Genomic DNA, 56,704 nt, shown 5'->3' on the forward strand with positions numbered 1-56,704 from the left:
CGGCACCGCCACGCCCTGCGGCAGCGGCAGGGCCAGGGTCGCGCGCAGGTACTGCCCGGCCTTGAAGCGGCGGCCGCTGTTGTCCAGCACCGCCCGCGCCTGCACCACCCGGGTCTCGCGGTCCACGTAGTCGGCCACATGCTGCAGCGGCACCTGCCGCGGCTGGCCGCCGGCGTCCTCGATGCGCACCTCCTGGCCGGCGCGCACCTGTCCGGCCAGGTGCTCGGGCACGTCCAGCAGCAGCCACAAGTGGTCCGGGTCGCTGACCACCGCCAGCGGCTGTTCGCTCTCCGCCGACACGCTCATGCCGGGGCTGATGTTGCGCTCCACCAGGATCCCGTCCAGCGGCGTGCGCAGCGGCAGGCGCTGGTCGACGCGGCCGCCGTTGCCCAACGCCTGCGCCAGCGAGTGCGTACGCGCCTGTTCGGCGCGGCTGGCGGCGAAGCCGGCCTCGGCCTCGTCCAGCTCGCGCCCGGAGGCGATGCCGGCCTCGTGCAGCTCACGGACCCGCGCCAGCTCCTGCCGCGCCTGGCGCAGCTCGGCCTCGCCGCGCGCACCCTCGGCCTGCAGCTGGCCGAACTCCGGCGAACTGATCCAGGCCAGGGTCTGCCCGGCGCGTACCGGCTGCCCGGGGGCGGCCACCAGCTGCGCCACCTGCCCGGCCAGCGGCGCACGCAGGTAGGCGGTGCGGGTGTCGTCCCACGTCAGCCGTGCCGGCAGCGGCACCTGGCGGGTGCCGGCGGCCTCGGCGGCGACGCTGCGCAGCACCTGCAGCTGCGGGCTGTCGGGGGCGAAACGGATGCTGTCCCGGTCCACCTGCGGCGCGTCCACCGGCGCGTCGGACGGGCCGTGGCCGCAGGCCGCGAGCAGCGCGGCCAGCAACAGCGGGGAAAGCCGGACGCCACGCGCCGGGCCAGTCAGAACCATGCGACTCATCGGCATCAGGATCCTTGCAGGGAGGGAAGCGTGAGCAGCGCCTGCCAGCGCGCCCGTGCCACGGCGTGCTCCAGCTGCGCCTGCACGCGTTCGTGCTCGGCCTCGCGCCAGGTGCGGCGCGCATCGAGCAGGTCGGTGAGGCTGGCGGCGCCGCGCCGATAGGCCAGCTCCATGCCGTCCAGGGCCTGGCGCGCGGCCGGCGCGATCCGTTGTTCGTAGTGCTGGACCTGGAGCCCGGCCGCCTCCAGCTGGCCACCGGCCTGGCGCACCTGCGCGCGCACCTGGCGGTCGGCCTCGCGCTGCGCCAGCACGGCCGCGTCGTAGTCGGCCTCGGCCCGCTGGACCTGGCCACGGTAGTGGCGGGCGCCGACCAGCGGCACGCTGACCGAGAACCCGAGGGTGACACCGCCGATATCGTCCGGCTCGCGCTCCAGCTCCAGCCCGAGCTGGACGTCGCGGCGGCCCTGGCTGCGCACCAGGCGGCGCTCGGCATCGGCCGCCCGCACCCGCGCGGCCACCGCCTGCAGGTCGGCGCGCAGCGCCGGATCGAAACCGTCCGGCAGCGGTGCCGGCGTGCCGGCCGCCGGCCAGGGATCCTCGGCCTGCAAGCGCTCCGGCGCGTCCACGTGCCCGATCAGCAGCGCCAGCCCGATCTGCGCGTCCTGCCATTCCAACCGCTGCCCGCGCGCCTCGGCCTCGGCCTTCATCGCCTCCACCGCCAGGCGGTTGCGTTCGATCGGCGCGATCGCACCGGTGGCCAGCGCGCGCTCGGCGGCGGCCAGCGCCCGCGCCGCTTCGTCGCGGTTGTCCTCGGCCATCTGCAGCGCCTGCTGCGCGGCCTTCAGGCCGAAGTAGGCCTCGTGCAGCGCCAGCACCTGCGCGCTGCGCTGGTCCAGCAGGTCCAGCCGCGCCGCATCGCCGCGGGCCCGGGCGCCTTCCACCCGCAGCCGGCGCTTGCCGCCACGCTCCCAGGTCCACTCCACGCCCAGCGTGCTGTCCACCCGCTTGTCCTTCCAGCGGCCACCGCCCACGCCCTCCTGGCGGCTGATCTTGCTGCTGCCCACGCTCAGTTCCGCGGCCGGACGCCGCGCGGCGTCGAACAGGTCGCCCTCGGCGCCGCGCAGTTCGATCCGCGCGGCGAGGATGTCGGCATTGTTCCCGTGCAGCGCGGCCTCGGCCTCGGCCAGGGTCATCGCCGGGGCCCTGCCCGGCAGCCAGGGCAGCGCCAGCAGCAGCGCCAGGCAGGCGCTGCGCCGTGGCAGGCGGACAGCGGTGGCACGCGCCGGCAACGCCCCGGCGCGGCCGGCGGAACGCGCCGGACAGCGGGACGACACCACGGCGCCGTGCATCGATACGGACGGCTTGGCATTCATTGCCGCCACGGTAAGGTGGGGCACTTTCGGGAAACTTGCCCGACCCTTGCACGAAGCTTGCAATGCGCATCCTGCTGATCGAAGACGACCGCAAACTCGCCGAGGGCCTGCTCGGCGCGCTGGCCCAGGGCGGCCACGCCTGCGACCACCTGGACCGCGGCCAGCTGGTGCCGGCGGCGCTGGACGCCGTGGACTACGACCTGCTGATCCTCGACCTGGGGCTGCCCGACGGCGACGGCCTGGACCTGCTGGCGCAGCTGCGCCGCAGCGGCATGGACCGGCCGGTGCTGATCCTCACCGCGCGCGACGGCGTGGAAGACCGCATCCGCGGCCTGGATTCGGGCGCCGACGACTACCTGCCCAAACCCTTCGCGCTGGGCGAGCTGGAGGCGCGGGTGCGGGCCCTGGCGCGTCGCCGCGGCCCCGCGGCCCAGCTGCAGAGCATCGGCCGTCTGGTGTTCGACGCCGGCATCCGCGAACTGCGGCGCGACGACGGCACCCCGCTGGAACTGACCGCCCGCGAGCTGGCGCTGATCGAGATCCTGATGCAACAGCCCGGCCGCGTGGTGTCCAAGCAGCGCCTGTTCGATGCCGTCTACAACTGGGACGCCGACGCCAGCCTGTCGGTGATCGAGGTCCACCTGAGCCGCCTGCGGCGCAAGCTCGGCGACGCCGGCGCCGGTGTCGGCATCCGCATGCTGCGCGGCCTGGGCTACCGGATCGAGGCCACCGCGTGAGTCCCGCACCGTGGCGCCGTCGCGGCGGGCACGCAGGCGACGGCAGCCACAGCCTGCGCTCGCTGCTGCTGCGCCGGCTGTGGCTGCCGCTGCTGCTGCTGCTGCTGGCCAGCGCGGTCGCCTCCTATGCCCTGGCGCGGCATTACGCCGGGCAGGTCTACGACCGCTGGCTGTGGGATTCGGCGATGTCGCTGGCGCAGCTGCTGTACGTGCACGAGGGCGAGACCGCCATCGCCATGACCGACGCCACCGCGCGGATGTTCCGCTGGGATACCGTGGACCAGGTCCAGGGCCAGGTGGTGGACGGCGCCCGCACCCTGTTCGGCGACCACCCCATTCCGGCTCCGGCGCAGGCCGGCGGCGACGGCCCGGTGTACTACGACACCGACGTGGACGGCCAGCCGGTGCGGGCGGTGCAGGTCGCGGTGCCGGTCCCCGGCGCCGCGCAGCCGGTGCGGGTGCGGGTGTCGGAGACCCGGATCAAGCGCCATCGGCTGGAACAGCGGCTGCTGCTCTCCAGCCTGCCGCTGCAGGCGCTGGTGCTGCTGCTGGCGGCGGTCGCGCTGCGCTGGGGCACCGCGGCGGTGGCCGGCAACGTCAACCGTGCCACGCAGCGGCTGGCGGCCTTCGACGTGCACCCGCTGCGGCCGCTGCCGCTGCACGGCGACAGCCCGCGCGAGCTGCAGCCGGCGCTGGACGCCATCAACACCCTGATCGGCCGCCTCGCCGCCACCCAGCAGCAGCAGCAGCGCTTCGTCGCCAATGCCGCGCACCAGCTGCGCACCCCCCTGGCGGCGCTGCAGGTGCGCCTGGACAGCGCCCTGCGCGAGACCGATCCGGACGCGCGCCAGGCCGCGCTCGGTGCTGTGCTCGACGGCCTGACCCGGCTGCACCACCTCACCCACCAGATCCTGATGCTCAACCGCTCCGAGACCGCCGGCAGCGGCAGCGTGCAGCTGCGCCCGCTGGACCTGGCTCAGTTGTGCCGCGACACCCTGGAACGGCATGCCGACCGCGCCATCGCCCAGGGCACCGACCTGGGCTACGACGGACCCGAACAGGGCCTGCAGCTGCTCGGCGAGGCGCAGCTGCTGCGGGAAATGGTCGGCAACCTGATCGACAACGCGCTGCGCTACGGGCGCCGCGACGGCCAGGTGACCCTGAGCCTGTCGCCCTCGCCCCTGACCCTGTACGTGGACGACGACGGCCCCGGCATTCCCGCCGACGAGCACGACCGGGTGCTGGAACGCTTCTACCGGCTGGACACGCAGGGCGACGGCTGCGGCCTGGGGCTGTCCATCGTCAGCGAGATCGCCAACCTGCACGGCGCGCTCTTCCGGCTGGCGCGCTCACCGGCCGGCGGGGTGCGGGCCACGGTGGTGTTCCCGCCGCTGGACGGTCGCTGACGCCGGCGGCTCAGGCGCCGGGAACCGGCAGCCCGAAGAAGCGCCGCGTGGTCGCGGTGGCGTTGGCCGCGGTCCGCGCCACGTCCTCGCCACGGTCGCGCGCCAGCTCCTCGACGATGTGCGGCAGGAACGCCGGTTCGTTGCGGCGGTCCTTGGGCAGCGGCCGCAGCGTGCGCGGCAGCAAGTAGGGCGCGTCGGTCTCGATCATCAGCCGCTCGGCCGGGATGTGCTTCACCAGTTCGCGCAGGTGCGCGCCGCGGCGCTCGTCGCACAGCCAGCCGGTGATGCCGATGTGCCAGTCGCGGTCCAGGTAGTCGAACAGCTCGCGGCGCTCGGCGGTGAAGCAGTGCACCACCGCCGGGCCGAGCCGGCCCTCGAAGTTCTTCATCACCGCCAGGAAATCGTCGTGCGCATCGCGCTGGTGCAGGAACAGCGGCTTGCCCGCGCCATCCACCGCAAGGTCGGCGGCGATCTGCAGCTGGCGCTCGAAGGCCCGGCGCTGTGCCGGGCGCGGGGAGAAATCGCGGTTGTAGTCCAGCCCGCACTCGCCCACCGCCACCACTTCCGGGTGCGCGTGCAGCGCGCGCATCTCCGCGTCGCACTCGTCGGTGTACTCGACCGCGTGGTGCGGGTGCACGCCGGCGGTGGCATACAGCAGGCCGGGATGGCGCCGCGCCAGCGCCAGCGCCATCGGCGAATGCTCGCGGCTGGCGCCGGTCACCACCATCTGCGCCACCCCGGCGGCACGGGCGCGCTCCAGCACCGCGTCCAGGTCGCGTGCGAACGATTCATGGGTGAGGTTGGCGCCGATGTCGATCAGTTGCATGGCTGTTGGCCGGTGGTGCGGAAGCGGAAAGCGCGCATTGTAGGCGGTCATGCCGGTGCGAACCTTTATCCTTGCGCGATGGCACGTCCCGAGTTCCCCATTTCCCCGCTGCTGCCGGCCATCGCCGACAGCCTGGCCGCGCATCCGCGGCTGGTGCTCGAAGCCCCGCCCGGCGCCGGCAAGACCACCCAGGTGCCGCTGGCGCTGCTCGACGCGCCGTGGCTGCAGGGCGGGCGGATCGTGATGCTGGAGCCGCGCCGGGTCGCCGCGCGCAGCGCTGCGCAGTACATGGCCAGGCAGCTGGGCGAGCCGGTCGGCGAGACCGTCGGCTACCGCATCCGCTTCGAGAACAAGGTCTCCGCGCGCACCCGCATCGAGGTCGTCACCGAGGGCATCCTCACCCGCATGCTGCAGGACGACCCCGAGCTTGGCGGACACGGACGGGACCGCGTGGCCGCGCTGCTGTTCGACGAGTTCCACGAGCGCCACCTGGCGGCCGACCTCGGCCTGGCGCTGGCGCTGGACGTGCAAGCCGGGCTGCGCGAGGACCTGCGCATCGTGGTGATGTCGGCGACCCTCGACGGCGAGCGGCTGGCCACGTTCCTCGACGCGCCGCGCCTGTCCAGCGAAGGCCGCGGCTTCCCGGTGCAGGTCGGGCACTTCCCGGCACGCCGCGACGAGGCGCTGGAAGCGCAGGCCCGACGTGCGGTCGAACAGGCACTGGCGGCGCATCCCGGCGACGTGCTGGTGTTCCTGCCCGGTCAGCGCGAGATCGCGCGCGTGCGGGCGGCGCTGGAGCCGCTGCTTCCCGGCGACACCGACCTCCTGGCGCTGCATGGCGACCTCCCCGTCGAGCAGCAGTCGCGCGTGCTGCAGCCCGATCCGGACGGCCGCCGCCGCGTGGTGCTGGCCACCAACGTCGCCGAATCCTCGGTGACCCTGCCCGGCGTACGCGTGGTGATCGACGCCGGCCTGGCCCGCGAGCCGCGCTACGACCCCAACAGCGGGTTCTCGCGGCTGGACGCGGTGGCGATCTCGCAGGCCTCGGCGGACCAGCGCGCCGGCCGCGCCGGCCGCGTCGCCGCCGGCTGGGCGCTGCGGCTGTGGCCGCAGTCGCAACGGCTGGAACCGCAGCGGCGCCCCGAGATGGCGCAGGTGGAGCTGGCCGCGCTGGCCCTGGAACTGGCCGCATGGGGCAGCGACGACCTGCGCTTCGTCGATCCACCGCCGGCCGGCGCACTGGCCGCCGCGCGCGAACTGCTGCAGCGGCTCGGCGCGCTCGACGGCAACGCGATCACCGGCACCGGCCGGCGCCTGCTCGCGCTGGGCACCCACCCACGGCTGGCGGCGATGCTGATCGCCGCGACCGGCCCGCGCGAACAGGCCCTCGCCGCCGACCTGGCGGCCCTGCTGGAAGCACGCGATCCGCTGCGCCAGGGTGGCGACGCCCTGGCCGCCCGCTGGCGGGCGCTGGCCGCATTCCGCAACGGGCGCGCACCACACGACGCCAGCCGCAGCGCCTTGGCCGCCATCGACGCCGCGGCCCGGCAGTGGCGGCGACGCCTGCGCTGTGATGCCACGCCACCGGCCGACATCGAAGCACACGAGCTGGGCGACCTGCTCGCCCACGCTTTTCCCGACCGCATCGCCGCCCGCCACCTCGCCGATCCGCTGCGCTACCAACTGGCCAACGGCCGCAGCGTGCGTCTGTTCGACACCAGCGACCTGCGCGGCGAACCCTGGCTGGTGGTCAGCGAGCTGCGCCACGACGCACGTGATGCACTGCTGCTGCGCGCCGCGCCGGTGGACGAGGCGCGCCTGCGCACCGATTTCCCGCACCGCTTCCACCAGCACGACGTGGTGCGCTGGAACAGCGAACGGCGCGCACTGGAGGCACGCCGCGAATCCGGCTTCGAGCACATCGTGCTGGACAGCCGGCCGGCCGGGAGAGTCGATCCGGCGCAGGCCGCGCGCGCACTCACCGACGCGGTCCGCGAACTGGGCCTGGACGCGCTGCCGTGGACCGGCAACCTGCGGCAATGGCGCCACCGCGTGCAGGGCCTGCGCCACTGGATGCCCGAACTGGGCCTGCCCGACCTCTCCGACACCGCCCTGCTCGCCTCGCTCGACGACTGGCTGCTGCCGGCGTTTGCCGGCAGGACCCGCCTCGACGCCCTCGACGAACAGGCACTCGGCGATGCCCTGCGCTCCGGCATCGACTGGACCGCCCGCCAGCAACTGGACCGCTACGCACCGGTGCGCATCAGCGTGCCTTCCGGCATCGACCGCACCATCACCTACGCCATGGACGACGACGGCAGCACCCCGCGCCCGCCGGTGCTCGCGGTGAAGCTGCAGGAACTGTTCGGCCTGGCCGACACCCCGCGCATCGCCGACGGCCGCGTGCCGCTGTTGCTGCACCTGCTTTCCCCGGGCGGCAAACCGCTGCAGGTCACCGGCGACCTGCGCAGCTTCTGGCAGAACACCTATGCGGAGGTGAAGAAGGAGATGAAGGGAAGGTATCCCAGACATCCGTGGCCCGATGACCCCTGGAGCGCAACGGCGACACATCGCGCAAAACCACGCGGGACGTGAAGGATCATCTCCCGTGGCGACGGTGAAAGACGACCGGACTGCGGACTCATGCCCGGCGCGGCCCGACGATCCCTGGAGCGCGACCGCCACACATCGCGCAAAACCGCGCGGGACGTGAAGGATCATCTCCCGTGGCGACGGTGACACATGGCGGGACTGCGACCGGACGCCCCTTGCAGCGCGACCCCCTGTAGAGCGGGGCCCCGCCCCGCTAGGGGTCTTACCGGGAAGGCCCCGCCGGGCATGGCTCGGCGCTATGGAGCATCGCGATTGCCCTCGCCGCACACGCCCGCGCGGTGCAGCTGGACGCCCCTTGCAGCGCAAGCCCCTGTAGAGCGGGGCCCCGCCCCGCTGGGGGTCTTGCCGGGAAGGCCCCGCCGGGCATGGCCCGGCGCTACGGAGCATCGCGATTGCCCTCGCCGCACACGCCCGCGCGGTGCAGCTGGACGCCCCTTCCAGCGCAATCCCGTGTAGAGAGGGGCCCCGCCCCGCCGGGGGTCTTGCCGGGAAGGCCCCGCCGGGCATGGCCCGGCGCTACGGAGCATCGCGATTGCCCTCGCCGCACACGCCCGCGCGGTGCGGCTGGACGCCCCTTCCAGCGCAATCCCGTGTAGAGCGGGGCCCCGCCCCGCTGGGGGGTCTTGCCGGGAAGGCCCCGCCGGGCACGGCCCGGCGCTACGCAGCATCGCGATTGCCCTCGCCGCACACACCCGCGCGGTGCGGCTGGACACCCCCTGCAACGCAACCTCCTGTAGAGCGGGGCCCCGCCCCGCTGGGGTTTTGCCGGGAAGGCCCCGCCGGGCACGGCCCGGCGCTACGCAGCATCGCGATTGCCGGGGCCGCGGAAGACCGCGGCCTGGACCGCTCCGGCAATGGCGGGTCGGTTCCCGGCTAACATTCCCTGCACGCCGCCCCCGCGACACTGCGGGCCTGCCCCTGCGAACCTTCGAGGACTCCCCCATGAGCAAGTTCAGCGACATCACCGGATCGGCCCTGGAGCGGGCCATGGAACTGGCCGGCCATGCCGGCGACAGCCTCAAGAGCGGCGGCTCGAACGCGGCCGAATGGCTCAAGGCCGGTGCCGCGATCGGCGCGATGAAGACCGGCGGCCGGGCCGTGGGCCGGGTGGCACGCCGCAACCCGACCGCGACCCTCGCCGTGGCCGCGGTCGGCTTGGGCCTGATCGGCTACGCGGTCTACCGCAAGAACAAGCGCGACAACGCCGCCATCGAGGCCCGTTCGCAGCAGATCGCCCAGCGCCGCCGGGCATCGCCGTCGGTGGTGGACGAAACCAGCGATATCGGCAGCGATACCTGACACGCCGCGCGCCTCCTGCGCCGGCCCGGCACCCGCGCGCGGGCCCGCACCGGCTCAGGCCGGTGCGCGGTGTGCATCCAGCATCCGCCACTGCCCCGGCTGCAGGCCCTCCAGCGCATGCGTGCCCATGGCCGCACGCACCAGCCGCAGCGTCGGCAGGCCGACCGCCGCGGTCATCCGCCGCACCTGGCGGTTGCGGCCCTCGCGCAGGGTGAGCGCCAGCCAGGCATCCGGCACGGTCTTGCGGAAACGCACCGGCGGATCGCGCGGCCACAGCGCCGGCGGCGCCTGCAGCAGCTGCACCCGCGCCGGCAGGGTCGGTCCATCGTTGAGCTGCACGCCCTCGCGCAGCGCCTGCAGCCGGTCCGCGGTGGGCGTGCCCTCGACCTGCGCCCAGTAGGTCTTGTCCTGCTTGTGCCGCGGATCGGTCAAGCGGTGCGCCAGGCCACCGTCGTCGGTGAGCAGCAGCAGTCCTTCGCTGTCGTAGTCCAGGCGGCCGGCCGCGTAGACCCCTTTCGGCAACCCGAAACCGGCCAGCGTCGCGCGGGGCGGCTGGCTGCGGTCGGTGAACTGGCACAGGACGTTGAAGGGCTTGTTGAAGGCGATCAGCATGGCGGCCTACGGGAAAACGGACACAGGGGCGGCCGCGGGCGGGCAGCCGCCCGGCAGGCCCCGCCGGCTCAGCTCCGGCCCGGCTTCACGAAGCGCAGCGTCATCCGGTCGCTCTCGCCGATGGCCTGGTAGCGCGCGGCGTCGACAGCGTCGTGGTTGTTGGACGGTGGCAGCGTCCACACCCCGTTGGGATGCTCCCTGGCATCGCGCGGATTGGCGTTGACCTCGCTGCTCTCCGCGAGCCGGAAACCGGCCGCCTCGGCCAGCGCGATCACCTGCGCCTGGCCGACATAGCCGCTCTTGTCGTCGGCCGGGACGTCGGCCTTGGCACGGTGTTCGACCACGCCGAGGACGCCGCCGGGCCGGAGCACGGCGAAGAAGGCACGGAACAGGCCCTCGGCCTGGCCGCTGGCGCGCCAGTTGTGGACGTTGCGGAAGGTCAGCACCGCATCGGCCGAATCCGGCGCGCCCAGGACCGGTGCCGCCGGGTCGTAGGCGACCGTGACCGCCTGGTCGAACAGCGCCGGCGCATCGGCGAAGAGCGTCTGCAGCCCGGCGCGGGCGCGCTGCTGGTAGTCACGACCGCCGCCGGGCGGCAGCGCGTCCGGGTCGACCACCGCCGCCACGTAGCGCCCCTGGCCGCGCAGGTACGGCGCGAGGATCTCGGCGTACCAGCCGCCACCCGGGGTGATCTCGATCACCGTCTGGTCGGGCCGCAGGCCGAAGAACGCCAGTGTCTGCACGGGATGCCGGTAGCGGTCGCGGGCGACGTTCGCGGCGCTGCGCCAGTCGCCTGCGACCACCGCCTGCAGCGCGTCGGTGCCGGCGGGCGATGCGGGCGCCGTGGCCGGCCGTGCGGAAGCCGGCAGCGCGGCGAACAGCAGGCAGGCGGCCCAGTGGGCGGTGATCTTCATGGCAGGCTCCATGGCTGGTGTGCGGCGAGCCTAGCATGCGCGCCGGCGACCGCCGGCCGGTGGGCCGCGGCCCAGGCGGGATGTGATGCGCAACGCTGTTTTCACCTCCCTGCTACGGAACCGACACACCCGGCGTCTATGCTGTAGGGCCGGATGACAAGGAGGTGCGCATGACCCGATTCCGCGAACTCGGCCGTTCCGGCCTGCAGGTCGGCCCCATCGCCTTCGGTGGCAACGTTTTCGGCTGGAGCGTGGACGAGAAGACCGCGTTCACCCTGCTCGACGCGTTCGTCGAGGCCGGCTTCAACCTGATCGACACCGCCGACGTCTACCCGGCCTGGGTGCCCGGCAACCAGGGCGGCGAGTCGGAGACCATCATCGGCCGCTGGCTCAGGCACAGCGGCAAGCGCAGCCAGGTGGTGGTCGCCACCAAGGTGGCCAAGTGGGCCGACCGCCCTGGGCTGTCGGCGGCCAACATCGACGCGGCCATCGACGATTCGCTGCGCCGCCTGCAGACCGACGTGGTCGACCTCTACCAGGCCCACGAAGACGATGAATCGGTGCCGCTGGAAGAGACCCTCGGCGCCTTCGCGCGCCTGATCGACGCCGGCAAGGTGCGCGCCATCGGCGCCTCCAACTACCGCGCCGCGCGCCTGCGCGATGCCTTGAAGGTGTCGGCCGACTACCACCTGCCGCGCTACGAGAGCCTGCAGCCGGAGTACAACCTCTACGACCGCGCCGGCTACGAAACCGGACTCGAACCGCTGGCACGGGAGCAGGGGCTCGGCGTGATCGGCTACTACGCGCTGGCCAGCGGCTTCCTCAGCGGCAAGTACCGCAGCGCCGAGGATGCCGGCAAGAGCGGCGCGCGCGGCGCCAAGGTGGTCGCGCAGTACCTCAATCCGCGCGGGCAGCGCATTCTCGACGCGCTCGACGATGTCGCCGCCACCCACCGCGCCACCCCCGCGCAGGTGGCGCTGGCCTGGCTGATCGCACGGCCCGGGATCACCGCGCCCATCGTCAGCGCCACCGGCGTGGAGCAGCTGCACGAGGTGCTGGCCGCGGCCCGACTGGCGCTGTCGCCGCAGGACGTGGCCCAGCTCGACGCCGCCAGCGCCGAATCCGCCTGAATGCGGCGCGGGTTGAATCCCGCGCCGCCCCGGCCGTAGCATCGCCCTCGCAGGGACCCGCCCGCGACCGGAGACCGCTCATGCCGCATCCGCATCCCGACGACCCGCACGGCTTCGACCTGGATGCCGAGCTCGAGTACTGGCGCGCCGTGCACGCCATCGGCCGGCTCGGCCACCACGACTTCGACCAGTACCGGCACCTGCTGCGGATGGGCCTGGAGGTCTACCGCGCCTGGCCCGATGCCAGCGAGGAGCAGCGCTACCGCGTGCTTCAGGACAGCTACCACCGGCGCGCGCCGGGCCTGGCGGTAGCGTGGGACGAAGCACGCTGGCTGGTGCGCCATGCCTGGCAGCACGCCGGACAGGCGCGCGCGCTGCACTGAGCGGCGCGCGCCTCAGTCCGCCGCCAGCAGCCAGCCGCGCAGGGCGGCACTCACCGCCTCCGGCTTCTCCATCGGCGCCAGGTGCCCGCAGGCGGGGATCACCACCAGCCGCGACTGCGGCACCAGCGCGTGCATCTCCTCGCTCACCGCCGGCGGGGTGATGCGGTCGTTGGCCCCGCACACGATCAGCAGCGGATCGCGGTAGCCGGCGAGCACGTCGCGCCCCTCCACCCGCTCCAGCGCGCTCTGCCGCAGGAACACCTCCGCGCCCAGGCGCGCGGTCATGGCACGCACGCGCTGCACCAGCCCGTGGTCGCCCAGCCGCGAGGCATCGATGTAGCTGCGCATCAGCGTGTCGCCGAACCCATGGAACCTGCCGGGCAGGCGCACGCTGGCCCGCTGCGCGCGGCGCTGCGCCGCCCGCTCCGGCGAATCGGCATGCATCGAACTGCCGACCAGCGCCAGCCGCCGTACGCGCCCGGGCGCGATGCGCAGGATCTGCTGGGCGACGAAACCGCCGAGCGAGAACCCGGCCAGTGCGAACCGTGGCGGCGCCTGCGCCAGCACGTCCTCGGCCACCGCCCGCAGGGTGTGGCCGCGGGTCTGGTCGCCGACCGTGCAGTCGGCGATGTCGGACAGGTCGGCCAGCTGCGCGCGCCACAGTTCGGCATCGTTGAGCAGCCCGGGCAACAGCAGCAGCGGGATCTTGCCGGGTGCGTGCCCGGCGGTGGTGGCGTCCATGCCGCCATTGTCGCGCCGCACGCCGGCTTCGGGTACCGCCGGGCCGTGGATCGCGCGGGGCTGCCCGCGCACGGGTCAGGCCGGGGTCGCGGTCCGCACCGGCAGGGTGACATGCATGAGACTGGGATCGTCGACGTCGGAGCGGACCTTGAAGCCCAGCGTCCGGCACATCGCCAGCATGGTGCTGTTCTCGCGCAGCACCTGGCCCTCGACCACGTTCAGGCCCTGCCAGCGCGCGTACTCGATCATGATCTGCATCAGCTTCCAGCCGATCCCGTGGCCCTTGAGGTCGGAGCGGATCAGGATGCCGTACTCGCCGCGGTCGTAGTCGGCGTCGGCATGCAGGCGCACCGCCCCGAGCATTTCGCCGGTCGGCGGATCGATCGCCACCAGCGCGATCGAGCGCGCGTAGTCGAGCTGGGTCAGGCGGGCGATGAACTCATGGCTGAAGTGGCGGACCGACTGGAAGAAGCGCAGCCGCAGGTCGTCGTCGCTGACGCGCGCGAAGAAGGCGCGGAACAGCGCGTCGTCCTCCGGGCGTACCGGGCGCACGAAGGCCGTGCCGCCGTCGGCCAGGGCGATGCGGCGTTCCCATTCGGTGGGATAGGGAAAGATCGCGAAGCGCGGGTGGCCACGGCCCTTGTGCAGCCGCCGCGCCGGGGCGATGGCGATGCGCGCGTCCAGCGCCATCACGCCACCGGCATCGGCCAGCAGGGGGTTGAGGTCCAGGCCGCGGATCTCCGGGATGTCCGCGGCCAGCTGCGCCAGCTTGACCAGCACCAGCGCCACCGCGCGGACGTCGGCGGCCGGCACGTCGCCGTAGGCGGCGAGGATGCGCGATACCCGGGTACGGCCGATCACTTCGTGCGCCAGGCGCAGGTCCAGGGGCGGCAGCGCCAGGGTCTTGTCGTCGATCACCTCCACCGCGGTGCCGCCACGGCCGAACACCAGTACCGGGCCGAACACCGGGTCGTCGGCGATCCCGGCGATAAGCTCGCGCGCCTTGGGCCGCACCAGGGTCGGCTGCACCAGCAGGCCGTCCAGACGCGCCTGCGGCCGCAGCGTGCGTGCGCGCTCGAGGATCGAGGCCGCCGCCTGCTGCACCGCCTGCAGGGTACCCAGGTTCAGACGCACGCCATCGACGTCGGACTTGTGCGGGATGTCCGGCGAGAGCACCTTCACCGCCACCGTCGCGCCCTGCTCGAGCAGCGGCTGCGCCAGTTCCATCGCCTCCTGCGGGTCGCGCGCGACCATCACCGCCAGCGAGGGAATGCCGTAGGCCTCCAGCAGCGCATGCGTGGCCACCGGGTCCAGCCACTGCTGGCCCTTGGCCAGCGCCGCGTCGACCAGCGCGCGCGCGGCGCGCGCATCGACCACGAAATCGGCCGGCAGGCTCGGCGGCGTCTCCATCAGCGCCGCCTGCGCCTTGCGGTAGCGCACCAGGTGCTGGAAGCCGCGCACCGCCTCGGCCTCGCTCGGATAGGTCGGCACCCGCGCGGTGTTGAGGGTGGCGGTGGCCTGCTCGTCGTTGCCCAGCCAGACCGCGAACACCGGCTTGTCGCGGAGCGGGTGCGGGCACTGGCCCAGGGTCCGGGTCAGCGCCTGGGCGGCCTCCACCGACGAAGTGAAGGCGGTCGGCACGTTGATCACCAGCAGCGCATCGTTGCCGTCGTCGGCCAGCAGCGCCTCCACCGCCGCGGCGTAGCGCTCGCCGCCGGCGTCGACCACGATGTCCACCGGGTTGTCGCGCGACCAGCCCTGCGACAGCGCGCGGTCCAGGCGGTCGACGGTTGCCGGCGACAGCGTCGCCAGGGTGCCGCCGAGCGCCTGCAGCTGGTCCACCGCCAACCGGCCGATGCCGCCGCCGTTGCTGAGGATCGCCAGCCGGTGGCCCGGGAACGTGCCCCGCCGGCCCAGCGTCTCGGCCGCGGTGAACAGCTCGTCCAGCGCGCCCACCCGCAGCAGCCCGGCGCGGTTGAAGGCCGCGCCGTAGACCGCATCGGATGCGGCCAGGGCCTGCGAATGGGTCTCCGCGCGGGCATCGGCGGTGCGCGGCTGGCGCCCCGACTTGACCACCACCACCGGCTTGGCGCGCGCCGCGGCGCGTGCCGCGGACATGAACTTGCGCGCGTCGCTGATCTGGTCGACGTAGAGCAGGATCGCGCGGGTGCGGTAGTCGGCCGCGAAGTGGTCCAGCAGGTCGCCGAAATCCACGTCCAGCGCATCGCCCAGCGACACCACCGCGGAAAAGCCGATCGAGCGCGCCGCGCCCCACTCCACCAGTGCCGCGGCGACGGCGCTGGACTCGGAGATCAGCGCCAGGTCGCCGGCCAGCGGCGTGCGCGCGGCGATGGAGGCGTTGAGCCGCGCATGCGGCGCGATCACCCCCAGGCAGTGCGGCCCCAGCACGCGCATGCCCTTCGGCCGCGCCGCGGCCTCCACCTGCGCGGCCAGCGAGCCCGGTCCGCGCCCCAGGCCGGCGGTGAGGATGATGGCCGCGGCCACGCCGAGCTCGGCCGCCGCCGCCACCACCTGCGTCACCTTCGCCGGCGGCGCGGTGATCACCACCAGGTCCGGCACCCAGGGCAGGTCCTTGAGCCGCTTGACCGTGCGCAGGCCGTCGATCTGCGCATGGCGGGGGTTGACCCAGCCGATCTGGCCGGCGAACCCGGCCTCGCGCAGGTTGCGTACCACCGCGCGGCCGGCCGAGCGCGCGCGCGGACTGCCGCCGACGACGGCCACGGAGCGGGGACGGAACACGGTCTGCAGGTGGTAGGTGCTCATCGCGGTGCCGGCAACGGGAACGCGACCAAAGGTACACGCGTCGCGATGCGCATGGCATGAGCGTGATCAAGCGGCCGTCCGCCGCCTGGGCGGACGGCCCGCCGCGGCGCTACAGCAGGGTTCCGCCGAGGATCGCCGCGGCGATGCTGAAATAGATCACCAGCCCGGTCACGTCCACCAGCGTGGCCACGAACGGCGCCGACGCGCTGGCCGGGTCGAAGCCCAGGCGCTTGAGCACGAACGGCAGCATCGCGCCGGACAGCGAACCGAAGGTGACGATGCCCACCAGCGCCGCGCCGATGGTCACCGCCAGCAGCTGCCAGTGCTCGCCGTAGTCGTGCAGCCCGGCCAGCTGCCAGACGCTGATGCGGATGACCGCCAGCACCCCGAGGATGGTGCCCAGCACCACCCCGGTGGGCACCTCGCGCACGGCCACCTTCCACCAGTCGCGCAGGCGCAGCTCCTGCAGCGCCAGCGAGCGGATCAGCAGCGAAGTCGCCTGCGAACCGGAGTTGCCGCCGGAGCTCATAATCAGCGGGATGAACAGCGTCAGCACCACCGCCCGCGCCAGCGCGTCCTCGTAGTGCTGCATCGCGCTGGCGGTGAGCATCTCGCCGAGGAACAGCACGCTCAGCCAGCCGGCGCGCTTGCGGATCATGTCGAGGAAGCCGATCTGCATGTAGGGCCGGTCCAGCGCCTCGACGCCGCCGAACTTGTGCACGTCCTCGGTGGATTCGTCGATCAGCGCGTCGAGGATGTCGTCGACGGTGACGATGCCCAGCAGCTGCCGTTGCGCGTCCACCACCGGGATCGCCAGCAGGTCGTGGCGGCGGATCAGCTGCGCGACCTCCTCCTGGTCGAGCAGGGCGCCGACGGTCACCGGCGGATTGACCTGGGCGACATCGAGGATGGGGTCGTCCGGCGCGCCGGTGATCAGCCGGCGCATGGTCACCACCTGCTGCAGCTGGCCGGTGTCCGGATCGAGCACGTAGATCGCGTAGACGGTCTCGCGGTTGCGTTCCACTTCGCGGATGTGCTGCAGGGTCTGGCCCACGGTCCAGTCGGCGGGCACGCTGACGAACTCGGTGGTCATCAGCGCGCCGGCGGTGTTGGGCGGGTAGCTGAGCAGCAGCTGGATGGAGCGGCGCGCCTCCGGGTCCAGCAGCGGGATCAGCCGCGCGCGCGCGTCCTGGTCCAGCTCGTGGACGATGTCGGTGGCGCGGTCGTCGGCCATCAGGCCCAGCAGCGCCGCGGCACGCGCCGGCGGCAGCGCCGCGACCAGCTCGGCGGCATGCTGCAGTTCCGGGGCCTCCAGCAGCTTGACCGCGCGGGGCAGCGGCAGCGACGCCAGGGTCGCCGAGGCGCGCTCGCGCTCGAGGTGGTTGAGGTAGACCACGGCGTCGGCGGTGTTGAAGCCCGCCAGCGGCGCGCCCAGTACCGAGGCATCCGCCCGGGGACGCAGGAGTTGTTTCTGGTTCATGGTGATTCGCCTCTACCGGGTTGCGGCCGCAACGCCTGCGCCAGGCGAACCGGCCCTTCAGGCGGTCGCCGTCGCCGGCATCGAACAGGATCGACGTCTACTGTCGCTGGACATGGGTGGGACTCCGAAAGGGTGCTGCGCGGCGTCGGCCGGCAGCCAGGCGAGTCTGCCGCCGCGTCGCGATCGCGGTCAAGCGGCAGCAGGTGAAATTCCCACGCCGGCCGCCGCGCGATACTCTTTGCAGGCGCGTCGGCGCCCGGCCATCGGCGGCCCGGGCGCGGCGCTTTCCTTCGATGCGACCCGGGTGCGATGCCAATGCAGGGCGGCGGTCTGGAACTGGCTCTGGTGCTGCTGCTGGCGGCGGTGGTCGCCGTGCCCGTGTTCAAGCGCTTCGGCCTGGGCGCGGTGCTGGGCTACCTGGCCGCCGGCGTGATGCTCGGGCCGCACGTGCTGGCCTTCGTGCACGACGCCGAACGCATCCTCAACGCCGCCGAGATCGGCGTGGTCATGCTGCTGTTCCTGATCGGGCTGGAGCTGTCGCCGGCGCGGCTGATGGTGATGCGGCGCCCGGTGTTCGGCGGTGGCACGCTGCAGGTGCTGGTCAGTGCCGGCCTGCTCGGCGGGCTGTTGCTGCTGCACCATTTCCACTGGAAGAGCGCGCTGGTGGTCGGCACCGCACTGGCGCTGTCCTCCACCGCCATCGGTCTGCAGCTGCTGTCCGAGCACAAGGCGCTCAACAGCGACTATGGCCGCTTCGGCTTCGCCATCCTTCTGTTCCAGGACCTGGCGGCGATTCCGCTGCTGGCGGCGATCCCGCTGCTGGGCGGCATCCGCAACCAGACCCTGACCTGGCAGCATGTCGCCAGCGCCCTGGGCGCGCTGGCGGTGGTGATCCTGCTGGGCCGGCCGCTGCTGCGGCACCTGTTCGGTACGGTCGCGCGCACGCGCATGCCCGAGGTGTTCACCGCCAGTGCGCTGCTGGTGGTGCTGGGCACCGCATGGCTGATGCAGAAGGCCGGCCTGAGCCCCAGCCTGGGCGCCTTCCTGGCCGGCGTGCTGCTGGCCGACTCCGAATATCGCCACGAGATCGAATCGCAGATCGAGCCGTTCAAGGGGCTGCTGCTGGGGTTGTTCTTCATCGCCATCGGCATGAGCATCGACCTGGCGCGCATCGCCGCCGAGCCGGCGCTGATCGCGCTGGGCGTGGGCCTGCTGCTGGCGGTCAAGTTCGGGGTCCTGGTGCTGGTCGGCCTGGCCGCGCGCATGCCCCTGCGCAGTGCGCTGATGCTGGGCAGCGTGCTGTGGCTGGGCGGCGAGTTCGCGTTCGTCGTATTCAACGAGGCCGAGCGCGCGCGCCTGCTGGACCGCGTCGACCACGACCGCCTGGTGGCCATCGTCAGCCTGTCCATGGCGCTGACGCCGGTGCTGATGATCGGCCTCAAGCGCCTGCTGCGCCTGCGCGCGCCGAGCGCCCCGGCCCGGCCCGCACCGGACAACCTGAGCGAGGTCCCCGCCCAGCACCCGCAGGTGCTGATCGCCGGCATGGGCCGCTTCGGCCAGGTCGTGGCGCGCTTGTTGACCGCCCGCCACATCCCGTTCGTGGCACTGGAGGCCGATCCGGACACGGTGGAGGACCTGCGCCGCTTCGGCAACCACCTCTACTACGGCGACCCGACCCGGCCGGACCTGCTGCGCGCCGCCGGCGGCGACCAGATCCGGGTGTTCGTGATGGCCATGGACGATCCCGACACCAACCTGCGCGCGGTGCGCCTGATCCGCCGGCTGTATCCCCAGGCCCGGGTGCTGGCGCGCGCGCGCAACCGCCAGCACGCCTGGAAGCTGATGGACATGTCGGCCGAGCCGTTCCGCGAGGTGTTCGGTTCCAGCCTGGAGATCGGCGAGCGCGTGCTCACCGCCCTGGGGATCCCGGCGGCCACGGCCCAGGAACACGTGCGCCGCTTCCGCGCGCACGATGAGCAACTGCTCAAGGCCCAACACCTGGTGTACGACGACGAGGCCGCGGTGATGCAGACCTCGCGCGATGCCCGCGCCGACCTGATGCACCTGTTCGAGGCCGATGCCGGCGACGGCGACAGCGAGCCCCCCGCGGACCCCGCGCCCGCCCGCGGCGACTAGCGGCGCGAACCCAGCACGCTGTCCAGTGGCATGCGGGAGATGGACGGCCTGGTGGGCGGGCGTCGCGCGGCTGCCCGGACGGTGCCGCAGGCGGCTGCGGCGAGGGTCCCCGGCGACCGCGCCGCACCCGGTACGGGCCGCGCGCCGCCACGGACCGGCGGTACCCGTCGTAGAGTCGCCATCGCGTAGGAACCGCGCCGTCGCCCGGCGACCGCACGCCGCCCGGCACGATCGCCAGGGCGCGGCCAGCGGCGCGCTCCTCAGCTGCGGTCGCGCAGGAACCGCGCCATCGAGGAGACCCCCGGCAGCGCCGGCTCGAACTCCCCGGCGATGTCGATGAAGCCGCGCATGACCGCGATCTCGCGCGGGGTGCGGCCCAGGGCGTCGCGCAGTTCCGGATCGGCGCCGGCGCGCAGCAGGCGCTGCACCAGCAGCGACAGGCCGTGCAGCGCCGCCAGGTGCAGGGGACCGAAACCGCGCGGGTCGCGTGCGTCCAGCGCGACCCCTTCGTCGAGCAGGCGCTCGACCGCGGCCAGCACCACATGTTCATCGCAGGCGGTGCCCGGCTCGGCACGCGCGCCCAGCAGCAGCAGCAGCGGCGTGACCGTTCCCGCCGACGGCTGGTCCGGCTCGGCGCCGGCCAGCAGCAGCGTGTCCAGCAGCGCCAGCAGCCGCGAGCGGTCGCGGGCGGTGAAGCCGAACAGCGCCGCGCAATGCAGCGGCGCCAGTTGCTGGTCGTCGCCGGCATGCACATCGGCGCCGGCGGTCAGCAGCCGCGCGACCAGGTCGGGCAGGCCCAGCGCCGCGGCCAGCATCAGTACGGTGACGCCGCCCGGCAACCGGTGGTCGATGCGGGCGCCGGCGTCCAGCAGCGCGGTGACGATGCCGGACTGGCGCATGCTCACCGCCGCCGACAGCGGCGTGGCGCCGCTGGACGCGGCATGCTGCGGATCGCCGCCGCGCGCCAGCAGCAGGTCCACGACCGCGGCATGGCCGCCGCCGGCCGCCCGCAGCAACCCGGTGCAGCCCTGGGCATCGACGGCATCGACCGGCAGCCCGAGATCGATCAGCCGCCGTACCGCATCGGCGTCGCCGGCCATCGCCGCGGCCGCCACGTCGGCGTCGCGCAGGGGGCGCAGCGGCAGCGGCCAGGCGCGCCAGTCGAGCCAGTCGGCGAGGTCGCGGCGGCCGCTGGACAACGCCACCCCCAGCGGGGTCTGGCCGTCGGCGGCGCGCGCGTCGGGCGAAGCGCCCTGCATCACCAGCAGTTTCAGCGAGGCCTCGCGCGCCAGCGCCGTGGCCAGGTGCAGGGCGGTCATGCCATGGCTGTCGCGGGCCTCACGGTCGGCACCATGCACCAGCAGCCACTGCTGCACCCGCAGCCATCCCAGGCGCACGGCCAGCGCCAGCGGCGGATCGCCCACCGGCGAGGTGCCGAACGGGTCGGCGCCGCGCTCGAGCAGGTCGAGCACCGCCTGTTCGGTCCCGCGCGAGCCCTGGTCGTGCTGCACGCAGGCCGCCAGCAGCCGGCCAAGGCCGCCGCGTCCGGCCGGCGAGACGCCATGCCGCAGCAGTACCTGCACCGTGGGAAGCGCGTCCACGCCACGCGCCAGCAGCGCGAACATCGGCGTGTCGCCACAGGCATCGCGCTCTTCGGCCGCGGCCCCGTGGACCAGCAGCCAGTCCACCACCGCTGGCTGCAGCGCCAGCGCCGGATCGTGCAGCAGCCCGCCCAGGTCGGCGGCCGTGCACAACCGCGCCAGCGGCGCCATGCCGTCGGTATTGCCGAAGGCCAGCGCTTCGCGCAGCAACGCCAGCGGTGCGCGGTCGTCGAGCCGCCGCGCCGGCGCCGCCTCGTCGCCCTCGCCGGCGGCGAGGGCGTCGCTGACCGCCGACGGCAGCGGATAGCCGGGATCCAGCAGCGAGACGATGCTCCAGCGGCCGGCCGCGGCGGCATGGTCGATCGCGCGGCGACCGTCCGCGGCCGCCAGCCCGGCATCGATACCCAGGTCCACCAGGCGCCGCACCAGCGCCGCGGTGGTGCCTTCGGCACGGCAGGCCAGCAGCACCGCATTGCAGCCCTCGCCATCGACCGCGGCGACCTCCGGCGCATGTGCCAGCAGGCGTTCCAATACCCCGGCGCGGCCGTTCGCGGCCGCATCCAGCCACGGCGTACGGCCGGCCGCGTCGCGCGGTTCGACATGCGCGCCGGCACCCAGCAGCACCTCGACGATCTCCGCATGGCCGGCGGCGGCGGCCTCGTGCAGCGCGCTGCGGCGGTTGCGGTCGCGCGCGTCCAGCCGCGCCTTGTGCTTGAGCAGCAGCTGCACCCCGGCCGGATCGTCGTCCTCGGCGGCGACCGCCGAGATCAGCACCGGTACGCCACCGGGCGGTTCCACCTTCGCGCCCCGCTCCAGCAGGAAGCGCGCCAGGCGCCAGTTGCCGGCCTGGCAGGCCAGCGCCAACGGGCTGTGCCCCTCCTGGTTGAGCGCGTCGATCTCGGCCGCGGCATCGCGCAGCAGGGCCGCCACTCCGGGGTCGGAGCTGCGTGCGGCATGGTGCAGCGGCGTGTTGCCCTCGGCATCGGCGGCGCGCGGATCGGCACCGTTGGCCAGCAGCGTCATCACCGCCTCGGGCCGGCCATGCCAGCTGTCGCGGGTGGCCGCCAGCAGCGGCGTCATGCCGCGGTGCGCCAGGTTGACGTCGACCCCGCGGGCGATCAGCGCACGCAGCAGGCGCAGGTCCGGCAGCACCGCCGCCAGTACCGCCAGGCTGCGCTGGTCGCGCGCGTCGGCCGGCGGCAGCGCATGCGCGTCGGCGCCGGCCTCGAGCAGCTGCAGGGCGCGGTCGACCCGTCCGCCGCGGGCGGCGTCGTACAGCTGCGGCGCCCGTTCATGCGCCTCCATCGGTTCCAACGGCGCCGGCTCGGCCAGCGCCTCGGCGAACGGATCGAAGGCCGGGGCCGGCGGCGCGGCCGCGACCACCGGCGCCGCCACGGGCAGCGCCTGCACCAGCGCATGCAGCACCGGCGACAGCAGCACCACGGCCGCGGCCAGCGGCCAGCGCAGCGCGCCATCGACCAGGTCCGGCCAGGCCGGCGCGACCACCGCCGCGCACAGCAGCCCCAGCGCCAGGGCCGCCCACAGGCCCTGCCAGGAATCCAGGCCGCGCCCGGACACGGCCGCCCAGCGCGCGCGCAGGCTGCCGCCTTCGCGCTCCAGGGCCTGCCACAACGGCCAGGTGCGCCACAGCGCCAACAGCGCCACGCTCACCGCCACGCACAGGGCCAGCACCGCCTGCAGGCTGCCGCTGTCGCGCAGCGCCGCCAGCGGCCATGACACCAGCACCGCGAGCAGCACCGCGGCACCGGCCCACAGCGCCAGCAGCGGCGGCAGCTCGCGTGCCCAGGACGCGAGCGGCGTGACCGCACGTGTGCGCCGCCACCACGACACGCCCAGCGCGAATGCCGGCTGCGCCAGCGCCCCGCACAGGGCGGCGACGAGCCCCCCGCGGACGGCGGCGAGCGCCAGCAGCGCACCGACCGCCAGCGCGCCCAGGCCCCGGATACGCGCGATGTCAGTCATCGCGACCGTCGATGCGGGGAGGCGTCACCGGCGCCAGCGGGGGCGGCGGCAACTGCAGATGGAATCCGTGGTCGGCCAGGTTGGCGCGCACGCGCGCGGCATCGGCCCGGGCCAGGCGCCGGCCGGGCGTCAGGGCGACCTCCAGCACGAAGGCGAACGGCGCCAGAGCGGTACCGATCGTGGAGGGAATCGCGTCGAAATCGTCGCGCTTGGCAAGGTAGACATAGGTGTCCGGCTTGCGTTGGCTTTTGTAGACGTAGGCATGCATGCCCGCGGGCTTGGCCCTGCTTGGGAATGCGGGGATTGTGTCGGAAACCGGCAGCGGACGAAAGGCATCGCGGTCCAGGCGGCCGGGCAGCTCGCCCGCAGCCAGCATTCAGGTTCCTGCCGCGGCGGACGGGCGCGCCGCCATTCACGCCGCGCCGTTCACGCCGCTCGGCCCGGCCGCGGTCCTGCGCCGGGAGCCGGGGCAGCCGTTCAGTCCACCCTGGCGTAGACCCCCTCCAGGGCAACGCCGGCGAGCAGCGCTCCCGCATAGCACTCATAGGTCGCGGGGCTGCGGAACGTGTTCTGCTTGTAGTAGCTGACGATGTCCACGACCGCATTGGCACCGCGCGCCCGCGCGCCATCCAGCAGCGCCGACAGTGCCACCCAGCGGCAGGCGTCCGCATCGCTCTTGTTCACGGCGTTGGTCTTCTTGTTGGTCACGTCCTCGCCCAGGCGCTCGCACACCCGGACACTCTGGCCGGCCAGTTAGAAGCGGACGCTGCCGTCGATCCCCGCATCGCGGGCCTGCTGCGAATGGAGTAGTTCCTGCAGCGACTGCTCGACACGGGTCTCGCGGGCGGACGCCAGCCCCGGCAGGGCCAACAGCACGCAGGCGAGGATCAGGTTGATACGGAACACCGGAAGACCCCTTGTCGCGGCTGGGGGTCAGCAGGGCCAGCGGCGGAAGACCAGTGAGGTGTTGATGCCGCCGAAGGCGAAATTGTTGCTCATCACGTACTCCGTCTGCAGTTCCCTGCCCTGCCCGACGATGTAGTCCAGCGCACCACAGCGCGGATCGATCTCGTTCAGGTTCAAGGTCGGCGCAAACCAGCCCTCGCGCATCATCTCGATGCTCATCCATGCCTCGAAGGCACCGCAGGCCCCGAGCATGTGGCCGACGTAGCTCTTGAGCGAACTCACCGGAACGGCGCTGCCGAACACCCGTGCCGTCGCCTGGGTCTCGGCGATGTCGCCATGCTCGGTGGCAGTGCCATGGGCATTGACGTAGCCGATCCGGGATGCCTCGATCCCGGCGTCCTGCAGGGCCAGGTGCATCGCCTGGGCCATCGTGTCGGTGCTGGGCTGCGTGACATGCTGGCCATCGCTGTTGGTGCCGTAGCCGACCACCTCGGCCAGGATGTCCGCACCGCGTTCCAGCGCGTGTTCCAGCTCCTCCAGCACCAGCGTGCACGCGCCCTCTCCCAGCACCAGGCCGTCGCGGCGCGCATCGAAGGGGCTGGGCGTGGTCCCGGGAGCATCGTTGCGCACGCTGGTGGCGAACAACGTGTCGAACACCGCGGCGGCAGTGGCGTCGAGCTGTTCGGACCCGCCCCCGAGCATCACCAGCTGCTTGCCGGAGCGGATCGCCTCGTAGGCCGAACCGACCCCCTGGCTGCCGGACGTACAGGCGCTGGAGGTGGTGTAGACGCGCCCGCTCAGGCCGAAGAACACCCCGATGTTGACCGGGGCGGTGTGGCTCATCATCTTCAGGTAGGTGGTGGCGCTGATGCCTTCGGTGGTGAACTCGTTGAGCATGCGCCCGAACTCGCCGGTGGCCTCGTGGCTGCCCGACGACGAGCCGTAGGCGACACCGGTCAGGCCGCTGCGCAGCACCGGGTGGCCGGCCAGGCCCGCCTGCTCGAGCGCCAGTTCGGCGGTGCGTACGGACATCACCGCGACCCGTCCCATCGAGCGGGTGGTCTTGCGGTTGTAGTGCGCCGGCAGGGTGAACGCCTGTGCCGGCGCGGCGAGTTTGGTGTTCAGCCCGGCATAGACGTCCCACTCGGGCATCGTCCGCACCGCATTCCGGCAGGAGCGCAGGTGCGCGCGTATGCTCGCCCAGTCATGGCCCAGCGGGCTGATGGCGGCGGCGCCGGTTACCACGACGCGACGGTCCTGGCCTGCCATCAGACCATTCCTCCGTTGACCGAGATCACCTGCCGGGTGATGTACGCGGCGGGTTCGGAAAGCAGGAACGCCACCGTCGCCGCGACTTCCTCCGGGCGCCCGACCCGGCCGGCCGGGATCAGCTTCAATGCGTGCTCGACGACTTCGTCGTTGAGCATTTCGGTGTCGATCAGGCCCGGCGCGACGCAGTTGACGGTGATGCCACGGCTGGCGAGCTCCAGTGCCAAGGCCTTGGTGGCGCCGATGATCCCGGCCTTCGAAGCGCTGTAGTTGACCTGCCCGCGGTTGCCCGCCACCCCCGAGACCGACGCCAGCGTCACGATCCGCCCGGGCTTGCGCCGGCGCACCATCGGCATGACCAGGGGATGCAGGACGTTGTAGAACCCGTCCAGGTTGGTGTGGACGACCTGGTCCCAGTCCTGCGCGCTCAACGCCGGGAAGGCGCCGTCGCGCGCCACGCCGGCATTGCAGACCACGCCGTAGTAGGCGCCATGGCTCTCCACGTCCGCCTCGAGCGCGGCCCGCGCCGCGGCACGGTCGGCCACGTCGAAGCACAGCACCCGTGCCTGGCGGCCCATTTCCCGTATGTCGGCCACGACCGCCTGCGCCTCCTCGACGCGGCTGCGGCAGTGCACCGCGACGTCGAAGCCGTCACGGGCCGCACGCAATGCGATCGCGCGACCGATACCGCGGCTGGCACCCGTCACCAGCACGCTGAGATCCCCTGTCATTGCTGTCCGTTCTCCAGATAGGTCAGTGCATCGGCCGGTTCGTACACCGACACGTTGGCCGCGGCCCATTGTTCGCCGTCCGCCATCAGCTGGCAGGCGAACATGCCCAGCCCATTGTCTCCCAGCAGTTCGCAGCGCGCATGGACCTGCAGCCGCGTGCCGCTCGGGAACACCGCCCGTGCCGCGCTGTAGCGCCGGCTCCCGAGCAGGAACCCGATGCTCGGCACGCCCCCGGCCCGGCGCGCCCGATACCCGGCCCAGGCGGCGATCGCCTGCGCCATGTACTCGATGCCCACCCAGGCGGGTACGCCGCCATCGGCGACGAACAGCCCCGAATCGGGCACCACCAGTTCGGCGCGTATCGATTCTTCGTCCCAGTACAGGACCCGGTCGAGCAGGCACATCGCATGGCGGTGCGGCACGACGTCCTCGATCGAATACGGTTCAGTCATGCGCCCTCCCCTCCAGTGCGAGCACCGCGTTGCTGCCACCGAAGGCGAACGAACTGCTGAGCACCCGGCGCGGCACCCGGGCCGCGTGCCCGCCCGCCGGCACCAGCGCCAGCCGCGGCAGTGCATCGTCGTGGTGGCCGTCCCACCAGTGCGGCGGCAGGCGCCCTTCCGGGTTCGCCGCCAGCGTGATCCAGCAGAGTGCCGCTTCGATGGCGCCGGAAGCCCCCAGCGCATGCCCGGTCAGCGGCTTGGTCGAACTGCACGGCACCTCGGGCCCGAACACCTGCCGCATGGCGGCCGCTTCCATCGCATCGTTGTGGTGGGTGGCCGTGCCATGCAGGTTCACGTAGTCCACGCTGCCGGGTTCCCAGCCGGCGCGGTGCAGTGCCTGGCAGAGCGCATCCACGGCGCCGCGGCCGCTCGGGTCCGGTGCCGACATGTGGTGCGCATCGGAGGTTTCGCCCCAGCCGGCAAGCCGCACCGGGCCGGGCTCCCGGGTCACCAGGAACAGGCCCGCGCCTTCACCGATGTTGATTCCGCCGCGGTTGCGCGAGAACGGGTTGCAGCGCTGCGCCGAAACCGACTCCAGCGCGCTGAAGCCGGCAACGGTGAAGCGGCACAGCGTATCGGCGCCGCCGGCGATGACCGCATCGACGATGCCGGCGCGCAGCAGGCGTGCCGCCGACATCAGCGCCTTGGCGCTGGACGAGCAGGCGGTGGACAGTGTCCAGGCGGGCCCGTCGGCGCCGCTGCGGTGGCGGACGAAGCGCGCGGCGCTGCCCATTTCCTGCTGGCCATAAGCGAACCCTTCCGGCCACTGCCCGCGCTTCTGGCGGATGCGCAGTGCCTGCTCGGATTCTCCGATGCCCGAGGTGCTGGTCCCCACCACCACCGCCACCCGCTCGGGGCCGTGGCGGGCGATGGCCGCGTGCACCGCCGGCAGGATCTGCGCCAGCGCGGCGTCCAGCAAGGCGTTGTTGCGGCCGCGGAGCGCCTCCGGCAGCTCCGCCAGGGACGGCACCGCACCGAGCACCTCGCCAACCGCCAGGACCTTTCCGGGCAACAGGACACGGTTGTCGCTCAGCCCGCCGGGCACCGCCGCGAACAGCCCGTCCGCCACCGCCGCGCGTCCCCTGCCCAATGCGCACACCACTCCCAGGTCGTTCAGGAATACCGGTACTGTCATGGGTCCTGGCCGGTCATCTCGATCGATTCGATGCGCAGCGCATAGCCTTCGGCGCGATTCTCCAGCAGCAGGCTGCCGTCATCCCGGCGTTCCAGCTGCAGCCACACCGTGCCGGCGTGCGACAGGCCACGGTGGCGGCCATCGTCGTCCACCGTCCAGCCGGCCGGCAGCACCTCCGCGATCGCCGCCGTCGGCCACAGCGCGAACTGCAGGTCGTCCAGCACCCGCTCCGCCCGCACCTGTGGAGGCAGCCATGGCGCGCGCTGCTGCGTCAGCTGGCGGCCATCCCATTGCAGCCGCACGCCGGTGCGGCCCATGGCCTGCACCGCCAGCTGCACGCCATCGGCGTCCGCTTCGAGCAGCGCATCGAGATCGCGCTCATGGCTGCCGAAACGGAAGTGCAGCTGCTGCTGGAGCGCCAACGGCGCGGGCAGGCGCGAAGGCGACAGCTGCAGTGGCGGCAGCTCGACCACGGGACGCGGCCTGCTGCCGGCGCAGGCGGCCAGCAACAGGCACAGCAGCATCGGCAGGATCAGGCGCTGCACAGCTCCTCCAGGACCCGCATGCGGCGCCCGCTGGGATCATCGACATAGGGATTGTCCGTATCCCACGCGTAGCCGGCGAGGATGGAGGAGATCATGCGCCGCACCTCGGGCTGCTGATGGGGATGGTAGATGATCTTCTGGAAGCCGCCCTGGTACCAGGCCTCCACGAAACGGCGGAAGGTCTTGACGCCGGCCCGCAGCGGCACCGAGAACTCCGCCTCCCAGTCCACCTGCTCGCCGGCATAGCGGCGCGCCAGGCAATCGCTGGCCAGCTGGGCCGACTTGAACGCGATGGTGACGCCGGAGGAGAACACCGGGTCGAGGAACTCCCCGGCATTGCCCAGCAGGGCGTAGCCGGGCCCCCACAACGAGCGGACATTGGCGGAATAGCCGGTGATGGTGCGCACCGGCAACACCGCCCACTCGGCGTTCGCCATCAACCGGCTGAGATTGGGGTCCTCGGCAACGATGGCCTGCAGCTTCTGCAGGTTGTCGCCCTCGTAGCGCTCGAAGAACGCCGGCTCGGCGACCACCCCGAGCGAGCAGCAGCCGTTCGAGAACGGGATGGTCCAGTACCACACGTCGATGTGTTCGGGATGGGTGGTGATCAGGATCTTGTTGCGGTCGAAGCCGGCGCCCATCGGAATATGGTCGCGCACGTGGCAGAAGATGGCCCCGCGCACCGGGAAGTTCGACGGCGACTCCAGTTCCAGCAGGCGCGGCAGCAGGCGGGCGAAACCGGAGGCATCGAGGATGAAGTCGGCCTCGATGCGGTACTCGCTGCCGTCCGGCCTGCGCACGTCCACCGACGGCTGTTCGCCCGGGCGCACCGCCAGGACCTCGTCACCGAAGCGCAGGGTGGTTCCCATGCGCTCGGCGCCGCGCGCCAGCACGTTGTCGAAATCCGCGCGCTGCACCTGGTAGGTGGTCCCCCAGCCCGGCGAGAACTTGTCGCGGAAATCGAACGCGGTCGTCGCCGTGCCATGGACGAAGGCCGCGCCGTTCTTGTGCTGGAATCCCGCTTCGACCACGTCCTGCAGCAGGCCGGCCGCCTCGATGTACTCCATGCTCTGCGGCAGCAGGCTTTCGCCGATGGAGAAGCGCGGGAACTGCTGGCGTTCGATCATCAGCACCTGCCGCCCCCGCTTGCACAGCATCGCCGCGGCCACGGAGCCGGCCGGACCGGCGCCAATGACCAGGATCTCGGTGCGTTCGACGGAGGGCAGAGCAGCAACTGGGTCTTCCACGGCAGCGTTCATCGGGACGTCCTTGAGAGTCGGGTAAATGGAGGGGTCAGGGTGCCGGAGGTGCCGGCGGGATCGGGGATGGCGGCGGCAGCGACTCGGGATCCGGGCGGAACAACGGCGAGATCAGCCATACCAGCCCGATGCCGAACAACAGCGTCAGGCCGAAGGCCCGCAATGCCGGCGTCGCCGACAGGCCCAGCAGTCCGAACGACAGCCAGGTGCTGGCCGCACCCACGCAGACCGCGAGCCACGCGCTCGCGTCGCCGCGGTGCTCGACCAGGAAGATCCCGTAATCGATTCCCATGCCCAGCAACAACAGCAGCGCCAGCACGTTGAACAGCTGCAGCGGCTGGCCGAACAGGCCCAGCAGGCCCAGTGTCAACGCACCGGCGATGAGGGTCGGGGCGAACACCCGCCACGCGCGCGAGCGGTAGCGCAGCCACAGCGCGCCGAACACCAGCCCGATGCCGACCAGCAGCAGCCCGCTCATAAGCGTCCGGTAATGGGCCAGGAGCTGCGAGAAGTCCGCCGTCCGGTCGACCCAGCGCACCCCCTGCAGGCCGTCGGCCGCGGTCTCCAGCGCCACGAGCGCGTCGGCCCGGGAAAGATCGTCGACCATCACCACACTGGTCAGCCGCCCGTCCACCTCGCCAAGCCAGAGGTGCCGGAAGGGGCCGGAGGCGGGCGAATCGATGAAGGCCTCGGCGGTCAGCGGCGCGTCCTTGAAGGCCGGCCGTTCCAGGCGCTCGCCCACGACCTCGGAGATCGCCGCGAGCACCGCCGGTTCGACCGCGTCCACCAGCCGCGCATCCGCCGCCTGGCGTGCTGGCGACGGCAGCCAGTCGCTGATCGCGCGATAGCCGCCGATGCGCTGCGCATCCACCAGCGCACGCAGGCGCTCGGTCAGGCGCTCCTCGTGCTCCAGCAGCTGCGCCGCGGTACGCCCCTGCACCAGGTAGAACTGCGCCGGGCTGGGCATGCCGAGCAGCTGGCTCAGGCGGACCTGTTCGGCGATCAGCGCCGGCGGCGAGGATTGCAGGCTGCGCAGGTCGTCGTTGCTGTGCAGGCGCAGGATGCCGAGCGCCGCCAGTGCCAGCGCGGTGCCCGCGAACAGGGCCACCTGGCGCCAGCCCTGGAGCCTTGGCCAGCGTTCCAGGGTGTCGCCCAGCCAGTGCGAAAAACGGCTCTGCCTGATCTTTCCGCCATCCAGCCAGGGAAACCAGAAGATCACCGTCAGGAAGGCCGAGGCCAACCCGACGACGGAGAACAGCGCCATCTGCCGCAAGCCCGGGAACGGCGCCAGCCCCAGTGCCAGGTAGGCCAGCGCACTGGTCAACAACGCCAACCACAGCCCCGGCAGGAGATGCCGCAGCAGCGCCCAGCGATGGCTGCGCGGTTCCGCCTGGCGGGCCGCGAACCAATGGATACCGTAGTCCTCGGCCACGCCGACCAGCGAAGCGCCGAACACCAGGGTCAGCACGTGCACCTTGCCGAACACCAGCACCGTCACCGCCAGCGCCACGCCACAGCCGATCAGCAGCGACGACGCCACCAGCAGGATCGGGCGCAGCGAGCGGAATGCCAGCCACACCAGCAGGAGGACCGCGGCCAGCGAGCCCCAGCCGATGAGGTTGATCTCATGGTTGGCCTGGACCGCCGCGGCCTCGGCGTGCAGCGGCACGCCGGCATGCAGGATCTCCAGCCGCGGCGCAGCGCGCCGGGCGGCCGCGTCGGCACGCTCCAGCACCCCCCCGAGATAGCGCTCGCCATCCAGCTGGAACGCGGAGTCGCGCGTGTCGTACTGCAGCGCGGCCCAATACTTGCCGTCGGCCTGCAGCAGGCCGTCCTCGCCCACGCGCATGCCCGATCCCTGCGCCTGCTGCTGCCACCACTGCGGCCACAGCGCAAGCGGATCCTCACGCCACTCGGTGAGCCGCGGCGCGCCCATCGGGCCGTAGAGACTGGCCATCGCGCGCTCGGCAAGCCCGGCGATCTCGGCATGCTGGAGCTCTTCGCGCTGTTCCGGTGTCAGCAGGCGGTCCCGGTACGGTGCGTAGAACGCGCGCGCCTGCTCGAACCAGCCCTCGATCGACCCGTTCGGCCGCAGCAGCTGTCCGTCGGCATCCGTGCGTACCGCATCGGCGAATGCCGCCTCCGCGCGCCGGGTCGCCTCGGGGTCGTCGCTGCCGAGCAGGACGACCAGCTGCCGGGAGCTGGCGTCGGCGATCCGGCGGGTGGCGTCGGACAACAGCCGGTCGTGCGCGTCGCGCGGCAGCAGCGCCAGGATGTCGGTGTCGATGCGCGGCTCTTCGCTCCACAGCTTCCACTGCTGCACGGCCAGGACCAGGAGCAGCGCCAGCCAGGCCAGCCCCAGCCAACGCCACCAGCGCTGCAGGCCCGTGTATGCGGTATCAGTCAAGGCGGCCGGCCTCGTCGGCGGTAAGCGATGCCGGCGTGTCCGCAAGGTCGCTGAACTGGATGCGGGTACGGTCCTGGTTCGCTTCGACGATCTCCACGTCGCGCACGTACCGGTCGCCCTGCAGCGTCATCGAACGGAAGGCCCGCGCGAGCATCGCCGACTTGGGCGTCAGCTGCAGCCGCCAGCCCTGGTCCACGCGCGTGGCGTCGACATGGAACTGGCTGGACAGTGCCCCGACATCGCCACTCATCAATGCGAACATGATCGCGTTGATCGAGCGCATCGCGGGCTGCTGGCGGGCATCCAACTCGACCCGCGTGCTGCCGTCGCGCTGGCGGCTGAGGATCCGATCGGCGGTCACCACCACTTCCGACGGAAACGGCTTGAGCGTGGTCCAGATGACGCCGCGCTGGCGCGCGACCAGGAACCGGCCCTGCGAGCGCAGCGGATTCCTGAACCCGCTGACCTGCTTTTCCTGGCTGAACTGGCCGCGCAGCACCTCCGGCCGCGCGACCATCTCGGTGATGGCGTCGATGACCGGCTCGGCCGCCCGTGCCAGCGGCATCACCATCCACAGCAGCATGCACGCGGCCAGCGGCCACCAGGCGTTCGAACGCGTCATGGCGCGGGTACTCCAAGCCGCTGCCACAGGACCGCGGGGCACTGGTACAGCATCTCGTTGCTGGTGACGTCGACCGCCACCTGGATGGTCATCGCGCGCGTCAGCAGCTGTCCATCCCGCGCGTCGTGGATCTCGTACTGCATCTTGAGCCGGTTTTCCCATTCGACGATCTCCGCGCTGACGCGCAGGGCCTGCTGGTAGCGCAGCGGGCGCACGTACTTTATCCGGGCGTCGACCACCGGCCACAGGTAGCCGGATTCGAGCATCTGCGGGTAGTCGTAGTCGTGCCGCTGGAGCAGGGCGCAGCGCGCGATCTCCAGGTACTTGAAATAGTTGCCATGCCAGACGACATGCATCGGGTCGCAGTCGTGGAATGCCGGGGACAGTTCGATTTCGCAGGCCGGGTTATGCATCGGCATAGAGCTCCCATCGTTGCGCGCGGATATCCTCGAGAAGCGTCCGCAGTTCATGGTCGAGCGCCCGATCCTCGTCGAACAGCGCGATGCGCTGCCTAAGGTCGGCGTACATGCCGGCAAGGTCGCCCTGCAGCTGCGCGTCGAGCCCGACGCGCTCGCGCAGTTCCAGCCCCTGCCGCGCAGCCACCAGCATTGCGGCGGCCACCTGTTCGGTCAGCTCGATCACCCGCAGGCAGTCACGCGCGGCGATGGTGCCCATGCTGACCTTGTCCTGGTTGTGGCACTCGGTGGAGCGGGAGAACACCGAGGCCGGCATGGTCTGCTTCAGGGCCTCGGCGGTCCACGCCGAAACGCTGATCTGCAGCGCCTTGAGGCCGTGGTTGATCGCCGCGCGCGGGCCGGTGGCCGCGGAGAGGTTCGCCGGCAGCCCATGGTTGTAGCGCGCGTCGACCAGCAGCGCGAGCTGGCGGTCGAGAAGATCGGCGACGTTGGCCACCGTGGTCTTCAGCGTGTCCATCGCCAACGCGATATGGCCACCATAGAAATGGCCGCCATGCAGGATGCGTTCGCCGTCGACGTCGATCAACGGGTTGTCGTTGGCGCTGTTGAGCTCGGTCTCGATCAGCTGGCGCAGGAACGGAAGGCTGTCCTCCAACACGCCGATCACGTGCGGCGCGCACCGCAGCGAGTAACGGTCCTGCAGGCGCTGTCCGTTGCGGGGCGGACGTTCGCTGTGCAGGTCGCCGCGCAGGCGCGCCGCGGTGCACGACTGCCCCGGGTGCGGCTTCGCCGCGAACAGCGTTTCGTCGAAGTGGTGCGCGTTGCCGGCGCTTGCGAGGACGTTGAAGGCGGTCAAGCGCGTGGCCAGCCGCGACAGGTAGTCGGCGCGCTGCCAGGCCAGGCAGGCCAGCCCGGTCATCACCGCCGTCCCGTTCATGATCGCCAGGCCTTCCTTGGGCCGCAGCCGCAGCGGCGCCATGCCGATCTCCGCCAGCACCTCGGCGGCCGGCCGCACCTGCCCTCCGTAGCGCACGTCGCGCTCGCCGCACAGCACCGCGGCCACGTAGGACAGGGGCGTCAGGTCGCCACTGGCCCCCACCGATCCCTCGGCCGGAATCAGCGGCAGCACGTCGTGGCGCAGCAGGGTGGCCAGGCCCTCGAGCAGCGGCAGGCTGACGCCGGACATGCCGCGCACCAGCGACGCGAGCCGTGCAGCGACCACCGCACGGGTCTCGGCCGGATCAAGGTACCGGCCCAGGCCGCACCCGTGGTAGGCGTACAGATGGTGGGGCAGCTCGGCCACCAGCGCGGGCGGAATGTTGACGGTGCACGAATCGCCATAGCCGGTGGTCACGCCATAGATCACGCCGTCCTCGCGCAGCAGGCGGTCGAGGAAGTCCGCCCCCCGCTGGATGCGGGCACGGACGTCGGGGGCATCGCTGAGCATCGCCTCTGCGCGCCGCCCGGCCAGGGCGACCACGTTTTCTATGGTCAATGGTGCGTCGCCGAAGCGGCACGCGGGGACTGCGTCACTTGCCATGGAATTCCTGATCCCAGAAGGGAAAGAAGTTGAACCAGTCGAAAGGGGAGCGGGCGAGTTGCCGCTCCAGCCAGTGGGCGAAGCGCTGCGCCTGTTCGGCAGTCGCCGCGTCGCGCGATCCGCGCGGCAGCACGATGCGGTCGCTGAAGCGCTCGAAGTCGACACGGTAGCCCTGGCCGTCATGCAGGCACGACATGGTGTAGACCGGGCATGCCAGCGCCGCGGCCAGGGCATAGGCGCCGATCGGAAACGGGGCGCGGTGGCCCAGGAAGTCGGCGGTCACCGTACGCCCGGCCTGGACCGGAACGCGGTCGCCGACGATGGCCACGAATCCACCCGCAGCCACCTTGTCGGCCAACGCCATCGCCGTCGCCGGCCCCATGTCCGAGACCTGCACCAGCTCCACCGTGGCCAGCGGGTCCAGCCGCCGCAGCAGGCCGTTGAACCGGCGGGCATGCGCGGTATGCACCAGCACGGTGATGCGGAACCCCGGAACCTGTTCGGCCAGTACCTGGCACAGCTCCAGGCAGCCGATGTGCGCGGTGAGGATCAGGCCGCCTTCGCGGCGCGCGATCTTCTCCAGCATCAGCTCGCGCCGCAGCTGGACGCGCTCCGCCGGGTAGCGCCCTCCCAGGCCGAGGATCTTGTCCAGCAGCGTATCGGCGAACACGAAGAAGTGCCGCAGGCTGTCGCGGCGACCGGGCGTCCGGCGCAGCACCCCGGTATGCGCCTGCAGGCGCTGCAGGTACTGCAGCGATGCCCGCCGGGCGACACCATTGGCCAGCCAGTGGCACAGCACCACCGGCCAGAGGCATGCGCGGAACGGCCAGCGCCCGAACCACCGGTGCACCCAGCACAGCAGCATCACCCCGGCCACCGAGGTGGATTCGCCGATGTCGGCCCAGTGGGGCGTGGCACGCGCGCGCATCATCCGCCCCTTGCCCAGCGGTGCCACAGCAGCCGCGGCGCGCGCGCGAGCATGCCGAAGAACAGGCGTGCATGCATGCCGCTGATGCGCAGGTTGTCCCGCCAGACGTCGAAATGCGAAACCCCATCAAGCGGATAGGTCACGCGGGTCGAAAGGTGCTGCACCGGCACCTGCCGCCAGAACAGCCGCACCAGGATCTCGCTGTCGAAATCCATGCGGCGGCCGATGCGCTCCTCGCCGACCAGGCGCAGCACCGGTGCCAGCGGATAGACCCTGAAACCGCACATCGAGTCGCGCAGGTGCAGGGAAAGCGTATTGATCCAGACCCAGACATGCGTGGCATAGCGGCCGTACAGGCGGGCCTTGGGAACGCTGGCGTCGTAGGCCGGGATGCCGCAGATCACCGCCTGCGGACATGCCCGGGCGGCGGCGACGAAACGCGGCACGTCGCCGGTGTTGTGCTGGCCGTCGGCATCGATCTGCAGCACATGGCTGAATCCCCGTCGTGCCGCTTCGGCGAAGCCGGCCAGCATGGCCCCGCCCTTTCCCTGGTTGCGTCCCAGCCGCAGGAGCGCCACGCCCGGCAACCCGGCGAGCGCGTCCAGCACCCCGGCGCAGGACGCATGCGAGCCATCGTCCACCAGCAGGCACGGCAGGCCGCCGGCGCGCACGCCGTCGACCACCGCGGCAATGGCGTGCTCGTGGTCGTATACGGGTATCACCGCCAAGGGCGCGAAAGCACCCTCGGCCGCCAGCCGCTCCTCAGGCATCGTCGAAGACCACCTTTCCACTGGCATGCACACCGTGGCCGGAGGTATACCGGAAAGCCAGTACCCCCCGCCCCGCATCCCAGTCCAGGCGCAGCGACAGGACATCGCCCGGACGGGCGACCTGCTGGAACTTCACCGCATCCATGCGGACGAAGCGGGGCGGGATCGCGAAGGCCTCGCGCCCGAAATGGATGGCCCAGTCCAGCTGGGCGACGCCCGGCAGGATCCGCGCCTGGGGAAAATGCCCCTCGAATACCCGCAACGAAGGCTCCAGCGCCAGCTCCAGGGCCGCTGCGGCGGCCGAGCGCTCGGTCCAGCGCGGTACCGGCCGCTCGGGATGGAAGAGTGCCGCCAGGCCGCTCTGCGTGACCTTTCCCTGCGGGTTGAGTGGAAGCCCGCCGACCAGCCGCCAACGGCGTGGACGGGTCACCGCATCGTGCCCCGCAGCGAGCACCGCATCCAGCGCCCGGGTGAACGCCCGGCGTGTGGCGTCATCCGCGTCCAGCAGCGATGGATCGGCCGGCACCAACACCGCCGCCAGCTGTTCACGCGCACCGGCCAGGACCAGGACGCGCGCCTCGGCGATCCGCGCATCGGCGCGCAGTGCGCGCTCCAGGGCATCCAGCGAGACGCGCCGCTCCTCGATCTTGACGATGCGGTCGACGCGCCCCAGCAGGCGGAAGCGGCCGTCCGCCAGCACCTCCACCCGATCCTGCGTATTCCACCAGTCATCGTTCTCCAGGTGCGGGGATGCGACGGCCAGGCAGCCGTCGCTCTCCACCCGCCACTGCACCGACGGCAACGGGCGCCACGCCGCCACGGCCGCGCCCTCCCAGCGGCGCCAGGCGATGCCGCCGGTCTCGCTGCTTCCATAGATCTCGGTGGGCGCCACCCCCAGCCACTGCCGCACCTGGCGGGCCGCATCGTCCGGCAGCGGCCCGCCGGACGAGAACACCGCACGCAGGCGGCCTCGCACGCTGGCCCAGTCCAGTTGCTCGGGCAGGCGCTTGAGGTGGGCCGGCGTCGCCACGAGCACCGACTGCGAGGCCGACAGCGCTCTGGCCAGGTCCTCGTGGAAGAATCGGCGCGGCTGGATCACGTGCCCGGCGGCCAGCGGCCACAGCACCCGGAACAGCAGCCCGTAGATGTGCTGGTGGGACACCGTGCCGTGCACCTGCACGCCGTCAAGTTCCGCACCGAACGCATCCTGCAGTGCCTGCACTTCGCTCGCCAGCTGGTGCAGGCGTTTCCTGATCGGGCTGGGCTCGCCGGTGCTTCCCGAAGTGAAGACCACCAGCTCGCAGGCGTGCATGTCCAGGCGCTGCAGGGCCGCCGCGTGATCCTCCGGCGCCTCCACGGCCGGCCAGGAGGGGGCGATGTCCGCGGCGAACCCGGCTACCCGCGGGCGCAGGGCCGCGCGCGTCGCGGGCAGGTCGTCCGGGCAGATGACGACCCGCTTGCCGGCATGCCACGCGCCGAACAGCGCGGCGGCAAACGTCATCGTGTCCTCGAAGTACACCGCCCAGTCGCGGCCGGCATTCGCCGCGAACGCTGCCTGCCAGCGCCGCACCCGGTGGTGGAAGCCGGCGTGGTCGATGGTCTCTCCGGCATGCACGCCGACGCCGCGGCCTGGCCGCGGCCGCTCGAGCAGGCGGTCCAGGGCAACCCACTCAGCCATGCGAGTGCGCCGCCTTCACCCTTCGTCGCACCAGCCACTCCCCTGCGAACAGAACACCCATCATCACGTACGCCAACACCCCGTTGTACAGCGCCCAGACCCGGTCCGAGGCCCACAGCGCGGTCATGAGGGCCACGCTTCCGTTGAATACGAAAAAGACACACCACACTTGAGTGACCCGGCGGGTATGGACCACCGCGAACGCCGGCAGGTCCGGCTCCTGCAGCCGCGCCAGGCGCTCGACCACCGGCGGGCCGAAGCGGAGGCTGCCGCCGAACACCAGCAGCAGCACCGCATTGACCAGGACGGGGTAGAGCTTGAGCGGCAATGTCTGGCTGGACAGCGTCGCCGCCAGCGCCAGCGCCCCCGTCCCCGCCGCGACCACCGCCCACTGCGCCTGGCGGGTCGCCAGCCAGCGCATCAGGGCCAGCACGAACAGCCCGAGCGCAAGCCAGCGTGGATCGAAACGCCCCATCGCTCCATAGACCAGCAGCGGGTAGGCCAACGACAACGCGCCGAACACGAGCATGCGCAGGCGCGTCATCTCCGGAATCCGCGGAACCGGTCAGGCAGCCTGCTGGCCGGGCAGCAGGCTGTGGACGACGTCGACCACGTCCTGGACGCTGCGTACGGCCTTGAAGGCTTCCGGCTGCAGGTTGCGGCCCAGCAACGGCTTGAGCTGCACGATCAGGTCGACCGCATCGATGCTGTCGATATCGAGGTCCTCGTACAGGCGCGCCTCGGGGACGATGCGATCCGGCTCGATTTCGAAGCTCTCGTGGAGCAGGCGGACAATATGGTCGAACAGTTCAGTCTTGGTCATGACAGTTCCTTGAGCGCTCATGCCTGGCGGGATACCACGAACTCGCCCAGTGCGCGCACGCTGGAAAAGTGGCGGCGCGTCTCTTCCGAATCAGCCGACAGGCTGACGCCATATTTTTTCTGCAGAGCCAACCCCAGCTCCAGGGCATCGATGGAATCCAGCCCCAGGCCTTCCACGAACAGCGGCGCGGCCGAATCGATATCCTCTGGAGCGATGTCCTCCAACGAGAGCGACGAAATGATCAATTCCTTGATTTCGTGCTCAATTCCCTGCTCGGTGCGATTGTTCATACGGATCGAAATAGTGGGTAAGGTGATCGGTGAGCCGCCGCGCGGCCAATGCCTCCGCATTGGGCGGACCTGCCCGTTCCAGAAACGGCGCAATGGGGATATCGTCGCCGATCTCGATGCAAACGTGAAAACTTCGTGAAGGCACAAGATACCATTTCTGGCCTTTGCCAAGGGTGGGCGGTACGCAGGTGATCCGCACCGGCGTGATGTCCAGCTTGCCGCGCACCGCGATATTGGCGGCACCGCGCTGCAGCCTGGGCCGCTGTCCGGGCACGCTGCGGGTTCCTTCCGGGAAAATGACCAGGGCTCCCCCGTCGCGCACCGCCTGGATGCATTCCTCCACCAGTCCCGCGCCATCGTCGTTGGCGATGTACCCGGCGGCCCGCACCGGCCCGCGCATGAACGGGTTGCGCGCGACCGCGCGCTTCACCACGCAGTCCGCATTGGGCAGCAGCGACACCAGGAACACCACGTCGATCAATGTCGGGTGGTTGGAGAGGACCAGCAGCCCCTTGCGCTGCAGCCGTTCGCGCCCCCGGATCTCGTAGGTCAGCACGCCCAGCCGGTGCATCAGGCCGACATGCCCGGCAAAACTGAGCTGGACCAGCCGGCGGGCGATGGCCTGCCGCCGCTCGGGACGGCGGATCAGGAGCAGCAGGGGCATCAGCAGGCCGCCCAGCAGCAGGCCGCCGACGCCGAACGCGGCGAAACTGACGCCCGTGGCCAGTACCCGCCATCCATGGTCGAGCCGGCGCCTGGCCGCGTTACGCATGACGCCGCCATCTCCAGCGCATCTCCTCCGTCGCATGGACGTATTCACGTTCGCCCGCGAGCAGGAAGCGGTGTGCATCCAGGCCGCGCGGCAATGCCGGCGTCGGCGCTTCCGGCCCTGCCTGCGCTTCCCAGTCCAGGCTCACGCGCACTCCCGGGCAGCCCGCCGGCCGCAGGCGCCAGCACCAGGCAAAACCGGCTTCGGGCTCGGTCGAGAACGCCGAATAGACGGCCGGCAAGGGGGCCTCGTAGGCGATGACCCGCACTTCCTGCGCACCGTCGGCCAGCAATGCCGCGGCTTCCATGCACGCCGCTTCGACGGTTCCGCCGCCGGCCGCCAGGGCCAGGTAGTTGCCGCGGTCGCCGCGGATGATCGAGTACATCGCAGCGACCGCGTTGTGGACGGAAAGGCCGAACGCGGTGGGCGACATCGCCTGCTCCTCCACCAGCGCCTCGAGCAGCGACAGCGATCGCGCCACGTCACCGTGACGGGACGCGAACACCAGCGGGAACGGCGCGTGATCGCCGGGCGGCTCGCACCAGCACGCAACCTGGATGGCCATCCGCCCCAGCCGCTCGATCCGGCGGCGCTGGAGGGCGGGGACTTCGGCCAATACCGGCGCCTCGTCGCCCAGCGGCACCCAGGGCGCGGCCGCCCAGGCCCGCCACTGTTCTGCATCGGTCAGGCCGGGCGCCCAGGCCGACCAGCCCACAACGGAAAACTCGATCATTCAAGCCATCGCGATTGAACGGAAAATCCTTCACCTTGCGCCGCAATCATGCCGGCACACCCCAGGTTCCGGAAAGCTCCGGAGCCGCATTCCCTTCGGTTCCACCCCCTCGCGGCGCACCGGTCCACCTCCTGGATACCACGGCGCGAAACCGCCTTTCCAGCAGGGCGCCCCCCGGCGCAACCTGCCCGCCCAGCGTCCCGGCTGCTTGCTGGGAGCGTCGGCGAAGCCAAGCTATCATGCCGGCCAGCAACTGGCAGCAGATCCATCCCAACAAGAATGAGCAGTTCCCCCCCCTCGACGCCGCCCTCCGCCGTACCCGCTTCTGCCGAGAACGTCCTGTTCCAGGCGTGCTACATGCCCGCGGACCGGCGCGACGCCGTATTGGCCGATCCGTACACGCTCGCCGCCTTCGGCTTCGGCATCGGGGCCGGCGGGCCGGAAGCACCGCACTGGCTGCAGATACCCCTGGCCCAGCACGGCGCCGGCCGCATCGAAGTCTGGCGGGGTGCATCGCCGGCCGAGCGCGGCATCGAGGGCCGCGTGCGCTGGTCGCGCAACCGCGAGATGCTGTTCACCGCCATAGAGATCGATGAGGCCGGCCATGGCATCGAGGCCGCCTCGGCGGCCGCCTATGCCGAGATCACCGCGTTTCTGGCGCAGGATGAACAGCCGCACCTGCTGCGCACCTGGAACTACCTGGATGCCATCACCGAGGGTGAAGGCGACGATGAACGCTACCGGCAGTTCTGCCTCGGGCGGGTCCGCGGATTGCGCACGCTGGACGAGGCCACCCTGCCGGCCGCCACCTGCGTGGGCGGTTTCGACGGCCGGCGCCGTGTGCAGGTGTACTGCCTGGCGGCGCGCCAGCCCGGCATTCCCCTGGAGAACCCGCGCCAGGTCAGCGCCTACGCCTACCCGCGGCAGTACGGTCCGCAGTCACCCAGCTTCGCCCGCGCCATGCTGCCGCCCGCGGCCACCGGGCTGCCCCTGCTGCAGTCGGGCACCGCGGCGATCACCGGCCATGCCTCCCGCCACGCGGGCATGCTGCTGCGGCAGTGCGACGAAGTCCTGCTCAACCTGGCGAGCCTGATCGACGCCGCCCGCACCCACCGCCCCTCGCTGTCGCCCCGCCTGGGTGGGGGATCGCTGCTGAAGGTCTATGTGCGCGAGGCGAACGACATGCAGGCCGTCGCCGATCACCTGCGGCAGCAGGGCTTCGATGCCTCGATGTGCCTGGTACTGCACGGCGAGGTCTGCCGCGCCGAGCTGCTGGTCGAGATCGAGGGAATGCACTACTGAACGGTGGCCGCCGACAGGCCCGCGGCCACCCCGCGGGTACGTGTCCCGGCGGTCAGTGATACCCCATGTCCGCGGTGACCTTGCCGCGGAACACGCGGTAGGACCACACCGTGTAGCCGAGGATCACCGGCAGCAGCAGCACCAGCCCCACCATGCTGAAGCCCAGCGAGGAGGTCGGCGCCGCCGCCTGCCACAGGGTCATGCTCGGCGGCAGCAGGTAAGGCCACATGCCCAGCACCAGGCCGATGAAGCCCAGTACGAACAGCGCCAAGGTCAACAGGAACGGCGGCAGGTCGCGGCGCGGATGGGCGGCGCTGCGCCACAGCGCCACCGCGACCAGCAGCGTCAGCAGCGGTACCGGCGACAGCCACCAGAAGTGGCCGGCGCTGAACCAGCGCTCCATCACCCGCGACTGCAGGAACGGCAGCCAGGCACTGACCAGGCCGATGAAGGCGATCACCGCCACCACCAGCGGCCGGGTCAGCGAACGCGCCAGGGCCTGCTCGCGGCCGCCGGTCTTGAGGATCAGCCAGGTGCTGCCCAGCAGCGCATAGCCGCTGACCACCGCCACCCCGGTCAGCATCGAGAACGGGCTGAACCAGCCGAACGCGCCACCGCTGTACTGCCCGTCGCGCAGCGGCAGGCCCTCCACCAGTGCGCCCAGGATCACCCCCTGCGCGAACGCGGCCAGCAGCGAGCCGAGCGCGAACGACACGCTCCACAGCCGTCGCGAACGGTGCGCCTTGAAACGGAACTCGAAGGCCACGCCGCGGAACACCAGCGCCACCACCAGCAGCAGCACCGGAAGGTACAGCGCCGACAGCAGGGTGGCGTAGGCCGGCGGGAAGGCGGTCATCAGCCCCGCGCCGCCCAGCACCAGCCAGGTCTCGTTGCCGTCCCAGATCGGCGCGGCGGTCGTCATCATCACGTCGAGCTGCCGCTCGTCCTCGGCGAACGGCGCCAGGATGCCGATGCCCAGCACGAAGCCGTCCAGCACCACATACATCAGCACGCCGAAGCCGATCACCGCGAACCATGCCACCGGCAGCCAGGTCGCCAGGTCCATGTCAGCCCTCCTCCAGGGGTTCGTCGGCACCGGACAGCGGGCGCGCCGGGGTGGGCACGGTGCTGTCGTGCGACGGCGGCTGCGGCGGCGGCGACGGCGCTGGCCCGGTGCGGATGATCTTGACCAGGTACCAGATGCCCCAGCCGAACACGAAGGCATAGCCGAGCGCATAGACGGCCAGCGACAGCGCGACCATCCAGGTGCTGTGCGGCCCGACCGCGTCGGCGGTGCGCAGCAACCCGTACACCACCCACGGCTGCCGCCCCATCTCGGTGACGAACCAGCCCGCGACCAGCGCGACGAAGCCGCTGGGCAGCATGCCGTTCCAGGCGCGCAGCAGCCATTTCGACTGCAGCAGGCGCCCGCGCCACAGCTGCAGGGCCGACAACCAGGCCAGTGCCAGCATCAGCATGCCCAGCCCGACCATGATCCGGAACGCGTAGAACACCGGCACCACCGGCGGCCGCTCGCTGGCCGGCACCGTGGTCAACGGCGCGAACGTGCCGTCCAGGCTGTGGGTCAGGATCAGGCTGCCCAGCCGGGGGATCGCCACTTCGAAACCGTTGCGTTCCGCGGCCTCGTCCGGCACCGCGAACAGCACCAGCGGCACGCCCTCGCCGGGCGCGGCCGGGTGCCAGTGCGCCTCCATCGCCGCGACCTTCATCGGCTGGTGCTCGAGCGTGTTCAGGCCGTGCAGGTCGCCGGCCAGGATCTGCAGCGGCACGCTCAACGCGGCGAACGCCACCGCCGCGGTCAGCATCTTGCGGCCGGCCTCCACGTGCACGCCACGGCGCAGGTACCAGGCGCCGACGCCGCCGATCACGAAGCAGGTGGTGATGAACGACCCCAGCGCCATGTGCGCCAGCCGGTAGGGGAAGGACGGGTTGAACACCACCTGCCACCAGTCCGTGGGATGCACCACGCCATCGACCAGCACATGCCCGGCCGGGGTATGCAGCCAGCTGTTGGAGGACAGGATCCAGAACGTGGAGAACAGCGTGCCCAGCGCCACCATGCAGGTGGAGAAGAAATGCAGCCGCGGCGGCACCCGGCCCCAGCCGAACAGCATCACCCCGAGGAAGCTGGCTTCCAGGAAGAACGCGGTCAGCACCTCGTAGGTCAGCAGGGGGCCGATCACGGAGCCGGCGACTTCGCTCAGGCGCGGCCAGTTGGTGCCGAACTGGAAGGCCATGACGATGCCGCTGACCACGCCCATGCCGAAGGACACCGCGAAGATCTTCTGCCAGAAGAAGAACAGTTCGCGCCAGACCGGGTTGCGGGTGCGCAGCCAACGCCATTCGACGAATGCCAGCCAGCTGGCGGTGCCGATGGTGAAGGCCGGGAACAGCACATGGAAACTCACGACGAACCCGAACTGGATCCGCGACAACACCAGCGCTTCCACGCGAACCTCCCGGCCGTCTGCGACCGCTGCATTCTGCGCGGCGCGCGCTGGGCGGCGGATGTGACCCGTTGTCGCAGTGCGTCAAACCGTCGCAGCACCGGCCGCGGCCAGACCATGGCGCGCCCCCGGGCGCGGCCGTCATGACCACTGGCCCAGCCCCGCACAGGGGCCGCCTGATACGCTTGCCGGTTCCTGTTCACCGGTGTCCGACATGCCCAGAATCCTGTCCCTGTCCCTGCTGTTGCTGGCCGCATGCGGCAGCGCCCATGCCTCGCCGACGCCGATCACCATCGAGCAGGCGATGGCCGATCCGGACTGGATCGGGCCGCCGGTGGAGTCGGCCTGGTGGTCCTGGGACAGCCGGCAGGTGGAATACCCGCTCAAGCGCCAGGGCAGCCCGGTGCGCGACACCTTCCGCCAGCCGGTGGCCGGCGGTACCGCGGCGCAGGTCGCCAACGACCAGCGCGCCACCCTGGACGCCGCCGACCGCGTCTACGACCGGCAGCGCCAGCGCATGGCGTTCGTGCGCGACGGCAACGTGTTCGTGCGCGACCTGCGCAGCGGCGCCCTGGCCCAGCTCAGCCACGGCAACGAGCGCGCCTCCGGTGTGGCCTTCGCCACCGACGGCGGGGTGATCTGGAACATCGAGGACCGCTGGTACCACGGGAAGCCCGGCGCCGCCGCCACCCTGGTCGCCACGCTCGAGGCCGCGCAGGACCCCGCCGACGCGCCGGCCGCCGATGTCCTGCGCGACCAGCAGATGCGCACCCTGGAAACCCTGCGCCGCGACCGCGCGCAGCGCGACGCCCTGCGTGCGCAGGACGAACGCTGGCGCCAGGCCGATCCGACCCGGGCGCCGGCGCCGGTCTACCTGGGCGCCGACGTGGAGATCGTCGACAGCGCGCTCTCGCCCGATGCCCGGCACCTGGTCGCGGTGACCCGGCCGAAGGACTTCGATGCCGGCCGTGGCGGGAAGATGCCGCTGTACGTGACCGAATCCGGCTACGAGGAAAGCGAGGACACCCGCACCCGCGTCGGCCGCAACGGCGGTGCGCCGCATGCGCTGTGGCTGATCGACACCGCGACCGGCCAGGTCCGGCCGGTGCCGCTGGACGGTCTGCCCGGCATCGCCAGCGATCCGCTGGCGGCGCTGCGCAGGGCCGCCGGCAAGGCACCGCTCAAGGGCGAGCGCGGCGTGCAGCTGATGAGCGATTTCATGGGCGGCGGCATCCGCTGGAGTGCCGACGGCCGCCAGGCGGCGGTGATGCTGCGCGCCAACGACAACAAGGACCGCTGGATCGTCAGCATCGGCGACGACGGCCGCCTGCACCCCCGCCACCGGCTGACCGACCCTGCCTGGATCAACTGGGGCTTCAACGATTTCGGCTGGATGGACGATGACCGCACCCTGTGGCTGCTGTCCGAGGAATCCGGCTTCTCGCACCTGTACACCCAGGCCGGCACCGGCAAGCCGCGCGCACTGACCCGCGGCAACTGGGAGGCTTCCGCGCCGGTGCCCACGGCCGACGGCAAGGGCTTCTACGTGCTGTGCAACCAGCAGGCACCGCACGACTACGAGGTCTGCGGCGTCGATGCCGCCAGCGGCGAGGTACGCGTGCTGACCGACCTCGACGGCGTGGAGGATTTCTCGCTCTCGCCCGATGGCCGGCAGCTGCTGGTGCGCTATTCCGGCGCCTACCTGCCGGCGCAGCTGGCGGTGGTGCCGGCCACCGGCGGCGAGGCGCGCGTGCTCACCGACACCCGCAGCGCCGCGTTCAAGGCCCGCGAGTGGATCCAGCCGCAGCTGGTGGCGGTGCCGTCCCGGCACGGTGCCGGGGTGGTCTGGGCCAAGTACTACGGCCCGGCGCAGAAGGAGCCGGGGCGGACGTACCCGATCGTGATGTTCGTGCACGGCGCCGGCTACCTGCAGAACGTGCACCAGCGCTACCCCACCTACTTCCGCGAGCAGATGTTCCACAACCTGCTGGTGCAGAAGGGCTACATCGTGCTGGACATGGACTACCGCGGCAGCGAGGGCTATGGCCGCGACTGGCGTACCGCGATCTACCGCAACATGGGCCACCCGGAGCTGGAGGACTACCAGGACGGCCTGGACTGGCTGGTGGAGAACCAGCAGGGCGACCGCGACCGCGCCGGCATCTACGGCGGTTCCTACGGCGGCTTCATGACCTTCATGGCGCTGTTCCGCGCGCCGGGCACCTTCAAGGCCGGCGCCGCGCTGCGCCCGGTCGGCGACTGGCACCAGTACAACCACGAATACACCAGCAACATCCTCAACACCCCGGACATCGACCCGGAGGCCTACCGCGTGTCCTCGCCGATCGAATACGCCGACGGGCTGCAGGACCACCTGCTGATCGCCCACGGCATGATGGACGACAACGTGTTCTTCCAGGATTCGGTCAACATGACCCAGCGCCTGATCGAGCTGCACAAGGACAACTGGAGCATCGCGCCGTACCCGCTGGAGCGCCATGGCTACATCCGCGCCGACTCCTGGCTGGACCAGTACAAGCGCATCCTCAAGCTGTTCGAGGAGCGCCTGTGACGCCGGCCTCCGGCCGGGCCCGGCGCGGCCCGTGAACCCGCCCATCCACATCGTCACCGCGGTGATCCTGGATGCGCGGGGGCGCACGCTGGTGGTCCGCAAGCACGGCTCGGACACCTTCATCCAGCCGGGCGGCAAGCGCGAGCAGGGCGAGGATGCCCTGCACACGCTCGCCCGCGAGCTGCGCGAGGAGCTCGGCGTGGCGCTGCGCGCCGGGTCCGCCCGTGCCCTGGGCACCTTCGAGGACCGCGCGGTCAACGAGCCGGGCCGGCGCGTGCGCAGCGAGTCGTTCCTGGTGCAGGTGGACGGCACCGCCCAGGCCTGCGCCGAGATCGCCGAGCTGGCCTGGATCCCGCTGCACCCGCCGCACGGGGTCCGGCTGGCGCCGTTGAGCGAGCACCACGTGCTGCCGGCGGCCCGGCAGCCGGCCGCCGGGACTGGGCAAACCGGCGCCGGACGGCGATAGTGCGCTCCCTCCCCGCCTGCGGCACGCCTGCGTGATTCCACCCGATCTTCCCGTGCAGCGCCCCGCACGCTCCCCGGCGGAGGCGTTCGTCGACGTCACCGCCAAGCTGTCTTTGCTGATGGCCGGGCTGTCCGTCGCTTGGAGCCTGCTGCAGCTGCTGGTGGTCGCGGCGCTGGGGCGGCTGGATCCGGTGGCCTGGCTGCAGCGGCAGGGGCTGCCGGTGCCGGCGGCGGTGCAGTGGATGGCTGGGCATGCGCTGGCGCTGAGCCTGCTGCTGGTGCTGCTGTCGGTGGCGCTGCTGCTGGTGTCCTGGGCACTGCTGCGCCGGCGCGGCTGGGGGCGGACCGGTTTCATCGTGTTCCTGGTCGTGGTGGCCGCCGGCAACTTCGCCCTGCTGCCGCTGATCGACAGCCTGTTCAGCGCGATGCACGCCTTCCTCCCGGCCGACTTCCTGGCCTCGCCCGATGGCCGCGAAGCGCTGGCGCAGTTCCAGGCCAGCCGCTGGACCGCCCTGCTGAGCGCCGGCGCCACCGCGGTGGCCTTCGCCGCGCTGCATGCCTGGCTGGTGGCCAGGCTGTGCCGCGCCGACGTGCGCGCCCTGTTCCACTGAGCCCGCGGGGCCGGACCGCCCCATGAATGCGGGCGGGGCGGCTGCGCTACAGTAGCCGGATGAACGACTTCGAACGCGTACGCGACTACCTCACCGGCCTGCAGGACCGCATCTGCCAGGCCATGGAAACCGCCGACGGCCGCGCCCGTTTCGTCGAGGACCGCTGGCAGCGCGCCGACGGCGGTGAACGCGCCCGGCCCGCCGGCGACGGCCCTCTGCTGGGCGGCGGCGGCCGCACCCGGGTGCTGCGCGACGGCGCGGTGTTCGAGCAGGCCGGGATCGGCTTCTCCGATGTCGCCGGCACCCGCCTGCCGCCGTCGGCGTCGGCGCACCGTCCCGAACTGGCCGGCGCCTCCTGGCGGGCCTGCGGGGTCTCGCTGGTGTTCCACCCGCTCAATCCCTACCTGCCGACCACCCATGCCAACGTGCGCTACTTCCAGGCCGAGCGCGACGGCGAGCCGGTGGCGGCCTGGTTCGGCGGCGGCTTCGACCTGACCCCGTTCTATCCGTTCGACGACGACGTACGCCACTGGCACCGGGTCGCGCACGACCTGTGCGCGCCATTCGGCGACCACCGCTACAGCGAGCACAAGCGCTGGTGCGACGACTATTTCTTCCTCAAGCACCGCAACGAGACCCGCGGTGTCGGCGGCCTGTTCTTCGACGACCTGCAGGGTGACTTCGCGGCCGACTTCGCCTACCTGCAGGCGGTCGGCGACGGCTTCCTGGACGCCTACCTGCCGATCGTCGAGCGCCGCAAGGACACGCCATACGGCGAACGCGAACGCGAGTTCCAGCTGTACCGCCGCGGTCGCTACGTCGAGTTCAACCTGGTCTACGACCGCGGCACCCTGTTCGGGCTGCAGAGCGGCGGCCGCAGCGAGAGCATCCTGATGAGCCTGCCGCCGCGGGTGCGCTGGGAATACGGCTACCAGCCCGCCAGCGGCAGCGACGAAGCCCGCCTGGCCCAGTACCTGGTAGCGCGCGACTGGCTGTGACCGCCGCGGATGCGGCACCCCTTCCGGGCGGCCGGCTCACCGCGGCCCGGCCGGGGCATCGGTCTCCGGACGACGCGGCACGATGGTGATGTGGCCGTTGGTCTCCAGCAGCGCCAGCGCCACCTCGTCGATGCCGCGGCAGCCCTGCTGGCGCAGGGCCGCCTCGAAGTCCGCGCGGGTGACCAGCTCCCGGCGCAGCACCGAGGCCAGCAGGCGGCCGTCGCGGGCGATCAGCACCGGTTCGCCTTCGAGCAGGCGCTCCATGCCCCGGTAGCGGGTGCTGAGCCAGCCCACCGCGTAGTTGATCGCGATCAGCGTCGCCGCCAGCAGCAGGCCGCCGGCCAGCGACGTGTCCTGGCCCAGCAGCGCGTTCTGCACGGCGTTGCCCAGCAGCACGATCAACAGCACGTCGAACGGGGTGATCTGCCCCAGCGCGCGCTTGCCCGACAGGCGCACCATGCCCAGCACCACCGCGTAGACCACCACCGCGCGCAGCACGAACGCCCACCACGGCATCGCCAGCGAGAACATGTCCGCCATCGGCCGGCCTCCTTCGGCTCCGGATCGCGGCCCCATCATGCCGGGCCCCCGAGCGGTACGCGAGCGGCGCCGGCACGCCGCCGCACGGGTGCGGAACCGCCGCCGGCCAGGCAAAAAAAGCCCCGCCGACCAGGGGGGGACGGCGGGGCTGGAGGAACGGGAATTTGGGGAGGAATCCCCGTTCCTAGATCTGCTCCAGGGGATGGGAGAGATCCGCGACAGGCATTGCACCTGTCGGCGGTTATATGACCACTGTGGACATTGACGACACGTGAAGAACGCCGGCGCCCGACGGCCTGATTAAGCGCTTATTCATGCATATCAGGCCGCCGTGGCGATGAATGCACACAGCGCTACGCAACGTTCCATTGGCGGTGCTTCCGGGCGCCTTCCGGGCCTCTGGAACAGCCCATTTCGTTCCAGTCGAAACCATCGCCGGCGGGCCGCCGCGCGACCCGCCGCGCAGCGTGCCGGAACGTCGCCGCGACGCCGACCGCGGGCGGCGGCCGTCCCGGCCCCGTACGCGGCCGGGACGCGCCCTCAGTGGGCTTCGTCCCAGTTGCCGCCCACCCCCGTGTCGACCACCAGCGGCACCCGCAGGTCGGCCGCCGCGGTCATCCGTGCCTCCACCTCGACGCGCAGCGTGTCGATGAAGTCGGCGTCGGCCTCGAACACCAGTTCGTCGTGCACCTGCAGGATCATCTGCGCCCGTGCGCGATGGCCGGCCAGCCAATCGTCCACGCTGACCATCGCGCGCTTGATGATGTCCGCCGCGGTGCCCTGCATCGGCGCGTTGATCGCCGCGCGCTCGGCGCCGGCGCGCAGTCCCTGGTTGCGGGCATGGATGTCGTTCAGGTACAGGCGGCGGCCGAACAGGGTCTCCACGTAGCCCTGCTCGCGCGCCTGCACGCGCATCCGCTCCATGAAGTCGCGCACCGCCGGGTAGCGGCTGAAGTACAGCGCCACGTAGTCCTGCGCCTGGCCGCGGTCGATGCCCAGATTCTTGGCCAGGCCGAAGGCGCTCATGCCGTACATCAGGCCGAAGTTGATCGCCTTGGCGGCGCGCCGCTCGTTCGCCGTGACCTCCTCCAGCGAGCGCCCGAACACCTCCGCGGCGGTCGCGCGGTGCACGTCCACGCCCTGTTCGAAGGCGCGGATCAGGCCGGGGTCCTCGGAGAGGTGGGCCATGATCCGCAGCTCGATCTGCGAGTAGTCGCAGGCCATCAGCGCCCGCCCGGCCGGGGCCACGAACGCGCGGCGGATGCGGCGGCCGTCGTCGGTGCGCACCGGGATGTTCTGCAGGTTGGGATCGGACGAGGACAGCCGGCCGGTGGCGGCGCCGGACTGGTGGTAGCTGGTATGCACGCGCCCGGTGTCCGGATTGACCATCTCCGGCAGCTTGTCGGTATAGGTGCTGCGCAGCTTGGCCAGGCCGCGGTATTCCAGGATCACGCGCGGCAGTTCGTGCTGTTCGGCGATCGCCTCCAGCGCCTCCTCGTTGGTGCTGGGCTGGCCCTTGGGGGTCTTCACCAGCGCGGGCAGCCCGAGCTCGTCGAACAGCACCGCCTGCAGCTGCTTGGGCGAATCCAGGTTGAAGCTGCGCCCGGCCAGCTCGGTGGCCTTCTGCTGGGCGGCGAGCATGCGCGAGGACAGGTCGGCACTCTGCCGCCGCAGTTCGGCGCTGTCGATGCACACGCCGTTGGCCTCGATCCGCGCCAGCACCGGCACCAGCGGCATCTCGATCCCGCGGTACACCGTCTCCAGCACCGGTTCGTCCGCCAGCCGCGGCGCCAGCACGCGGTGCAGGCGCAGGGTGATGTCGGCATCCTCGCCGGCGTACTGCCCGGCCTCGTCGAGGCCGACCTGGGAGAAGGGAATCTGCTTGGCGCCCTTGCCGGCCACGTCCTCGAACTTGGTGGTGGTGTAGCCGAGGTAGCGCTGCGCCAGCGAATCCATGTCGTGGCGGGTGGCGGTGGAGTTGAGCACGAAGCTCTCCAGCATGGTGTCGTCGGCGTAGCCGCGCACCTCCACGCCATGGCGGCGCAGCACGTGGATGTCGTACTTGCCATGCTGGCCCAGCTTCTTCCTGCCGGCGTCCTCCAGCAGCGGCCGGAGCGCGTCCAGCACCTGCGCCATGGGCAGCTGTGCCGGCGCCCCCGGGTAGTCGTGGCCGACCGGGATGTAGGCGCCCTTGCCCGGCTCCACCGCCAGGCTGATGCCGACCAGGCGCGCGCGCAGGGCGTCCAGGGCATCGGTCTCGGTGTCGAAGGCGAACTCATCGGCGGCCTGCAGGCGCTCCACCCAGGCCTGCAGCTGCTCGCCGCTCAGCACGGTCTCGTAGTCGCCCCGGGCGGCCAGGGCCGGATCGATGCCGGCCACCGGTGCCGCATCGCCCGCCTTGACGTAGCCCGCCGCCGTGCCGCGCAGGCTGACCCGGGCCTCGTCGGCGGCGGCCGGCGCGGCGACACCGCCGAGCTCGCGCAGCGCCTGGGTGAAGCCGTAGCGCGCATACAGCCCGCGCAGGCTGTCCACGTCCTGCTCGCGCAGCTGCAGGTCGCGCGGCCCCTGCGCCAGCGGCACGTCGGTGCGGATGGTCACCAGCTCGCGGTTGAGCGGCAGCCGCGGCAGCGCCGCGCGCAGGTGCTCGCCGATCTTGCCCTTCATCGCCGGCGCGGCCGCGATCACCCCGTCCAGGTCGTCGTAGGCGGCCAGCCATTTCGCCGCGGTCTTGGGGCCGCACTTCTCCACGCCCGGGACGTTGTCCACGGCGTCGCCCATCAGCGCCAGGTAGTCGACGATCTGCTCGGCGCGCACCCCGAACTTGTCCATCACCGCCGCATCCGAATCGGTGCGGCTGCCGGTCATGGTATTGACCAGCACCACCCCCGGACGCACCAGCTGGGCGAAGTCCTTGTCGCCGGTGGAGATGGTCACGTCCAGCCCGTCGGCGGCGGCGGCCAGCGCCAGCGTGCCGATCACGTCGTCGGCCTCCACCCCGGGTTCGCGCAGGATGTCGATGCCCAGCGCGTGCACGATGTCGCACATCGGCTGCACCTGCGCACGCAGTTCGTCGGGCATCGGCGGCCGGTTGGCCTTGTACTCGGCGTACAGGTCGTCGCGGAAGGTCCTGCCCGGCGCATCGACCACGAAGGCCACGTACTCGGGCTTCTCCTTCAGCGTCGCGCGCAGCATGTTGACCACGCCGAACAGCGCGCCGGTGGGCTCGCCGGCGGCGTTGGACAGGGGCGGAAGCGCATGGAAGGCGCGGTACAGGTAACTGGACCCGTCGATCAGGACTAATCTGCTCATGCCGCGATTCTACGCGCCCGCGTGGGCACGGCGCCGACACGGCATGGGGCATAATCGCGGCTCTTTCCCGGCAAAGGCAGCCGCCCATGAAGACCCCGATGCTCGCCTCCCTGCTCCTGCTCGCCGGCTGCGCCAGCCTGGGCGGTGCCGGTGCCCCGCCGATGGACCTCAAGGGCGCCGAGGTGTCCACGCGCACCATGGACAACGGCGACACCGTCGAGGAATACCGGGTCGCCGGCCAGCTGCGCATGGTCAAGGTCACCCCGGCGCGCGGCGCGCCGTTCTACCTGTACGACCGCAACGGCGACGGCCGCATGGACAACGACAAGGACGGCGTCTCGCCGGTCTACTGGAAGCTCTACAGCTGGTAGGCCCGCGGCACCCGCCGCCGCACGGGGCCGTTCAGGGCCGCTGCACGCCCTGGCCCAGCGCGCGCAGCGCCTCGTCGCGCACGCTGCGTTCGGCGGCATTGAGCATGGCCGGATCGCGCGCGACGATCGGCCGCAGGTAGCGCCGCTCGACCCCCGCCATCGCCTCCGGGTCCTGCAGCCGCTTGAGCACCGCATACAGCCGCGAGGCGCTTTCGGTGGTATGCACGTCCAGGTCGCCGCGGCTGGCGGCCCGCATCGTCAATGCCTTGGCGTGGGCCTCGCGGGCGGCGTCCAGGCGCCCGGCCCGGTTCTCCATCCGCCCCACCACGTCCCAGTTCGCCGAGATCAGCCAGTAGTCGCCGGGCATGCGGCGCTGGTTGCCCTCCATCGCCGCATAGGCCATTGCCCGGGCCTCCTCGTGGTAATCGGTGTCGGCCAGCATGCTGGCCAGTCCGCTCAGGCTGAACAGGGTGTCCGGGTGCTCCGCGCCCAGCACCCGCCGGCGCTGCGCCAGCAGCTCGCGCTGCACCTGCAGCGCGCGTTCGAAGCGGGCGGCATCGTCCTGCTTGGCCAGCACCCGGACCAGCTCGGTCTTGCTCTGCATGACCGCCGGATGGTCATCGCCGAGTACCTGCTGCTGGTCGGCCAGCAGCTGCTCCATGAACGCCTGGACCTCGGTGAAGGCCGGCTCGGCCTGCGCCAGCCGCACCATGTTGTAGCCCTGCAGCGCCGTCGCCGAGAGCGTGTCGGGATGGAGGGCGCCGAGGCTGCGTTCGCGCCGCCGGCGCACCTCCCCGGCCAGCGCGAGGGAGTCCTCGTACTCGTTGAAGGTGTTGCGCAGCCGCGCCAGCAGCAGCATCGCCGCCAGCGTGCGCGGCGCGTCGTCGCCGAAGCCGGCACGGAAACGCGGCAACAGCGCCTCCATGCGCCGCAGCGCCTCCTCGCGGCGGGTGAGCCCGGAGAGCGTGGTGACGATGTCCAGTTCCAGCTCCAGCAGGGCCGGCGCATCGCGCTCCAGGCGCACGGCCCAGGCATCGGCCAGGGCTTGCTGGTGCTGCAGCGCGGCGGCCAGCCCGCCCTGGGCGGCCATCACCCGCGCATGCAGCGTGCCCACCCGCAACCACAGGGGGTCGTCCGCCGTCGCCGCCCCGTGCAGCGACAGCGCCTCGTCCAGGAGTTCCCGCGCCGCGCCGAGTTCGCCCTGGCGGTGGCGTGCGTCGGCCAGCTCGGCCAGCGCCGACGCCACCGGCGGCTGCCCGGGCTGCTGCGCGCGCCGCACCGCCAGCACCGCCTGCAGTTCGCGCACCGCGGCCGGATAGCGGCCGATCGCGACCAGCACCTGCGCCAGCGACTGCCGCAGGTCGGCGGACAATCCGGCGTCGGCGGCGACACCGTGCTGCAGGCGCTCCAGCGCATGCGCCACCACGTAGCGCTCCAGCAGGTCGCGGGCGATGTCCGGCGCCGGCACCGCCCTGGCCTGGGCGGCGGCCAGGGCATGGCCCATCGCATCCACGTCCACGCTCTGCAGCATGTCCTGCTGGAACGCGACCATGCGTTCCAGCTGCTGCTGGCGGAGCCGGGCCACCGCCTGCTGTTCGCGGGCCTGCCGCAGCGACCACAGCGAGGCGCCCAGGCCGACGACCACGCACCCCAGCATCAGCGTCGCCAGCACCGCCGGCAGCCGGTGCCGCTGCAGGTACTTGCGCACCACCAGCGCACGCTGATGACGGACCACCAGCGGTGGCACCTGCCGCTGCCAGCGGTCCAGGTCGGCCAGCAACGCCGAGGCGCTGTCGTAGCGCTGCGAACGCCGCGGATCGGTGGCGCGCCGCACGATGGCATCCAGGCCGTCGCTCAATGCCCGCCGCAACGCGCGGCGGCTGCAGCGGCAGGCGCCGGCCAGCCGCTGCTGCGCATCCGCGTCCAGCGCCAGGAACGCGCGCAACGGCGACAGCGGCTGCGGCGGCCGCGACGGCGGCCGCTGCCCGCACAGCAGCTCGTGCAGCATCGCTCCGAGCGAATAGACGTCGCTGCGCGCATCGATGTCCATGCCGCTCTGTTCCGGGCTCATGTAGCCCGGGGTGCCGCCCGAGGTACGCTCGCCGGCCGCCGGGTCGCCGGCGAGCGCGATGCCGAAGTCGATCACCTTGGGCTGCGGCACGCCGTCGAGGCTGCCGACCAGCACGTTGCTCGGCTTCAGGTCGCGGTGGATCACGCCCTTCTGGTGGGCATGCTGCACCCCCTGGCACACCTGCATCATCAACCGCACCCGCTGCGCCAGCGGCGCGCGCTGCTGCGCGCACCAGCGCTCGATGCCCTGGCCGTCGATGTACTCCATCACCAGGTAGGGCCGCTCGCCGCCCTCCACGCCGGCATCGTGGATCTGCGCGATCGCCGGATGCTGCATCTGCGCCTGCATCCGGCATTCGAATTCGAAATGCGCCTGCGACCGCTCGTCCAGCCCCGGGTTGGCGATCATCTTGATCGCCACCTGCTGTTGATAGGCGCCATCGGCACGGTGGCCGCGATAGACCCGGCCCATGCCGCCGGAACCGATCAGCGCGTCCACCGCCCACGGCCCGCAGCGGGTGCCCGGCGGCAGCACCGGCGGCGGCACCCGGCCGATCTCCGACACCGCCCGCTGCAGCGGCCCGCGCACGCGCACGGTGGCCTCCGCCTCGACCGCCAGCATCGCCAGAAGTTCGCGCCGCAGCCCCGCATCGTGGAGCGTTTCGGCCTGCACGAAAGCCTCGCGGTCGGCGACCGCCAGGGCACTGGCGCGATGGAACAGGTCCTCGAGCCGGCGCCAGCGTTCCGGCGTCAGCATGGGGTCAGCCGCGCCGCCAGCCACGCCCGCACGAAGCGCAGGTCGCGCTCGGCGGTCGGCAGGGAGATGCCGAGCACCCGCGCCGTCTCGGCCACGCTCAGGCCGAGCAGCTCGGTCAGCGCGAAGGCACGCGCCTTGCGTTCGTCCTGCTGCGACAGCGTCTCGAACACCTCGGCGATGCTGAGCAGGTCGACCGGCTGCATCGCCGGATCCACCAGGTTGACCGTCAGCGTCACCTGCCTGCCACGGCGCTTGCCGCGATCGCGCATGCGCGCCAGGTCCACCAGCAGGTGGCGCATCTGCAGCGAGACCACCGCATAGAAATGGTCGCGCGAGGCGAATCCGTCGCCGCGTGCGGACAACCGCATCCACGCCTCGTTGACCAGCTCGGTCGGCTGCAGCCCGTCCCCCGCGCCGCGCGCCAGGCTGCGTACCGCGATCCGCCGCAGCTCGCCGTAGACCAGCCTCGCCAGCGCATCGCCGGCCACGGTCTGGCCGTCCTGCCAGCCGGCAAGCAGACGGGTGATGTCGTCGTCGGGCGACTGCATCTTGTCCAGGCTCCTCCTTCGCTCGCTGTCCTGCCGGGGCCGCACGCTGGAACATCGGCAACAGCGCCGGTCCCGGGGGGCGGCCACCGCCGGAGGGGCGGAAAGGCAGCGTCGTCGCCACCCGACCACCGGCAGGGCCGGAGCGATCCTACGCCAGAGTGGCGGAGGGATGCAGCCGCAGCGCGGCACCCTGCGCGGGCGGCACGCCGCCGGGATGCCCCCGCCACGGCGGATGGAGGGCGGGCGCGACATCCTCGGACGCGGCCCTGGCGGTGGACAAAAGGCCCGCCGCCGTTCCGCACGGCATGCGCCGCCTCCAGGCTGCCCTCCCCGGCGGCCTGGAGGCGGCGACAGGCCGGTCCTGCCGTCCCTGGCCAGGGCCCCCAGCGGGAACCAGCCCCCCGACGCTCGGACC

At 71.9% G+C, this 56,704-nt stretch carries 49 protein-coding genes (1 of these 49 only partly in view); 13 read left to right on the forward strand and 36 right to left on the reverse strand.

Annotated features, from left to right (window positions below; all coding sequences use genetic code 11):
- Both K5L01_RS08410 and K5L01_RS08415 read right to left on the reverse strand, forming a co-directional pair.
- Positions 1-936, reverse strand: the 5' portion of a protein-coding gene (locus K5L01_RS08410) for an efflux RND transporter periplasmic adaptor subunit (protein ID WP_250063819.1). It extends 231 nt beyond the left edge of the window; the window shows 936 of its 1,167 coding nt (coding positions 1-936); the start codon lies at positions 934-936; its stop codon lies beyond the left edge, outside the window.
- A gap of 5 nt (positions 937-941) precedes the next feature.
- A complete protein-coding gene (locus tag K5L01_RS08415) occupies positions 942-2,309 on the reverse strand; it encodes a TolC family protein (protein ID WP_250063821.1) in 1,368 nt (455 codons plus the stop codon).
- Positions 2,310-2,371: 62 nt separating this feature from the next.
- Here K5L01_RS08415 and K5L01_RS08420 point away from each other — a divergent pair, with 62 nt between their 5' ends.
- Positions 2,372-3,046, forward strand: coding sequence for a response regulator (locus K5L01_RS08420; RefSeq protein WP_250063823.1), 675 nt, complete (start codon positions 2,372-2,374; stop codon positions 3,044-3,046).
- Entirely contained in the window at positions 3,043-4,452 is a 1,410-nt protein-coding gene (locus K5L01_RS08425) for a sensor histidine kinase (RefSeq protein ID WP_250063825.1), read from the forward strand. The genes K5L01_RS08420 and K5L01_RS08425 overlap by 4 nt, the downstream gene beginning before the upstream one ends.
- Before the next feature lie 10 nt (positions 4,453-4,462).
- Here the strand turns inward: K5L01_RS08425 and K5L01_RS08430 are convergent, their stop codons facing one another.
- Positions 4,463-5,278, reverse strand: a complete 816-nt coding sequence (locus tag K5L01_RS08430) for a TatD family hydrolase (RefSeq protein WP_250063827.1) — start codon at positions 5,276-5,278, stop codon at positions 4,463-4,465.
- 78 nt (positions 5,279-5,356) lie between these two features.
- On the opposite strand from K5L01_RS08430, the gene hrpB reads away from it, so the two are divergent.
- Positions 5,357-7,873, forward strand: coding sequence for an ATP-dependent helicase HrpB (gene hrpB, locus K5L01_RS08435; protein WP_250063829.1), 2,517 nt, complete (start codon positions 5,357-5,359; stop codon positions 7,871-7,873).
- A gap of 960 nt (positions 7,874-8,833) precedes the next feature.
- Entirely contained in the window at positions 8,834-9,190 is a 357-nt protein-coding gene (locus tag K5L01_RS08440; RefSeq protein WP_250063831.1) for a hypothetical protein, read from the forward strand.
- A 54-nt stretch (positions 9,191-9,244) separates the two neighbouring features.
- On the opposite strand, the gene K5L01_RS08445 is transcribed toward K5L01_RS08440, so the two are convergent.
- Together K5L01_RS08445 and K5L01_RS08450 are read right to left on the reverse strand one after the other, a co-directional pair.
- Entirely contained in the window at positions 9,245-9,802 is a 558-nt protein-coding gene (locus K5L01_RS08445; RefSeq protein WP_250063833.1) for a pseudouridine synthase, read from the reverse strand.
- Positions 9,803-9,870: 68 nt separating this feature from the next.
- Positions 9,871-10,716: a class I SAM-dependent methyltransferase gene (locus tag K5L01_RS08450; RefSeq protein ID WP_250063835.1), complete on the reverse strand. Its 846-nt coding sequence runs from the start codon at positions 10,714-10,716 to the stop codon at positions 9,871-9,873.
- 170 nt (positions 10,717-10,886) lie between these two features.
- On the opposite strand from K5L01_RS08450, the gene K5L01_RS08455 reads away from it, so the two are divergent.
- On the forward strand, positions 10,887-11,846 hold the full coding sequence (locus K5L01_RS08455) for an aldo/keto reductase (protein ID WP_250063837.1): 960 nt from the start codon (positions 10,887-10,889) through the stop codon (positions 11,844-11,846).
- Positions 11,847-11,926: 80 nt separating this feature from the next.
- Entirely contained in the window at positions 11,927-12,229 is a 303-nt protein-coding gene (locus K5L01_RS08460) for a hypothetical protein (protein WP_250063839.1), read from the forward strand.
- 12 nt (positions 12,230-12,241) lie between these two features.
- On the opposite strand, the gene K5L01_RS08465 is transcribed toward K5L01_RS08460, so the two are convergent.
- The 3 genes from K5L01_RS08465 to mgtE all read right to left on the reverse strand — a co-directional run bounded on the left by K5L01_RS08465 (position 12,242) and on the right by mgtE (position 17,234).
- Positions 12,242-12,970 (reverse strand): alpha/beta fold hydrolase, encoded by a 729-nt coding sequence (locus tag K5L01_RS08465; RefSeq protein WP_250064151.1) that lies wholly within the window; start codon positions 12,968-12,970, stop codon positions 12,242-12,244.
- A gap of 75 nt (positions 12,971-13,045) precedes the next feature.
- The gene (locus tag K5L01_RS08470) at positions 13,046-15,754 is read right to left on the reverse strand and encodes a bifunctional acetate--CoA ligase family protein/GNAT family N-acetyltransferase (RefSeq protein WP_250063841.1); all 2,709 of its coding nucleotides are present in this window, start codon (positions 15,752-15,754) and stop codon (positions 13,046-13,048) included.
- Positions 15,755-15,863: 109 nt separating this feature from the next.
- The gene (mgtE, locus tag K5L01_RS08475; RefSeq protein WP_250063842.1) at positions 15,864-17,234 is read right to left on the reverse strand and encodes a magnesium transporter; all 1,371 of its coding nucleotides are present in this window, start codon (positions 17,232-17,234) and stop codon (positions 15,864-15,866) included.
- Between the two features lie 315 nt (positions 17,235-17,549).
- Between mgtE and K5L01_RS08480 the strand changes: the two genes are divergently transcribed.
- Positions 17,550-19,370, forward strand: a complete 1,821-nt coding sequence (locus K5L01_RS08480) for a monovalent cation:proton antiporter-2 (CPA2) family protein (RefSeq protein WP_250063844.1) — start codon at positions 17,550-17,552, stop codon at positions 19,368-19,370.
- Positions 19,371-19,630: 260 nt separating this feature from the next.
- On the opposite strand, the gene K5L01_RS08485 is transcribed toward K5L01_RS08480, so the two are convergent.
- The 22 genes from K5L01_RS08485 to K5L01_RS08590 all read right to left on the reverse strand — a co-directional run bounded on the left by K5L01_RS08485 (position 19,631) and on the right by K5L01_RS08590 (position 40,278).
- Positions 19,631-22,954, reverse strand: coding sequence for an ankyrin repeat domain-containing protein (locus K5L01_RS08485; RefSeq protein ID WP_250063846.1), 3,324 nt, complete (start codon positions 22,952-22,954; stop codon positions 19,631-19,633).
- On the reverse strand, positions 22,947-23,222 hold the full coding sequence (locus K5L01_RS08490) for a YcgL domain-containing protein (protein ID WP_250064152.1): 276 nt from the start codon (positions 23,220-23,222) through the stop codon (positions 22,947-22,949). Before K5L01_RS08490 ends, K5L01_RS08485 begins: the two co-directional genes overlap by 8 nt.
- A 209-nt stretch (positions 23,223-23,431) precedes the next feature.
- Positions 23,432-23,686, reverse strand: coding sequence for a hypothetical protein (locus K5L01_RS08495; RefSeq protein WP_250063848.1), 255 nt, complete (start codon positions 23,684-23,686; stop codon positions 23,432-23,434).
- A 21-nt stretch (positions 23,687-23,707) separates the two neighbouring features.
- On the reverse strand, positions 23,708-23,860 hold the full coding sequence (locus tag K5L01_RS08500; protein WP_250063850.1) for a hypothetical protein: 153 nt from the start codon (positions 23,858-23,860) through the stop codon (positions 23,708-23,710).
- Between the two features lie 27 nt (positions 23,861-23,887).
- Positions 23,888-25,129 (reverse strand): beta-ketoacyl-ACP synthase, encoded by a 1,242-nt coding sequence (locus K5L01_RS08505; protein WP_250063851.1) that lies wholly within the window; start codon positions 25,127-25,129, stop codon positions 23,888-23,890.
- On the reverse strand, positions 25,129-25,860 hold the full coding sequence (fabG, locus tag K5L01_RS08510; RefSeq protein WP_250063853.1) for a 3-oxoacyl-ACP reductase FabG: 732 nt from the start codon (positions 25,858-25,860) through the stop codon (positions 25,129-25,131). The genes K5L01_RS08505 and fabG overlap by 1 nt, the downstream gene beginning before the upstream one ends.
- Positions 25,857-26,312, reverse strand: coding sequence for a hotdog family protein (locus K5L01_RS08515; RefSeq protein WP_250063855.1), 456 nt, complete (start codon positions 26,310-26,312; stop codon positions 25,857-25,859). Before K5L01_RS08515 ends, fabG begins: the two co-directional genes overlap by 4 nt.
- Entirely contained in the window at positions 26,305-27,498 is a 1,194-nt protein-coding gene (locus K5L01_RS08520; RefSeq protein WP_250063857.1) for a beta-ketoacyl-[acyl-carrier-protein] synthase family protein, read from the reverse strand. The genes K5L01_RS08515 and K5L01_RS08520 overlap by 8 nt, the downstream gene beginning before the upstream one ends.
- The gene (locus K5L01_RS08525; RefSeq protein WP_250063859.1) at positions 27,495-28,043 is read right to left on the reverse strand and encodes a DUF3261 domain-containing protein; all 549 of its coding nucleotides are present in this window, start codon (positions 28,041-28,043) and stop codon (positions 27,495-27,497) included. The genes K5L01_RS08520 and K5L01_RS08525 overlap by 4 nt, the downstream gene beginning before the upstream one ends.
- The gene (locus K5L01_RS08530; RefSeq protein ID WP_250063861.1) at positions 28,031-29,302 is read right to left on the reverse strand and encodes an NAD(P)/FAD-dependent oxidoreductase; all 1,272 of its coding nucleotides are present in this window, start codon (positions 29,300-29,302) and stop codon (positions 28,031-28,033) included. Before K5L01_RS08530 ends, K5L01_RS08525 begins: the two co-directional genes overlap by 13 nt.
- 34 nt (positions 29,303-29,336) lie before the next feature.
- Positions 29,337-31,709: an MMPL family transporter gene (locus K5L01_RS08535; protein ID WP_250063862.1), complete on the reverse strand. Its 2,373-nt coding sequence runs from the start codon at positions 31,707-31,709 to the stop codon at positions 29,337-29,339.
- Complete coding sequence (locus K5L01_RS08540; protein ID WP_250064153.1) at positions 31,702-32,292, reverse strand: outer membrane lipoprotein carrier protein LolA; 591 nt, start codon at positions 32,290-32,292, stop codon at positions 31,702-31,704. Before K5L01_RS08540 ends, K5L01_RS08535 begins: the two co-directional genes overlap by 8 nt.
- Before the next feature lie 35 nt (positions 32,293-32,327).
- Positions 32,328-32,750, reverse strand: a complete 423-nt coding sequence (locus K5L01_RS08545; protein WP_250063864.1) for an acyl-CoA thioesterase — start codon at positions 32,748-32,750, stop codon at positions 32,328-32,330.
- Entirely contained in the window at positions 32,737-34,287 is a 1,551-nt protein-coding gene (locus tag K5L01_RS08550) for an HAL/PAL/TAL family ammonia-lyase (protein ID WP_250063868.1), read from the reverse strand. The genes K5L01_RS08545 and K5L01_RS08550 overlap by 14 nt, the downstream gene beginning before the upstream one ends.
- Positions 34,277-35,215, reverse strand: coding sequence for a lysophospholipid acyltransferase family protein (locus K5L01_RS08555; protein ID WP_250063870.1), 939 nt, complete (start codon positions 35,213-35,215; stop codon positions 34,277-34,279). Before K5L01_RS08555 ends, K5L01_RS08550 begins: the two co-directional genes overlap by 11 nt.
- Positions 35,215-35,985, reverse strand: coding sequence for a glycosyltransferase family 2 protein (locus K5L01_RS08560; protein ID WP_250063872.1), 771 nt, complete (start codon positions 35,983-35,985; stop codon positions 35,215-35,217). The genes K5L01_RS08555 and K5L01_RS08560 overlap by 1 nt, the downstream gene beginning before the upstream one ends.
- Positions 35,978-37,663 carry an ApeI family dehydratase gene (locus K5L01_RS08565; RefSeq protein WP_250063874.1) on the reverse strand — a complete coding sequence of 562 codons (1,686 nt, stop codon included), beginning with the start codon at positions 37,661-37,663 and terminating at the stop codon, positions 35,978-35,980. The genes K5L01_RS08560 and K5L01_RS08565 overlap by 8 nt, the downstream gene beginning before the upstream one ends.
- Complete coding sequence (locus K5L01_RS08570) at positions 37,656-38,207, reverse strand: COG4648 family protein (protein WP_250063875.1); 552 nt, start codon at positions 38,205-38,207, stop codon at positions 37,656-37,658. Before K5L01_RS08570 ends, K5L01_RS08565 begins: the two co-directional genes overlap by 8 nt.
- Before the next feature lie 21 nt (positions 38,208-38,228).
- Complete coding sequence (locus K5L01_RS08575; protein ID WP_250063877.1) at positions 38,229-38,486, reverse strand: acyl carrier protein; 258 nt, start codon at positions 38,484-38,486, stop codon at positions 38,229-38,231.
- Between the two features lie 17 nt (positions 38,487-38,503).
- On the reverse strand, positions 38,504-38,776 hold the full coding sequence (locus K5L01_RS08580; protein WP_250063879.1) for a phosphopantetheine-binding protein: 273 nt from the start codon (positions 38,774-38,776) through the stop codon (positions 38,504-38,506).
- Positions 38,748-39,548 carry a lysophospholipid acyltransferase family protein gene (locus K5L01_RS08585; RefSeq protein WP_250063881.1) on the reverse strand — a complete coding sequence of 267 codons (801 nt, stop codon included), beginning with the start codon at positions 39,546-39,548 and terminating at the stop codon, positions 38,748-38,750. Before K5L01_RS08585 ends, K5L01_RS08580 begins: the two co-directional genes overlap by 29 nt.
- Positions 39,541-40,278 (reverse strand): beta-ketoacyl synthase chain length factor, encoded by a 738-nt coding sequence (locus K5L01_RS08590; protein WP_250063883.1) that lies wholly within the window; start codon positions 40,276-40,278, stop codon positions 39,541-39,543. Before K5L01_RS08590 ends, K5L01_RS08585 begins: the two co-directional genes overlap by 8 nt.
- 357 nt (positions 40,279-40,635) lie before the next feature.
- Between K5L01_RS08590 and K5L01_RS08595 the strand changes: the two genes are divergently transcribed.
- The gene (locus K5L01_RS08595; protein ID WP_425603874.1) at positions 40,636-41,580 is read left to right on the forward strand and encodes a chorismate transformation FkbO/Hyg5 family protein; all 945 of its coding nucleotides are present in this window, start codon (positions 40,636-40,638) and stop codon (positions 41,578-41,580) included.
- Positions 41,581-41,632: 52 nt separating this feature from the next.
- Here the strand turns inward: K5L01_RS08595 and cydB are convergent, their stop codons facing one another.
- A complete protein-coding gene (gene cydB, locus K5L01_RS08600; protein WP_250063888.1) occupies positions 41,633-42,646 on the reverse strand; it encodes a cytochrome d ubiquinol oxidase subunit II in 1,014 nt (337 codons plus the stop codon).
- A 1-nt stretch (position 42,647) separates the two neighbouring features.
- On the reverse strand, positions 42,648-44,051 hold the full coding sequence (locus tag K5L01_RS08605) for a cytochrome ubiquinol oxidase subunit I (RefSeq protein WP_250063890.1): 1,404 nt from the start codon (positions 44,049-44,051) through the stop codon (positions 42,648-42,650).
- Positions 44,052-44,262: 211 nt separating this feature from the next.
- On the opposite strand from K5L01_RS08605, the gene K5L01_RS08610 reads away from it, so the two are divergent.
- The 4 genes from K5L01_RS08610 to hemF are packed head-to-tail and all read left to right on the forward strand — an operon-like array spanning position 44,263 to position 48,694.
- Entirely contained in the window at positions 44,263-46,620 is a 2,358-nt protein-coding gene (locus tag K5L01_RS08610; protein WP_250063892.1) for a S9 family peptidase, read from the forward strand.
- Between the two features lie 31 nt (positions 46,621-46,651).
- A complete protein-coding gene (locus K5L01_RS08615; RefSeq protein ID WP_250063894.1) occupies positions 46,652-47,086 on the forward strand; it encodes an NUDIX hydrolase in 435 nt (144 codons plus the stop codon).
- Positions 47,087-47,138: 52 nt separating this feature from the next.
- The gene (locus K5L01_RS08620; protein WP_250063896.1) at positions 47,139-47,696 is read left to right on the forward strand and encodes a hypothetical protein; all 558 of its coding nucleotides are present in this window, start codon (positions 47,139-47,141) and stop codon (positions 47,694-47,696) included.
- Positions 47,697-47,755: 59 nt separating this feature from the next.
- A complete protein-coding gene (gene hemF / locus K5L01_RS08625; protein ID WP_250063898.1) occupies positions 47,756-48,694 on the forward strand; it encodes an oxygen-dependent coproporphyrinogen oxidase in 939 nt (312 codons plus the stop codon).
- A gap of 36 nt (positions 48,695-48,730) precedes the next feature.
- Here hemF and K5L01_RS08630 read toward each other — a convergent pair whose 3' ends face one another.
- The gene (locus tag K5L01_RS08630; RefSeq protein ID WP_250063900.1) at positions 48,731-49,234 is read right to left on the reverse strand and encodes a DUF421 domain-containing protein; all 504 of its coding nucleotides are present in this window, start codon (positions 49,232-49,234) and stop codon (positions 48,731-48,733) included.
- A gap of 540 nt (positions 49,235-49,774) precedes the next feature.
- Positions 49,775-52,543 (reverse strand): DNA polymerase I, encoded by a 2,769-nt coding sequence (polA, locus tag K5L01_RS08635; RefSeq protein ID WP_250063902.1) that lies wholly within the window; start codon positions 52,541-52,543, stop codon positions 49,775-49,777.
- An 86-nt stretch (positions 52,544-52,629) separates the two neighbouring features.
- On the opposite strand from polA, the gene K5L01_RS08640 reads away from it, so the two are divergent.
- Complete coding sequence (locus K5L01_RS08640) at positions 52,630-52,914, forward strand: DUF2782 domain-containing protein (protein ID WP_250063904.1); 285 nt, start codon at positions 52,630-52,632, stop codon at positions 52,912-52,914.
- A 31-nt stretch (positions 52,915-52,945) separates the two neighbouring features.
- Here the strand turns inward: K5L01_RS08640 and K5L01_RS08645 are convergent, their stop codons facing one another.
- Together K5L01_RS08645 and K5L01_RS08650 are read right to left on the reverse strand one after the other, a co-directional pair.
- A complete protein-coding gene (locus K5L01_RS08645; RefSeq protein ID WP_250063906.1) occupies positions 52,946-55,741 on the reverse strand; it encodes a serine/threonine-protein kinase in 2,796 nt (931 codons plus the stop codon).
- Entirely contained in the window at positions 55,735-56,289 is a 555-nt protein-coding gene (locus K5L01_RS08650) for an ECF-type sigma factor (protein WP_250063908.1), read from the reverse strand. The genes K5L01_RS08645 and K5L01_RS08650 overlap by 7 nt, the downstream gene beginning before the upstream one ends.
- Between the last annotated feature and the right edge of the window lie 415 nt (positions 56,290-56,704).

Origin of the sequence: Stenotrophomonas mori (genome assembly GCF_023556335.1) — a bacterium.
In the GTDB taxonomy this organism is placed as follows: Bacteria; Pseudomonadota; Gammaproteobacteria; order Xanthomonadales; family Xanthomonadaceae; genus Stenotrophomonas; species Stenotrophomonas mori.

Excerpts from the sequence above, each read along its gene's own strand:
- K5L01_RS08415 (WP_250063821.1), bottom strand. The coding sequence starts at position 2,309 with ATGAATGCCAAGCCGTCCGTATCGATGCACGGCGCCGTGGTGTCGTCC.
- K5L01_RS08420 (WP_250063823.1), top strand. The coding sequence starts at position 2,372 with ATGCGCATCCTGCTGATCGAAGACGACCGCAAACTCGCCGAGGGCCTG.
- K5L01_RS08430 (WP_250063827.1), bottom strand. The coding sequence starts at position 5,278 with ATGCAACTGATCGACATCGGCGCCAACCTCACCCATGAATCGTTCGCA.
- hrpB (WP_250063829.1), top strand. The coding sequence starts at position 5,357 with ATGGCACGTCCCGAGTTCCCCATTTCCCCGCTGCTGCCGGCCATCGCC.
- K5L01_RS08440 (WP_250063831.1), top strand. The coding sequence starts at position 8,834 with ATGAGCAAGTTCAGCGACATCACCGGATCGGCCCTGGAGCGGGCCATG.
- K5L01_RS08445 (WP_250063833.1), bottom strand. The coding sequence starts at position 9,802 with ATGCTGATCGCCTTCAACAAGCCCTTCAACGTCCTGTGCCAGTTCACC.
- K5L01_RS08450 (WP_250063835.1), bottom strand. The coding sequence starts at position 10,716 with ATGAAGATCACCGCCCACTGGGCCGCCTGCCTGCTGTTCGCCGCGCTG.
- K5L01_RS08455 (WP_250063837.1), top strand. The coding sequence starts at position 10,887 with ATGACCCGATTCCGCGAACTCGGCCGTTCCGGCCTGCAGGTCGGCCCC.
- K5L01_RS08460 (WP_250063839.1), top strand. The coding sequence starts at position 11,927 with ATGCCGCATCCGCATCCCGACGACCCGCACGGCTTCGACCTGGATGCC.
- K5L01_RS08465 (WP_250064151.1), bottom strand. The coding sequence starts at position 12,970 with ATGGACGCCACCACCGCCGGGCACGCACCCGGCAAGATCCCGCTGCTG.
- K5L01_RS08470 (WP_250063841.1), bottom strand. The coding sequence starts at position 15,754 with ATGAGCACCTACCACCTGCAGACCGTGTTCCGTCCCCGCTCCGTGGCC.
- mgtE (WP_250063842.1), bottom strand. The coding sequence starts at position 17,234 with ATGAACCAGAAACAACTCCTGCGTCCCCGGGCGGATGCCTCGGTACTG.
- K5L01_RS08480 (WP_250063844.1), top strand. The coding sequence starts at position 17,550 with ATGCAGGGCGGCGGTCTGGAACTGGCTCTGGTGCTGCTGCTGGCGGCG.
- K5L01_RS08485 (WP_250063846.1), bottom strand. The coding sequence starts at position 22,954 with ATGACTGACATCGCGCGTATCCGGGGCCTGGGCGCGCTGGCGGTCGGT.
- K5L01_RS08490 (WP_250064152.1), bottom strand. The coding sequence starts at position 23,222 with ATGCATGCCTACGTCTACAAAAGCCAACGCAAGCCGGACACCTATGTC.
- K5L01_RS08505 (WP_250063851.1), bottom strand. The coding sequence starts at position 25,129 with ATGGCAGGCCAGGACCGTCGCGTCGTGGTAACCGGCGCCGCCGCCATC.
- fabG (WP_250063853.1), bottom strand. The coding sequence starts at position 25,860 with ATGACAGGGGATCTCAGCGTGCTGGTGACGGGTGCCAGCCGCGGTATC.
- K5L01_RS08515 (WP_250063855.1), bottom strand. The coding sequence starts at position 26,312 with ATGACTGAACCGTATTCGATCGAGGACGTCGTGCCGCACCGCCATGCG.
- K5L01_RS08520 (WP_250063857.1), bottom strand. The coding sequence starts at position 27,498 with ATGACAGTACCGGTATTCCTGAACGACCTGGGAGTGGTGTGCGCATTG.
- K5L01_RS08530 (WP_250063861.1), bottom strand. The coding sequence starts at position 29,302 with ATGAACGCTGCCGTGGAAGACCCAGTTGCTGCTCTGCCCTCCGTCGAA.
- K5L01_RS08540 (WP_250064153.1), bottom strand. The coding sequence starts at position 32,292 with ATGCTGCTGTGGATGGTGATGCCGCTGGCACGGGCGGCCGAGCCGGTC.
- K5L01_RS08545 (WP_250063864.1), bottom strand. The coding sequence starts at position 32,750 with ATGCCGATGCATAACCCGGCCTGCGAAATCGAACTGTCCCCGGCATTC.
- K5L01_RS08550 (WP_250063868.1), bottom strand. The coding sequence starts at position 34,287 with ATGGCAAGTGACGCAGTCCCCGCGTGCCGCTTCGGCGACGCACCATTG.
- K5L01_RS08555 (WP_250063870.1), bottom strand. The coding sequence starts at position 35,215 with ATGCGCGCGCGTGCCACGCCCCACTGGGCCGACATCGGCGAATCCACC.
- K5L01_RS08560 (WP_250063872.1), bottom strand. The coding sequence starts at position 35,985 with ATGCCTGAGGAGCGGCTGGCGGCCGAGGGTGCTTTCGCGCCCTTGGCG.
- K5L01_RS08565 (WP_250063874.1), bottom strand. The coding sequence starts at position 37,663 with ATGGCTGAGTGGGTTGCCCTGGACCGCCTGCTCGAGCGGCCGCGGCCA.
- K5L01_RS08570 (WP_250063875.1), bottom strand. The coding sequence starts at position 38,207 with ATGACGCGCCTGCGCATGCTCGTGTTCGGCGCGTTGTCGTTGGCCTAC.
- K5L01_RS08575 (WP_250063877.1), bottom strand. The coding sequence starts at position 38,486 with ATGACCAAGACTGAACTGTTCGACCATATTGTCCGCCTGCTCCACGAG.
- K5L01_RS08580 (WP_250063879.1), bottom strand. The coding sequence starts at position 38,776 with ATGAACAATCGCACCGAGCAGGGAATTGAGCACGAAATCAAGGAATTG.
- K5L01_RS08585 (WP_250063881.1), bottom strand. The coding sequence starts at position 39,548 with ATGCGTAACGCGGCCAGGCGCCGGCTCGACCATGGATGGCGGGTACTG.
- K5L01_RS08590 (WP_250063883.1), bottom strand. The coding sequence starts at position 40,278 with ATGATCGAGTTTTCCGTTGTGGGCTGGTCGGCCTGGGCGCCCGGCCTG.
- K5L01_RS08595 (WP_425603874.1), top strand. The coding sequence starts at position 40,636 with ATGCCCGCGGACCGGCGCGACGCCGTATTGGCCGATCCGTACACGCTC.
- cydB (WP_250063888.1), bottom strand. The coding sequence starts at position 42,646 with ATGGACCTGGCGACCTGGCTGCCGGTGGCATGGTTCGCGGTGATCGGC.
- K5L01_RS08610 (WP_250063892.1), top strand. The coding sequence starts at position 44,263 with ATGCCCAGAATCCTGTCCCTGTCCCTGCTGTTGCTGGCCGCATGCGGC.
- hemF (WP_250063898.1), top strand. The coding sequence starts at position 47,756 with ATGAACGACTTCGAACGCGTACGCGACTACCTCACCGGCCTGCAGGAC.
- K5L01_RS08630 (WP_250063900.1), bottom strand. The coding sequence starts at position 49,234 with ATGGCGGACATGTTCTCGCTGGCGATGCCGTGGTGGGCGTTCGTGCTG.
- polA (WP_250063902.1), bottom strand. The coding sequence starts at position 52,543 with ATGAGCAGATTAGTCCTGATCGACGGGTCCAGTTACCTGTACCGCGCC.
- K5L01_RS08640 (WP_250063904.1), top strand. The coding sequence starts at position 52,630 with ATGAAGACCCCGATGCTCGCCTCCCTGCTCCTGCTCGCCGGCTGCGCC.
- K5L01_RS08645 (WP_250063906.1), bottom strand. The coding sequence starts at position 55,741 with ATGCTGACGCCGGAACGCTGGCGCCGGCTCGAGGACCTGTTCCATCGC.
- K5L01_RS08650 (WP_250063908.1), bottom strand. The coding sequence starts at position 56,289 with ATGCAGTCGCCCGACGACGACATCACCCGTCTGCTTGCCGGCTGGCAG.